A 57671-nucleotide genomic window follows, 5' to 3' on the forward strand; every position below is an offset into this window, starting at 1 on the left:
GGGCGTGCAAAAGCCGCACTGCAAACCATGATGCTCCTTGAACGCGGCCTGGACCGGATGCAGTTCAGCACCGTCGGCCAGCCCTTCGATGGTCACCACCGTCGACCCGGAAGCCTGCGCGGCCAGCATCGTACAGGACTTCACCGCCTTGCCGTCGACATGCACGACGCAGGCGCCGCATTGCGATGTGTCGCAGCCGACATGCGTACCCGTCAGCCCGACATGCTCGCGCAGAAAATGGACCAGCAGCGTACGATCCTCGACCGTTCCGCCGACACGCCGGCCGTTGACCACTAGCGATACTTCCGACATGAAACCTCCCTGAGTGCCCTGCCTGTCGCAGTTTGCCGTTACGACCTCACCCGGCAATCCGCGCAAGCCATAATGATCTTTCGCAATCCAGAAGCAACGAGAATGCAGCCCTCCCCAAAACCCGTATATTGTACTTTCGCACACGGATTGAGCATTCAAGCATTGCTAAACTAGCCTCTCAAGGCAACAATGCACAAGATGAGGCCTGCGGCGACAACATCGTGGGCGGTAAGGGAGGAGATGTGGCGCTGACCTGTTCGCGCACACATTACGCGTGCGGCCTGTCGGCCCTGACGACCGACAGCGCAGATGCGGATGGTTTTGTCCGTGCAGTTGCCGACGAAGCAACTGCCATGGACGCCGATTTCGCCTTGTTTTTCTTTTCGCAGGCGCTGGTGGATGCCTCCTCGCTTTCAGGCGCGCTGAAACGGCACCTGCCAAACCTCGCCTATGCCGGATGCTCCACGGCAGGCGAGATCACACCCGCCGGCCTTGAAGACGGCCACATGCTGGCCTTGTTGTTTCCCCGCTCCGGGTTCACGGCAGTCAGCGCCCTGGTCCGTAATCTCTCTGCCGGCGGCATGGACGACATTGCCGGCAAGGTCGATGGCCTGCGGCGCACGCTTCATGCCCGTACGGGCTACGCACAATCGCCCAATCTTTTTGCGCTTTGCCTCATCGATGGGCTGTCCTATGCCGAGGAAGCCGTCACCTCGGCGATCCATTGGGGGCTGGACGACATTCCGCTGATCGGCGGTTCAGCCGGCGACGACCTCAAATTCAAGACCACGACGCTGATCTCCAACGGCTTTGTCGGCAGCGACTGCGCCATCGTGGTGCTGATGGCAACCGAAGTTCCGTTCCACGTCTTCAAGACCGAGAATTTCGTGCCGACGCAAGAAAAGCTCGTGGTCACCTCGTCCGACCCCGAGCGACGGATCGTGCGCGAGTTCAATGCGGAAGTGGCGGTCGAGGAGTTCGCCACGGCAGTCGGCGTCGCGCCCGGCGCTATGACGCCCCTGACCTTCGCCTCCCATCCTGTCGTGGTGCGGGTCGGCGGCGAATATTACTGCCGCTCCATCCAGAAGGTAAATCCGGACGGCTCGCTCTCGTTCTATTGTGCCATCGATGACGGCATCGTGCTGTCGATTGCCAAGCCGACCGGCATGGTGGAATCGACCCGTACGGCCTTGAAAAATGTCAATGAACGCCTAGGCGGCATCGATGTCGTGCTGGGCTTCGACTGCGTGCTGAGGCGGCTCGATGCGCGCAACCGCCAGGTTTTCCGTGATATTTCCGAACTCTACCGCACCAACAATGTGATAGGTTTCGGGACTTATGGCGAGCAATATCGGTCGATGCATTTGAACCAGACATTCACCGGCATTGCTTTCGGTCACAAGCAGGCGGCCGAATAACAGGACGACAATGCCCATCCGCCAGATCGACGACCTCGAGAAACTCAAGAAGATCAACCAGGCGCTGATTTCCCGCGTCGAACGCTCGATGGACCAGCAAGGCAATGCCTTTTCGCTGTTCCAGACTGCAATCAACCTGGAAAACCGGGTGCGCAGCCGAACCGACGAATTGCGCTCGACGCTGCGGCGCCTGGAAGTCTCCAATCTTGACCTTGCAGCCGCCAAGGAGAATGCCGAGCAGGCCAATCTGTCCAAGACGCGGTTTCTCGCTGCCGCCAGCCACGACATCCTGCAACCTCTGAATGCCGCCCATCTGTCGGTTTCGGCGCTGGCCGAAATCCAGACCGACGAGGAAGGCAAGAAGCTGGTGCGCCAGGTCGAGCGCTCGCTGGAGACGATGGACGACCTGATCCACACGCTGCTCGACATATCCAAGTTGGACGCGGGCGTGGTCGAACCCGAGATCACGGACGTATCGCTGGAACAACTGTTTGTCTCGCTGAAGTCGGATTTCCAGCCGCTTGCGGAACTGAAAGGGCTGAAACTCAGATTCCACGCCGGCAATGCGGTGGTCCGTTCTGATCGGACACTGCTTCGCCGTATCCTGCAGAACATCGTTTCCAATGCCGTACGCTATACACGAACCGGCGGTGTCCTCGTTGGCATGCGTCACCGCTCAAACATGATCCGCATCCAGATTGCCGACACCGGCTGCGGCATCCCGGAAAACCAGCGTGAGGCGGTATTCGAAGAATTCCACCGCGGCACCATACCGCCCGATACCGACCTCTCCGGCGGCCTCGGCCTGGGGCTCTCGATCGTGCGCCGCATGACAAACGCGCTTGGTCATCCGGTCACCTTCTCGTCGGTCGTCGGCCGCGGCACCATCTTCCGTATCGACGTTCCAGTCGCTGCCGGGGCGGCGCTCGCCCATCAGGCAGCGGCGTCCGAGCCCGAACGGCCGCGCGGCTATGGCCTTTTCGGTACCAAGGTGCTGCTGATCGAAAACGACATGGAAGTGCGCGACGCCATGACCGCGCTGCTGGAGCGCTGGCAATGTACGGTAAGGACGGCATCCTCTTCGGCCGGCACTTTGGAAGCGCTGGGCGACACGGCCTGGATTCCCGACATCATCATTGCCGACCAGCATCTGGATGGCGGCGACCTCGGCAGCGTCGCCATTGCCGACGCCCGCTATCATCTCGGCCGGGCGGTTCCTGCCCTGATCGTTACCGGCGACGCTTCCGAGACAGTGGTCAATATCGCCCGCGAAATCGGTGTGGAACTGATGCGCAAGCCGCTGAAGCCGGCGCAGTTGAGGGCTCTGCTGGCGCATTTGCTGGCGTAGTTGGCAATATAGCGCGCGCCCTTTGATCGATTCCGACCATCTTCAGGTCTAAAATCCCGATGGCTCCCGGAACAGATCGGCGTTGTCGAGCTTGGACACCTCAATCACCGCCTGGGTGCGACTGTAGACATTGAGCTTGCGCAGGATCTCGGAGACATGTGCCTTCACCGTGGTCTCGCCGACTTGCAGCTCGAAGGCGATCTGCTTGTTGAGCAGCCCCTGACGCAACATCTGCAACACGCGCAGTTGTTGCGGCGTCAGCTTGGAGAGACGCCGGATCATCTCGGCACGATCCGCGCTCTCATCATCCGGCGCCTGTCCCTCATAGCCCTCCGGAACATGGATGGCGCCCTCCATCACCGAACGAATCGCATCGGCCAGATCGCTCTTGCGCACCGATTTGGGAATGAAACCGGCTGCGCCATAGGAAAGTGCTTCGGAAATGATCTTTGGCTCGTCATGCCCGGAAACAACGACTACCGGCAGCCGTGGATGATGTGTGCGCAGTTGCAGCAACCCGTCAAAGCCGTGGACGTCAGGCATGCTGAGATCCAGAAGCGCAAGATCGAACGGCTTGGGATCGGCAAGCAGCGTCAGCGCCTCGGCAATCGAACGGGCTTCCACCGTATCCACATCCGGATAGGCCATACGGACGGCGCTGTGCAGCGCCTCACGAAATAACGGGTGGTCATCGATTATCAGGAATCGAGCGGCATCGTTGGCGGCACTCATAGCCAACACTCCATTATGCAAAGGCTGCGACCGAGACATGCCGGCACTTTCCGCCGACCCAAAGGGACATATTTTCCAAATCCTCGATCCATGGCGCCAATTTCAAGGTAGCCCACCGACGCGTAAGCGATTATTGCCAAATAGTACATCTGATCGCCCCGCGGGCACACAAGTTCGATCAGCGGGGCACTGGAGACCCGGCCGATGAGCGAGATCGTCCTGCACAATTATTTCCGTTCCTCGACCTCCTATCGCGTGCGCATCGCACTGGAAATGAAGGGGCTGGACTATAGCTACGTGCCGCACCATCTGCGCCATGGCGAGCATTTGGAACCGCCCTATAGGGCGGTCAATCCCCAAGGGCTGGTACCGGCACTGATCTGGCGGGATGGAACACTACTGGTCCAGTCCTTGGCAATCATCGAGTTCCTCGACGAAACGGTGCCACAACCGCCACTTCTGCCTGCGGACGCGCTTGGCCGCGCACGAGTACGCATGCTGGCTCAGATGATTGCCTGCGACATTCATCCAGTAAACAATCTACGCGTGCTGACCTCATTGCGCACGTTATTCGGCGCCAGCGACGAGGACGTCGCCAACTGGTTCCGCCATTGGGTGAACGAAACGTTCGAACCGCTTGAAAAGATTCTGGCTGACAGTCGCGAGACGGGAACATTCTGCCACGGAGACACGCCCGGCCTGGCTGATATCTGCCTTGCAGCCCAGGTGGCGAACAATCAGCGTTTTGGCGTCGATATGACGCCCTATCCGATCATTTCACGCATATATGATGCCTGCATGGAACTGCCGGCCTTTGTGAAGGCAGCACCGAAAAACCAGCCCGACGCAGAATGACGGTGATCAGTCACCGGCCTTTCTGCGCCGCTCATAGATCATCACCAGCGTTTCGGCAGTCAGCGCGGGCTTTTCCTCCCCCTCGATCTCCACCACATTGTCAGCCTTCATCAGATATTGGCCCGGCCCCCGATTCTCCAGGCCTATCAGCGTCGACCGCAGGCGAATCCTCGTTCCCACTCTGACCGGCGCCACGAAACGCACCCTGTTCAGCCCGTAGTTGAAGGCAGCCTGCGTATTCTCGGGCAGCGCACCAATCTCCTGTCCCAACGCCCCGATTATGGACAGTGTCAGATAGCCATGCGCGATGGTCGTGCGAAACGGGCTTTGCTGGCGTGCACGCTCCGGATCGACATGAATCCACTGGTGATCGCCCGTGCAGTCGGCAAATTTGTCGATCCGCTCCTGATCGACCATCACCCATTTCGAAACGCCGAGTTCATGGCCGACCCGATCGGGCAGATTGGCAAAGGTCAGAACCGGCATCGACATGGCATTCTCCCAGAGCATGTTGCAGCCAAGTGGAATCACTTGGCGTCGCACACATGCGGCAAAATCAATTAGGTAGACCATGATGTCGTCCGAAAACCGCTACGCACTTTTCGGCATCATGGTCTAGCATCATCAATCCGCACTCGCCCTGCCATGACGTCGGATCGAGCGTCGTCACCTCCTCGCTCCGACCGACGCGCGGTGCGGCAAGCGCGCATGCGGGTTCACCTCCTTCGGACCATTGATGGCTGGCGCCTGTCAATTCATGCCGGGCGACGGGCTACTTTCTTTTTTCGTAACTGTTGCGGATTTCTTCCAGTGACTCGCGCATGCGGGTCCGCAGGATGTCCAGGGACTCCCCGCCCGATTTCCTCATGATATCCGCTGTTTCGCCCGCGTTTTTCACCGCCGCCTCGAAGGATCTGCGGGCAAAATCGGCCTGCTTCGACATGATTTCCTGGGAACTGCCGGAACTGCGCAGCGTCTGCGCCACATCGGAGATTTCATGCAGCAATTCCTGCAACATCTGTCCCTGCCGCGACATCAAGGTCGACGCGCCGGAGGTCGCTGCCGACGCAGACTTCTGCAGGGCTTCAAGATTCTTGCGATGGTGATCGAGGACCGCATCGATATCCACGCGCGGCATCTTCAGGTCCTGCCCAAGCCTGGTGAACATGTCGGTGAAGGATTCGGGTTTCCTTGCCATGGCTCCAACCTTTCGCTCGCGGATTTCCGGCAACTTCATCCCACAAGAATAGACCGGCGGCGTCATCGGTCAATTCGAGAGAAGGGTCAGTTCGACGACGTAGAGCGCCAGTCCAGCCAGGCCGCCGATCAGCATGCCATTGAAGCGGATATATTGCAGATCCCGGCCGATGTTCATTTCCAGAAGGCGCGTGAGCTGGGCCAGATCCCAGCGTTTGACCTGATCGGCGATGAAGGTGGAAACCCCACTTTTCTGGCTTTCCACGAAGGAGGCAAGCGCCACGACAAAGCCCTGGTTCATGTCGGCACGGATTTTCGCGTCGCCGGCAAGATGGCGTCCGATCTCCACGAACATATTGGCAAGATGAGCCCGGATCACGGAGTTCTGCGCTTTCACGTCCTGTTCGATCAGCGCGCGAAAGCTTTCCCATACGTCACCTGCCAGCGCTTTCATTTCGGGACGGGCAAGAAAGTTCCGTTTCATTGCCTCGGCACGCCTTGCATAGGCTCGTGAACTGCGCAGATCTTCGATGAATTTCAGCATGAATCGATCGAATTCCAGCCGCATCGGATGGTCTTTATCGGCATGCACCTCCTCCAATAGGGAGCCGGCCGAGGCAACGATCTTCTTCAGGAGATAGGCATCAGCGCGAAACAGGTTGAACAGCGAGGGCAGCTCTTCCCTTATTTTCTCGCGCATGGCGGCAAGCGCCTCTTCGTCGGTCAGGAACCTGCCGGCGACCTTGATGAACTGGTCAAAAAGCTTCTGGTGACGGCGGTCCTCGGTAAAGGCGCCGAGCAGGCCGGCTGCCAGCGGTGCAACAGGCACCTTCTCGACCTGTTCCAGCATCCGGTCGGCCACGAATCCGCGCAGACCCGATCTGTCGATGGCGGCGAGGGTTTGCGGCACGAGGCGGACGACGAAGCGCGACAACCCGTCAGCGCGTTTAGGATCGGAAAGCCAATCTGAAACAAGGGCGGAGAAATCTACCTCTTCGAGTTTCTCGCGCACCGGCTCGGGCGCCAGGAAATTGGCTTCGATGAAGCGGCCGAGATTGTCGGCAATGCGATTCTGATTGGCGGGAATGATAGCCGTATGCGGGATCGGCAGGCCGAGCGGCCGCTTGAACAGCGCCACCACCGCATACCAATCGGCCAGCCCGCCAATGGTGGCTGCCTCGGCAAATGCCGCCACGAAGCCGAGCCATGGCCAATAGCTCTCGAAAGCCTTTGCGGCGGCAAAGACAGTCACACACAAAATCAGCGCAGCCGTGGCTATGGCCTTGGTTCGCCGAAGGGCTGCCAGTTTTTCTGTCTGGTCACGAAAAGGCACGGCGGATGAGGCTTCGGTCGATGACATGGATCTGTCCGTCCTGGATCACCGCCACCCTATCATCCGAATGACTTTGCGCTACTCACGCACGCGAGGGCATCCGCGCTTCAGCGGCAAAGCCCGACGTCGGCACAAAAAGCGGCCGCAACGGCTCCAACGTAATCACGCCGACCGTCTCGCCTGCATCGAAGGACAAGGCCGCATCGAACTTTCGCGCCAACGCCTTCATCGCCTCGTTCTGCGGGTGCGTGGTGACCAGCAACTTGGAATAGCCCAGCCCGCGCGCATTGGAGATCAGCCGCTCGAACAGCCGCCCACCGATGCCGCGCTGCTGCAAATGGCTTTCGACGCTGAAGGCAATCTCGCCCGTCGGCTCGGCGAATTCCGCACGCTCGTGCAGTTCCGCCGCCCCGAGCACCCGGTCGCCCTCGACATAACCGATCACGGTAGCGCCCTCGGAGAAGCTGCGCTTGGCATAGGCTGCGAGAAAATTATCGTTGATGGCGCCGTTGAAGCGGTCACGGCGGCTTGCCGGATCCAGCCTTAGCAGATGTTCGCGAAAACGCGGCAGGTCGGATGGCCGCAACTGCCGGATGAGTCCCGCTGGGGGAACGGCATGGTGCGATGCAAATTCCTGCATGTCGTACTCCTCATGGGTTCCTCCCAAAAGTTTACGACTCCCGATAGCGCCTATATTGTGCACCGCAGCATCAGTTGCAACCGTCACTTACGTAAAGGTCACGATGCCGCAGGCACCACTCGCAAAGTTGACCACACGCCGCAGGTATTTTTCTGATCTTGTCTGGAATTATTCCAAACTGTAGGCCATATTCGAATCTGACCTACGGCACAGCGATATCCAGCAGGATTGACAATGCCATGGCATCGGATCGACGCTACCTCGCTGAATCGGCCACGCCTAGAGGCGGCCTTCGCGGATATGCGTCGAGCTTTGTGAAGGACAGATCATGCGGCTTACCCGTCAGACCAATTACGCAGTGCGTATCCTCATGTATTGCGCCGCCAACAACGACCGGCTGAGCCGGATTCCAGAAATCGCCAGCGCCTATTCGGTATCGGAGCTGTTCCTGTTCAAGATTCTGCAGCCGCTCGTCGAGAATGGGCTGGTTGAGACCGTCCGCGGCCGCAATGGCGGTGTCAGGCTTGGACGCCCGGCCGACCAGATCACACTGTTCGATGTAGTGCGCGTCACCGAAGAAAGCTTCGCTATGGCGGAATGCTTCGAAAACGACGCCACGGAATGCCCGCTGGTGGACAGTTGCGGCCTGAATGCGGCACTGCGCGAGGCGCTGAACGCGTTTTTCGAAGTGCTGTCGCGTCACAGCATCGACGATCTGGTCAAGAAGGGATCCCGCGTGCGTTCGCTGCTCGGCATCGATCTTCTGGCCGACCGTCACGCGCCTGCGGCATAAATACAAACCTAGAGTGCTGCCGATTGAGGCAGCACGAAAGGCATATTGCCTGAAGGCAGCGTGCTGACCTTCATCCGGCACTCGAAGACCCTTGAAATCAGCTCGTCATTGAGCACGTCCTGCGGCGCGCCGGCGGCAGCCAACCGGCCGCGATGCATGACGAAGATGCGATCGGCAAACATTGCCGTCAAATTGAGGTCGTGCAGGATGGCGACAACACCACCTCCCCGCGCCGCGAAATCGCGGGCAATGTTCATGATCGTCAATTGATGCTTGATATCGAGGCTCGACACCGGCTCATCGAGAAACAGATAGCGCGGTTCGCCCTCGAAAACCGGCGCCCATACCTGGCAAAGCACGCGGGCCAACTGCACCCGCTGCTGCTCGCCGCCCGACAGTTCCTGATAAAAGCGCCCGGCAAATCCATCGAGATCGACCCGCGCCAATGCCAGTTCCGGCAGGCGTTCGATTTCGCCCGGCCGCGCACCTGAACGGCCGCTCATCAGCCCAAGCTTGACGATCTCGCGAACCGTGAAGGGAAAAGACAGCGCGGTCGCCTGCGGCAGCACGGCCCGCATGGAAGCCGCTTCCCATGGTTTGAGACGGGAGAGATCGCGGCCATTGACCGCGATCCTGCCGCTATAAGGCAAATCTCCGGTCGCAGCCTTCAGGAAAGTCGTCTTGCCCGAACCGTTCGGCCCGACAATGGCGGCAACCTCCCCCGCACGCACATCGAAATCGATATCGGCAATGATGCGCCTGCCACCAATTGAAACCGATATCCCGCGAGCCTCGATCATTCTCATCCCCTACAGGTCGAGGACGCCACGCTTGCGCAGCAATATCCAGAGGAAGAACGGCCCGCCCACCGCCGCCGTGATGATGCCGATCGGCAGTTCAGCCGGCGCGACAATGGTGCGGCTGACCGCGTCGGCAAGAAGCAGCATGGAAGCACCGAGAAGTGCCGAGGCAGGCAGCAGATAGCGATTGTCCGGCCCCATCAGCAGGCGCAGCAGATGCGGCACGACGATGCCGACGAAGCCGATGCCGCCGCTGACGGCAACGGACGCTCCTGTGGCTGCCGCCACCGAAACGATTGCAACAGCCTTGAGGCGCTGCACGGGAATGCCCAGATGGCTTGCCGCCGCCTCGCCCAGCGCCAAGGCGTTCAGCCCGCGCGCCAAAAACGGCGTTACGATCAATGCAAGCACGATAATCGGCCCAGCCGCCAGTATCTTGGTCCAGGTCGCGCCGGCAAGCGAGCCGAGGCCCCAGAAGGTCAGGTCACGCAACTGCCGGTCGTCGGCGAGATAGATGAGGACGCCCGAAAAGGCGCTGGCCATGGCACCGAGTGCGATGCCGGCAAGCAACATGGTGGCGATCGAGGTCTGGCCGCGTCGCGTTGCCACGCGATAAAGAACGATGGTTATGGCGAGCCCACCCAGAAAGGCGGCAAGCGGCAGCGCGTAGATGCCGAACAGGGCAAGCAGCGGGCCGAGCACAGTGCCGCCCAGCACAATGACCGAAATTGCCCCAAGCGCTGCGCCAGCCGAAACACCGACCAGGCCAGGATCGGCAAGCGGGTTTCGAAACAGGCCCTGCATGACTGCGCCGGACACGGCAAGTGCGGCCCCAATCAGTGCGCCGAGGACGACACGCGGCAATCTGATCTCATAGATGATGATCGAGTCGCGAGCCGAAAGCGCGACGCCATCGGTTCCCGCTCCGGAAAGCCAGCTTCGAAGGACGCTCAAAGCCGATGCGTCCGAAGCTCCGGCGGTCAGGCCGAAAAGGATGTTGGCGGCAAGAATCATGCCCAACAGCACCAGCACAAGCCTCGCGCGTGTCGAGCGATCGCCTTGCGGAGTGGATCGATACGCCATGCCGAGCCTGCCGGCGAAACTGTCAACCACGGCTTTTTCCGCTCAATTCCGAAGCTGGTCGCCATAGAGCGCCGTCGCCAGGTCGCGAACCGCGCCGGCAGTACGCGGCCCGAAACCGAGCAGATAGCCGCCATCCATCAGCACCAGTTTTTTGGTTGCAGCAGCAGGCGTGCCGGCCAGACCTGGATGGTTCCACAGATCGGCGGCGGCCGCCTGGTCGTCGCCCCGGTCCATCATCAAAACAAGATCAGGCCGGGCAGTCAGCGCCGCTTCGTCGGAAAGCTGCTTGTAGCCGGAAAAGCCCTCCACGGCGTTGATTCCGCCGGCCAGCCGGATGATGCCATCGGCAGCCGTATCGGCCCCTGCGGCCAACAGCTTGCCGCCCTGCACGCTGAGCAGGAAAAGAACGCGCTTGCGCTCGGGCACATTGGCTGTGAGCTTTTCGGCCGCAGCGAGATCAGCATCGACCGAAGCAGCCAGCTTCTCGGCCGCAGCGTCCGCACCAAGGCTTTTGCCGACGATCCGTATCTTCTCCAGGATACCTTCATGATTGAATGTTTCCGGAACGGTGATGAAGGTCACGCTGGCTTTCTTCAACACATCTATCGCCTCGGCGGGGCCGCTGCCTGCCAGCGCAAGAATGCCGGTCGGAGAAACCGACAGCACACCCTCAGGCGACAGCGCGCGCATATAGCCGACATCGGGCAGTTTCAGCGCAGCTTCCGGATAGGTGCTGGTCGAATCGCGGGCTATCAGCCTGCCTTCCTCGCCAAGCGCGTAGACGATCTCGGTGATCGACCCTCCGATTGCGACGATACGGGAGGGGTCGGCAAATATCGCCCCGCCCTCCTGCGCCTTTGCCGGCGGCGGCGCAGCAAAAAGCGCGAGGGCAAGGCCGAGCAAGACTACCCAGATGCTCCGGGAAGGAAATCCGCGAGGCCGGGGCGAGATTGCGCTCATGCTGTCACCGCAGACGGAATCCGGGGCAGGTTTTCAGCAAGAAGCCGCCAATCCTCGCGCTCCATCTCGCCTTCATGGCGCTGCCCGAAGAACTGGATGATCAGATTGCCTTGCGCATCATAAGCTTCGAGCGACGTGACATGCCCTTCCTTGGTCGGCTTGCGAACCGCCCAGAGCTCACGCACATGATCGGTCCTGAGATGCAGGTGGAAGGTTTCGTCCATCACATTGATCCAGGGGCCCATCGTCTTGATATTCTTGACCGGGCCGGAATGAATCTGGACGCAACCGCGACTGCCGACGAAGCACATTATCGGCATCTGGTCTTCGGCGGCATGATGCAGCATTGCCGATAGCGCATCATTGTCCACGAGCCATGCATAGTCGGAACCTACCAGCTGAACGGCCTGCTGGCGCCCGAGTTTCAGCTTGCGCAACATGCCGAAGAACTGATGAACATCGGTCATCTTCGACCAGCGCTCGCGCAGTTCCTCTACGCCTGCAACCGCATCTCCAGTCTCACTCTCCTTAACCGCGCCGTCCTCGACATAAACGTCGATGGCCTGCCTTTGATCCGCTGCAACCAGCGACGAAACCAGGTTTTGATAGGCATAAAGGTTCGAAGCCGGGCGCAGATGCACCTTGTGCACTGCCTCACCTGACTGGTCGAAGAACTGGAGGCTGCGGCGGATTTCACCGCCATCCCGCTTTTCCACGGCAAACCATGCGCCCATTGCTTCGGGAAGATCCTGAGGTCGATATGTTCGCCAAGCACGATTGCATGCTGGGTCCCGGTGAGGACCTTGTCGTAGACGCCGATCTTTTCATGCACCGCGCTTGCATTGCGGGTGAGCGCCATGACCTCGCCGACCGCTTCAAGCCCGACCAGCACATCGTTGACGCGCGGTTCGATACGCGTGACGCTTTCCCCGCAATAGGCGGCGACGAACTCGGCTTCCGAGATGCCCAGCATTTCGGCGAGGTCGCGCTCTCGCATTTTCGGATTTTCGGATCTCGCCAAGCGGATCTGATGCGGCGCAGGTTTGACGCGGGCGTCCATGAAAACGGCCTTTACTTATTGAGGATGAGCTTGCCCTGGCGGGTGATTTTCAAGCGATAGAGCGAGCCGCCATGATCGATGCCGATCTCATTGTCACCTGCAAACAGGGCCGAACTCGATACCGTGCGGATGGCCACAGGCTGTGTCTGCCTGCGTTCGGGAACCTCGACATAAGACCTTCTGGCTCGATAGCGGAAATCATCGTGACTGTGACTGTTCATGGGTCGCTCCCACCTATTTTCCAGCTGTTTGCCCGGCGGTTTCGGGATTGCATCGGCAGCCCGAAATCAATCTTGACTCGAACTGTCATGTTCAATAGTCAGTGCAATACCGGAGTAAACGAGTCAAGATTTAAAATGCTCCGGCTTCAATCAAGATGCTAGCAAGCCCCGTGCCAGCCCGCATGAAAGATACCGGAGAACATGGGCATGGGGTTTTTGGCCAACGGAGCCGCTTCGTCTGATGATGACGCAGTCGCACCATTCAGGATACGCGCAAAGCGCTCGGCAGCCTTGATGGCGGGTGTGGCGGCGATTGCCTGCGGGCTCAGCACACCGCTCCTGGCACAGGAAACTGAAGAACAGGCTGCAACGCAAACGCAGGAACCCGCCGATACGAATTCTGAAGCCAGAACCACGGTTCTGGACAAGATCACCGTTGTAAGCCGCACCAATGAAACGGCCATCGATACGATGGCGTCTGTCAGCCATATCGGCGAGGAACAGCTTCAGCGCCGCATGGCCTCGACGCCACAGGATGTGCTCTTCGGCGTTCCCGGCGTGGCTTTGCAGTCGGATGCGAACAGATCGGCATCAAGCGTCAATATACGCGGCCTGCAGGATTTCGGACGCGTCGCAGTGATCGTCGACGGGGCACGGCAGAATTTCCAGCGTTCCGGCCACGGCACCCAGTCGATGTTCTGGCTGGATCCGGAACTGGTGAAGCAGGTAGATGTCATCCGCGGGCCCGTAGCTAATACCTACGGCTCCGGCGCCATTGGCGGCGTCGTCACCTACGAAACCAAGGATGCCGTCGATTTCCTGCGTCCGGGAGAGACTTGGGGTGCGTCAGTGACTGGCCGCCACGACACCAACGGGCATGGCTGGACGACCAGCGCGACCGGCGCTTATCGCTTCAACGACGACGCCGACATCATCGGCAATATCGTCTGGCGTGACTTCGGCGACTACAAGGATGGCGACGGGGACCGGGTTTCCGGAACGGGCTTCGACGTGCTCAGCGGCCTGCTCAAGACCACGTTGCGCCCCACTGAAAACAGTGAGCTGAAACTTGGCTGGCTCGGCGCGAATGACAGCTGGACCGAAGGTGGCGATGCCTACGGGATGGACGTGAAACAAAACACCTTCACCGGCCGCTACAACATTACCGACGAGAACCAGAGCTGGCTCGACCTGCACATCAACGCTTCGCTCAACAAGGCCGGCCTCGATCAGACTTATCTCAGGGATGTGACCCGCTTCAGTTCGGTCACGGGGCGAGAAATCACCCTCCCCGCAGGGTCACAGACGACCTACGATCTCGACACCTATGGCGTCGACATCTGGAACACCTCCCGCTTCGATACTGGCGGCGTTGCGCATGAACTGACCTATGGCGGCGACTGGGTGAGCGACGATGTGGTGACCACCAGCCCCGAAGGCGGGAGCGACGTATTCACGCCGTCTGGAAAGCGCCGGGTTTCCGGTGCCTATATCCAGGACAAGCTGACCTATGAATGGCTCGAGGTCATCGGTGCGCTGCGCTACGACAGCTACAAGCTCGATGGCGATACGACCGAAGTATCGGGAGATCGTCTTTCACCGCGCCTCACGGTCGGTGTCTCGCCATTCGAGCAGCCCAGCCTGAGCGGTCTGCAATTCTACGGAACCTATGCCGAAGGCTACCGGTCGCCATCGCTTTCGGAGACAGTCATCAGCGGCCTGCACCCCAATGGCGTGGTCTTTCCCTTCCTGCCCAATCCCGACCTCCGGCCGGAAACCGCCAAGACATGGGAGGTCGGGCTGAACTACGGCTATGATGGCCTCTTTGCCGCAGACGATACGCTGCGCATGAAGGCTGCCTATTTCAACAATGATGTGGACGATTACATCGGCGGCACGATGGTGTCGGCATTCGATCCCACCGCCGGCTGCCCGATGGTCAATCCGCGCATGCCGCTCTGCTACCAGTACCAGAACTTCGCCAATGCCAGGATCAAGGGCTTCGAACTGGAAAGCATCTATGATGCAAGCTGGGGCTTTGCCGGGCTTTCCGCCTCCATCATCAACGGCCACACCATAGATGAGGATGGCCTTCGCGAAGACCTCGTCACCATCCCGTCAAGTCAGGTGACGGCGCAGATCGGCTTCCGTTTCCTGGAAGACAGACTGACCGTCGGCGGGGAGGTGCAATATAACGGCGCTCCCAAGGGAAATGATGCTGCCAGGGATTTCACGCTGGTCAATGCTTTCGCGTCCTATCAGGCGACGGAAGATTTCAGGGTCGACTTCCGCGCCGACAACATCTTCGACGTGAAATACTCGAACCCACTCAACGCCTCTGCTACAACCACTATCTACGAGCCCGGCGTCACTTTGAAGCTGGCAGCAACCATGCGTTTCGGAGGTTAAGAACAGGTGCCAAAAGCGACAACACTCATCCACCCCCTGGCCTCCATGATGGTGCTGTCGCTTGTCCTGGGCATGCCGTCATATGCCCAGGAGGCACCTTCCGCCCCCTCCCTGGAACTGGAACTCAACGCCACGCAACCCTCCGACAAGGGCTGCCGGCTGACCTTCGTCGTGGCCAACAAGCTTGGCTCCGATCTCTCCAAGGCGGCATTCGAGATAGCGCTGTTCAACGACGCAGGCGTGGTCGATCGATTGACCGTACTCGACTTCAAGGACCTGCCGAAGGAAAAGACGAAGGTGATCCGCTTCGACCTTGCCGGGGTCGATTGCGCGCGCATCAGCCGCGTGCTTATCAATCAGGCGACCGAATGCGCCGGGGCTGACGTGGAGCCGGGCGCCTGCATGGGCCGCCTCAAGCTGAACAGCCGCACTGACACGGTGTTCAGCACATGATGACGACCAATCTGTCTCAGCATCTGAAAGGAATGAACGCATGTATGTCGCGATGAATCGCTTCAAGGTGAAGCCGGGCATGGAGGAAGATTTCGAAAACGTCTGGAAGAACCGCAACTCGACACTTTCGGAAATGAAAGGCTTTCGCCAGTTTCATCTGCTGCGCAGCACCTTCAACGAAGAAGAAGGCTATACGCTGTTTGCCTCGCATACCGTCTGGGACAGCCGCGAAGATTTCGAGGCCTGGACCAAGTCGCAGAATTTTCGCGATTCGCACAAGAACGCTGGCACCAGCAAGCTGACCGTGTTCGGCCATCCGCAATTCGAAGGCTTTTCGTCTGTCGAAGGCGCCTGATTCCAGAGCATGATCCCGAAAAGTGGGAACCGGTTTTCGGAAAAGATCATGCTAAAACAAATAGAAAGAGCCTGATAACGGTTCGACAAACGTCAGCAGGATTTAAGAGACGACCTCCCAAGTCTCGGAAAGCCGCCGTCCGTACAGCCGGGCGGCGGCTTTTTTGTCATGCGCCCGCAAGCAAGGTCGCGTTTCCACCGGCAGCCGTGGTGTCCACGCAGACCGCGCGCTCATGCGCATAGGCCGCCGGATAAAGGACTTCGCCGACCAGTGGCACGATCGGCCCCTTGCGTTTGGCAAGCGCGCGCCGGATTTCCTTCGCCGTCTCCGCTCCTCCTGCAAAGGCGACGACGTGCACCGCCAGCGTTTCCAGGGCGGCCACAGGCACGATTCCGTCCATTGCCTCCAGCGGCAATCCCTTGCCGGTGAGCGCATTGAGCACCGGCGGCGCGCCGGGCGCCACGGCAAGGACAGCGTTGCCGGCGGCCAGCGCCTGGACGACCTGTGCCAGCAGCGCATCGCTGTCGGGGCCCAGGCAAAGGACACGGCCGCGCGGAACCAGCGACAGTGTATTCGCTTCTCCCGTCGGACCGGGCAGATCGACCGGACCAAGATCGATCGCGGCTGCCGCTGCAATCGCAGACGCGCCCTTGCCCCGCAGAAGCTTTCGCATCAGCGCGATGCGGTCTCCCGCAGGGTTCCACCCGATCGACACTGATGCGGCAAGGCTTTCTGCCAGCCGGTCAGAGGAAATTTCAGTGCCGTCCAGCGCTTCCGCCACTCTTCCGGGTGCGCGACGGAACCGGCGCAGATAATGCGGGCCGCCGGCTTTCGGCCCCGTGCCTGAGAGGCCCTCGCCACCAAAGGGTTGCGAGCCGACGACCGCACCGATCTGGTTGCGATTGACGTAGATATTGCCGGCATGGATGCCATCGACGATATGCTGGACACGTGCCTCGATGCGGGTATGCAGGCCGAATGTCAGGCCGTAACCCTTTGAGTTTATGGCGGCAATGACCTTATCGAGATCGTCGGCGTCGAAGCTCGCGACATGCAGGACCGGGCCGAATACCTCGCGCTCCATTTCTTGAATGCCCGACACGCGAAACACATGCGGAGGAACGAAACGGCCTTCCGCTGGCGCTTCCAGCTTGGCGACGAGCTTGCCCTTGGCTTCCATGGAAGCGCAGTAATCTCGGATTGATTCCTGCGCCTCCTCGTCTATCACCGGGCCGACATCGGTCGATATAAGCCAGGGATCACCAACGCCGAGCGCTTTCATCGCGCCTTCGAGCATCTCAAGCATCTTCCGCTCCACGTCCTTCTGGACATAGAGAATCCGCAGGGCCGAGCAGCGCTGCCCCGCACTCTGGAAGGAGGATGCAAGGATATCGCGCACCGCCTGTTCGGGCAGCGCGGTGGAATCGATGATCATCGCATTCATGCCACCGGTCTCGGCGATCAGCATGGCATCAGGCGCCGCCGTCTCGGCAAGCTGCCGCTCGATCAGCTTTGCCACTTCCGTCGATCCGGTGAAGCACACGCCAGCGATACGCGGATCGGCCGTCAGCGGTCCACCCACCGTCGGGCCGTCGCCCGGCAGAAGCTGGATGACATCTTCCGGAATACCCGCCTGACGCATGAGCTCCACCGCGCGCGCGGCAATCAGCGGCGTCTGCTCGGCCGGCTTGGCGATCACTGCATTGCCAGTGACAAGCGCGGCCGCAATCTGGCCGGTGAAGATGGCGAGCGGGAAATTCCACGGCGAAATACAGCCAATCACGCCACGCGCCGCCGTCCCCGCCTCGGCGTTCTCGGCTTCAGACGCGTAATAGCGCAGGAAGTCCACCGCCTCACGTACCTCGGCAACCCCATCTGCCAGCGACTTGCCGGCCTCACGGGTGGCCAGCGCGAAGAACTCGATCGCATTTGCCTCATAAAGATCGGCAACCCGGCGCAGGGTGGCGGCACGCTCCTCTACCGGGCGCCGCGCCCAAGCTGGTTGCGCCTCGGCCGCTATGCGAACCGCCGTTGCCACCAGTTTGGCTGATGCCTCGACCACGGTGCCGACAACATCATCCGGTCGCGCGGGATTGATGACCTTGCATTCGGCTCCATATTCGGCTGCGCGCGTAATCGGCTTTGCCGACCAGCGGTCCGGGGTGCTGAAATTCGCCTTCGCATGCTCGATCGCGCCGAGCGTCACGGGATCGGTGATGTCCCAGCCTTTCGCATTGCGCCGCCCTGCCCCGAAGATTTCCGCCGGCCGCACGATGGCGGGATTGGTGGCTGGCCCCTGAACTTCCGCCACCTCGAACGGATCACGCGCGATGGTTTCCGGCCTCACGCTCTCATCGGTCAATTGATGGACGAAGGAGGAATTGGCGCCGTTTTCAAGCAGGCGGCGCACCAGATATGCGAGCAGGTCGGAATGCGCACCGACAGGCGCATAGATGCGACAGCGCGTGCCCTCAGCCTTGCGCACCGCCTCGTGCAGCTGTTCGCCCATGCCGTGCAGGCGCTGGAATTCGAAACAGTCGCGATCCGGTGCCATCGACAGGATGGCGGCGACCGTGTGCGCATTGTGGGTGGCAAACTGCGGATAGATGCGGTCGGTCATCGACAGCAGCTTGCGGGCGCAGGAAATGTAGGAAATATCGGTGTTCACCTTGCGCGTGAAGACCGGATAGCCGTCTAGCCCAAGCACCTGCGCCCGCTTGATCTCGGTATCCCAATAGGCGCCCTTGACAAGCCGCACCATGATCTTGCGGTCGAGCCGCTGGGCCAGCGCATAAAGCCAGTCGATGACGAAGGCGCAGCGCGGCCCATAGGCCTGCACCACCACGCCGAAACCGTCCCAATCCGCAAGTTCGGGGCTGGCCAGAACGCGCTCGATGACATCGAGCGACAGGTCCAGGCGGTCGGCTTCCTCGGCATCGATGTTCAGCCCCATACGGGCATGGCGGGCGGCAATCGCCAGAGACAGCAGACGCTCGGCCATCACCGGCAGCATCTTTTCCCGCTGCGCGACCTCATAGCGTGGGTGTAGGGCGGAAAGCTTTACCGAGATGCCGGGATTGGTGCGGATATCCGGACTGTTCGACCCGCTGTTCAGGGAGGAAATGGCATCGGCATAGGCACGATGATAGCGCAGCGCATCTGCATCGGTGCGCGCCGCCTCGCCAAGCATGTCGTAGGAATAGAGATAACCCTTGGCAATCAGCGGTCGCCCGCGCCTGACGGCCTCGGAAATGGTACGGCCAAGAACGAACTGCTCGCCCATTTCGCGCATTGCCGCAGCCACCGCCTTGCGAATGACCGGTTCGCCCAGCCGCCGCACCATGGAGCGCAACGTGCCGGCAATGCCGTCATCGTCCTCATCGTCAAGAACCCGGCCGGTCAGCATCAGCGCCCAGGTAGATGCGTTGACGAAGATCGAGCTTGAGCCGCCCGAATGGGCCGACCAGTCATGGGGCGCGATCTTGTCCTGGATCAGTTCGTCCATGGTCTCGCTATCGGGCACCCGCAACAGGGCCTCGGCCAGGCACATCAGCGCCACGCCCTCTTTCGTGGAAAGGCCGTAAGCCGAGAGAAAAACCTCCATCAGCCGCGGATCGGACGAAGCACGAACCGTCTTCACCAGCTCTGCCGCGCGCGCTGAAATCGCCTTGCGCTCGGCCTCGCCCAACCGGGCAGCCTCCACCAGACGCGCTAGCGCCTTATCCTCATCGGGCAGGTAGTTGGCACGGATCTGTTCGCGGATGGTGTCAAGCAGTGGAGCGGTCATTGGACATCCTGCCGGCGTGAGAGGGAACCGATGCCAGCCCTATCATAGTCCCGTTTCAGGTGCGGCCCAAAGAATTGGATTTGAAAGATCAAATAGCCTATAAAAGACAAGTTGCTCCGACTTAATGACTGCCTATACAATGAATAAAGATCATTTGGACCGCATCGACCGCAATATTCTTGCCGCCCTGTCGCGCAATGGCAGGCTTTCCATGGCCGAACTGGCCTCACGGGTCGGCCTGTCGAAGACGCCGGTCCAGGCGCGCGTCCGGCGGCTGGAGCAGGAAGGCTTCATTCGCGGCTATGCGGCAGTGATCGACCATGAGCGTATGGGCGATGGCCATGTAGCATTCGTTCAGGTGAAGCTGTCCGATACGCGCTCGGCCGCACTCGAAGCCTTCAGCCGCTCGGTCCAAGGCGTGGCCGAGATCGAGCAATGCCACATGATGGCGGCGAGCTTCGACTACCTGCTCAAGGTGCGCACCAAGGACATCGCGTCCTACCGGCGCGTGCTTGGCGAACGCATTTCCGCTTTGCCCCATGTCGCACAGACATCGACCTTCGTGGCGATGGAGACGGTGAAGGATCGCTGAGCAACGGCATTGCCGTCACCTTTGTGTGAGGTAGTCAGTTCGACGGGACCCATGTAAAATCACCATTGATGCGGAGGAGCAGCGAATGGCAAACGGCATTGCGTCGATCGGCGAGTGCATGCTTGAACTGTCCGGACAAAGTGCCCCGATCTGGCGGATGGGTTTTGGCGGCGACACGTTCAATACGCTCTGGGCGCTACGCGCCCTCAGTTCCGGGCACCATGTCGACTATGTCTCGGCCTTTGGCGACGACCCGTTCTCGAAAGATCAGATAGAGTTCTTCCGCCAGCATGAAATCGGCATCGCCAACAGTCCGATCATCGCCGGCGCCCGCCCAGGCCTATACGCAATCAAGCTGAATGGAGCAGAACGCTCCTTCACCTATTGGCGCGGCGACGCGGCCGCACGCAAGCTTGCCAACGATCCTGCCGCCTTGGCAAAAAGCCTTGAAAACCGGTCGCTTATCTATTTTTCCGGAATCACTTTGGCAATTCTCGATCCCGCGGCCAGACGCACATTGCTGCAGAAGATTGCGGATGCGCGTGCTCACGGCTCCCACATCGCCTTTGATCCCAACTACCGGCCAGTGCTCTGGCAAGACAAGGCAATCGCCCGTGATGCCATCAGTGAGGCCCTGAAGGTGACCGACATTGCCTTGCCTACGTTCCCCGACGAGGAAAGCCTGTTCGGCGACCAGTCACCGGAAGCCACAGTGGAACGGCTCGACAAGGCGGGCGTGGCTGAGATCGTTGTCAAGAACGGCGACCGCGCTGCCCTGACCTCCCACTACGAAAACACGGTGTCCGTTCCTGCCGCACATGTCGCCAGCCCGATCGACACGACCGGCGCCGGCGACGGCTTCAATGGCGGCTATCTTGCCGCCCGGCTGCTCGGCATCGCTCCCGCAGAAGCGGCGAAACGTGCTCATCGCGTCGCTGCCGCCGTGGTTCAGACACGCGGTGCGCTGGCGCCATTCGAAATCCTGCGGCTGGCGTTCAACCGTTGAGCGCAAGCCTTCAAGGAACCGACCAGGAGGACTGTGTTGAAGCCCCTCTACGAAAAGGTCGACCTGCCGGTTGCATCGATCAGGCGCTATCTCGAGCCTGGCCCCATCGTGCTGGTGTCGTCAACTCACGGCGAGAGACGGAACGTCATGACCATGGGCTGGCACACCGTTATCGAATTTTCCCCGTCATTGATCGGCTGCGTGATCTCCAGCAACAATCACAGTTTCGGCATGGTCCGCGACAGCGGCGAATGCGTGATCAACATTCCGACCAGTGCGCTTGCCGAGGAAATTGTCGGTATCGGCAAATGCTCCGGCGCATGGATCGACAAGTTCGAAACCTTCAAGCTGACGACCGAACCCGCAAAACTGGTCAAGGCACCCCTCATCCGCGAATGCTTCGCCAATCTGGAATGCAGGCTGGTTGATGACAGCCTCGTCGGAAAATACAGCTTCTTCGTCTTCGAGGTGGTGAAAGCCCATGCTGCCACCACACCCAAATATCCGGAAACGCTCCACTATATGGGTGACGGCACTTTCATGGTGTCGGGAAAGATCATCGAACAGCACCCGAAATTCAGCGCGGGCATCCTGTGGAGGCGGATTCTGAACGCATTGCGTCCTGTGCAGCGCGCGTAATCGTTCAGGTCAGGCGAAATCGATATTCGGTGATCTGGCGATAGATTTCGCCCGGCCGAAGGGTCGCCTGCGGAAAATGGGGCTGATTTGGAGAATCCGGCCAGACCTGAGGCTCGAGACAGAGGCCGGCGAAGGCGCGGTATCTGCGGTCTTCCAGTCCCACCGAATCCGGCGCTACATGCTGGCCTGTATAGAGTTGAAGGCCCGGCTCGGTAGTCCAGACTTCCATTTCCACGCCGGACGTTGCGCCCCGAACCCAGGCCGCCTGTCGCAATTCCCCTCGCCCGGCAGCAAGACAGAAATTGTGGTCATAGGGAATTTGCCTTCCATCGGCGATCATGCGCAGCTTGCGTGCCTGCCGGAAATCGAGAGGCGTCCCCTCAACCGGCTGAACGACGCCCGTGGGGATAAGCGCTTCATCAACCAGCAGATAGGCATCGGCGGCAATCATCAATCGGTGATCGAGAATATCGCCGCTGCCGCCATCGTCGAGATTGAAATAGGAATGATGCGCCAGATTGCACAGCGTCGGCGCATCACAAACGGCCGTCAGTTCCAGCGATAATGTGGCGGGTGCCCGCAGCCTGTAGGTGCCTTGCACATCGAGCGTGCCCGGAAAGCCCATGGTTCCATCGGGATCGCGCAAGGCGAGCGTGAGGAAATCCGCGCCATGATCGGCAACCTGCCAAAGCCGGCGAGAAAATCCGCCCGAGCCGCCATGCAGGCCGTGCATTTCGGGATGATCCGGATCGACCTGGTATTCCTTGCTACCAATGCGGAAACGCCCGTCACGAATGCGATTGGCATTGCGGCCGACAATGGCGCCGAAATAAGCGGCATCGGAAAAATAGGCCTCGCAATGTTCGAAGCCCAGGACCAGCAGTGCCTCGTGGCCATGCAGGCGCAAATCCTGCACCACACCGCCCCAGTTCAGGATATTTGCCGAAAGACCGCCGGCGGTCAGGGTAAACCGCCGGACGTCCTGTCCATGGAAAGAGCCGAAGATCTCATCTGCCATCTCCGGCCTTCCCTTAGCGCTGACGACTATGCCCTGAGGTCAGAGCCCCAGCCCGCCGATGCAGACATATTTGGTGTCGAGATAGTCGTCGATGCCCTGATGGCCGCCCTCGCGACCGAGGCCGGATTCCTTGACCCCGCCGAACGGCGCCTCGGGCGTGGTGATGATGCCCTCATTGACGCCGACCATGCCGTATTTCAGCCCCTCCATGACCCGGAAGGCGCGGCCGAGGTCGCCGGTGTAGAAATAGCAGGCCAGCCCGAATTCGGTGTCGTTGGCAAGCGCCACCGCCTCCTCCTCCTTGTCGAACTTGAACACCGGCGCCAGCGGCCCGAAGATCTCCTCGGTCATGAACTTCATGCCGGTGGTCGCGCCGGCAATCACCGTCGGCTCGAAGAAGGAACCGCCGAGTTCATGGCGCTTGCCGCCCGACACCACCTTGCCGCCCTTGGCAACCGCGTCCGCGATGAACTCCTCGACCTTCTCCACCGCCTTGACGTCGATCAGCGGCCCCTGCTGCACGCCGTCCTCCACGCCCGGGCCGACCTTGAGCTTTTTGGCCGCCGCCGCCAGCTTGTCGACGAAGGCGTCATGGATGCCCGCCTGCACGAAGAAGCGGTTGGTGCACACGCAGGTCTGGCCCGAATTGCGGTATTTGGCGGCGATCGCCCCTTCCACCGCCCGGTCGAGATCGGCATCGTCGAACACCAGGAACGGCGCGTTGCCGCCGAGCTCCATCGACACCTTCTTGACCGTGGACGCCGACTTCTCGATCAGCAGCTTGCCGACCTCGGTCGAGCCGGTGAAGGTGATCTTCTTGACCAGCGGGTTGGCGCAGATCTCGTCGCCGATCTCGCCGGCCGACCCGGTGACGATGTTGACCACCCCCTTCGGCATGCCGACCTCCTCGCACAGCGCCCCCCAGGCGAGGCCCGAATAGGGCGTCTGCGAGGCCGGCTTGACCACCGCCGTGCAGCCCGCCGCAATTGCCGGGCCGATCTTGCGCGACAGCATCGAGGAGGGGAAGTTCCACGGCGTGATGGCGGCGATCACGCCCACCGGCTCGCGCGTCACCAGGACGCGGCGGTCGGCCCAGGGCGAGGGCACCACATCGCCATAGGCGCGGCGCGCCTCCTCGGCAAACCACAGCACATAGGCGGCCGACGAGGCAATCTCGCCCTTCGATTCGGTCAGCGACTTGCCCTGCTCGAGCGTCAAAAGCTCGGCCAGCGCGTCCTGGTTGTCCATGATGGCGTCGTGCAGCTTGCGCAAAAGCTTCGAGCGCTCCAGCGCCGAGGTCTTGCGGAAGCTCTGGAAGGCTGTATGGGCGGCCTCGATCGCCCGCCGGGTCTCGGCCCCGCCCGCGCGCGGCACCGTGCCGAGCCTCAAGCCGGTCGCCGGGTTGATCACGTCGATCGTCTTGCCGCTGTCGGCCTGCACCCACGCGCCGTCGATCAGATTGGCCTCGCGCATGAAATGACTGGTCTTCTGGAGCATCGTCTTGCCTTCCCCCAGCGCCGTACGCTGGTTTTCCTGGAACTCTTTACGGAATGAAACGGCTGTCTTTTCGCCTATCAATAGAAAATATATGGCCCTGCTTGCGACCGCGCCACCTCTTTACCCACCGGAAGGCACACGATCAATCGCCCTGCGCGCGCCGCCCCCATGGTCCAGACAGAATCTTCACGGTTTTATATAGGTACGGCGTTAACCGAACACCGTCTGCGCAACCGTCAGCCAGAACGCGGTCGTCACCACGGCACAGGCCGTAGCTATGGTCAGCTGGTTGGAGGCAAGCGCCTCACCAGTGCCGAACTGGGTGGCAATGAGGTAGGAGTTTACCCCGGAGGGCAATGCCGCGGCCGCGACGGCAACCTTGGCCGAAAGCGGCGGCAGGCCAAAAAGCCATGCCGCACCCAGCGCCACGGCAGGCATCAGCAGCAGCTTCATTGCCGAGAGCGCAAATGCAGGCCGCATATTGCCCGACAGGCCGAAACCGACCAGTTCCACCCCTATCGCAAATAGCGCGACCGGGCCGGCGACATCGGCCAGCGCATCGACCAGCCGGCTAAGCAGATCGGGCAGCGGCGCCCCGGTGAGACGCCAGACAAGCCCGGCCAATATGCCGATGATGAGCGGATTCTTGAACAGCCTGCCCAGGAACATGCCGACAACCTGCTGCAGCCGTGGTGAGCCGTCGCCATGCTTGCCGAAAATCTCGAACATGACGATAGAGGACGCAAGCATGATCGGCAGATGGACGGATACGATCAGCGACAGCACCTCGAAGCCCTGCTCGCCAAACACCCCCAGCATGAAGGGAATGCCGAGCAGCACGAGATTGGAGAAGGCGCTCGCCACGCCGCCGACCACCCCGGTTTGCGGGTCGCGTCCAAAGACCCGCGTCGTGACGAGGTGACCGCAACTCCAGGTCACAGCCACGGCGGTGAAATAGGTCGCCCATAGCGCCCAGGGCGCTGCACCGTGGAAATCGGCACCGACCATGGTGCGAAACAATAATACGGGAAGTGCAACCCCAACCGCGAATTGCGACAGCGCCGCGCCGGCTTCCGCCTTCAAATAGCCGCTCAGGCCGGCGCCGTAGCCAAGCGCGACCAGCCCGAAGATGAAGAGAACCGTTCCCGCAAGCGAAGACATCGCACGGTGATAAGCGTGTGCGCGAGGCCGCGCAAGCGGCGCAGTCTTGCTAACGGAATGAATTTACAGAAAGAATTGGGCATCGAGCTTCCGCTACGGTGTCATCCCGGCAAGTCGTGCCGATGCGCCTCCCGGTGCCTTGTCTTTGACCAGCAGCTTGCATCCCTATATCAGCGAAATCATGCAAGGATGGACAATGCTTCGATTCGCCTTGATTTTCGTGTTCCTCGGCCTCTTGCCGGCCCAGGCTACGGAAGCCGGCTGGGCACTTCTGCGCGACGGCGGCCATGTCGTGCTGCTGCGCCACGCGATAACGCCCGGCAGCGGAGAGCCGGCCAATTTCGACATCGAGAAATGCTCCACCCAGCGCAACCTGACGGATCGAGGCCGGCAGCAGGCGCGCAAGATGGGCGCGCTTTTCCTCGCCCGTTCCGACTTCACGGAGCGGGTCTTGTCGAGCCGCTACTGCAACAGCCTCGATACGGCGCGTATCGTTTTCGGCGACCGGATCGTGGAGCCGTTTGCGCCGCTCGATCGCCTGTCCGACGACAAGGAAGCCGCAAAAGCGCAGAACGACGCCGTGATGAAGGAGATCCGCGCCTATAGCGGCTCGGGCAACTTCGTTCTGGTGACGCATCTGGAAAATATCGTCGCACTGACCGGCAGCACCGCGCGTGAAGGCGAAGCGTTGATCGTGCGTCCCGAAGGCGAAGGCCTTCATATTCTCGGCCGTATTGTGTTCAATTAGACCGACCGCCCATGCTTCGCGGGCCGATTGGGCCTTTTCCTGCCGGGAAAAACCGATTAGAGAGCCGAACAACAGCGCGGGCGAGACCCGCCCCGATTTGAAGGAAGAACCGTGTCAACGACATTCGAAAAAGTTGCCAAGATCATCGCCGACACGAGCGAGATCGATATCGATACCATCACCCCGGAAAGCCACACCATCGACGATCTGGGCATCGACAGCCTTGATTTCCTCGACATCGTGTTTGCGATCGACAAGGAATTCGGCATCAAGGTGCCGCTGGAAAAGTGGACGCAGGACGTAAATGACGGCAAGGCCTCGACCGACGATTACTTCCTGATGAAGAATCTCTGCACCAAGATCGACGGCCTCGTCGCCGCCAAGGCTGCCGCCTGACCCCTTGACGGGAGCAGGCTGCCTGACAGACAACAACTGCCCATGAGCGCCCACGACGTCGTCATCACCGGCATCGGCCTTGTTTCGTCCTTGGGCGAAGGCACTGATGCGCATTGGCACAAACTGACCGCTGCCGATGCCGCTCCCACCGTGGATGCGACGCGCTATCCGCCCTACACGGTCCATCCTTTGCCGGAAATCGACTGGAGCCTGCAGATCGCCAAGCGCGGCGACCAGCGCCAGATGGAGACCTGGCAGCGGCTCGGCACCTATACGGCCGGCCTTGCGCTGGATGACGCCGGTATCAAGGGTGACGAAGGCCTTTGCGCGACCATGGACATGGTGGTGGCAGCCGGCGGCGGCGAGCGCGACGGCACCGTCGACGATGCCATTCTTGCCGCTTCCGAGACCCGCAACGATCGCGAGGTCCTGCTCAACGAAAAGCTGACCACGGAATTGCGGCCGACGCTGTTTTTGGCGCAACTTTCCAACCTGCTCGCCGGCAATATCTCGATCGTGCACAAGGTGACGGGTTCCTCGCGCACCTTCATGGGCGAGGAAGGTGCCGGTGTCTCGGCCGTGGAGACTGCGGCTGCCCGTATCCGTTCGGGTCAATCGACCCATATGCTGGTCGGAGGCGCCTTCCAGACTGAACATCCGGATATGCTGCTCGGCTACGAACTCGGCGGCTATCTGCATAGGGGTCCGTGGAAACCGGTCTGGCAGCGCGACGGCGCGGAAGGCGGCGGCGTAGTCAGCGGTTCGGGCGCAGCCTTCCTGGTGCTGGAATCGCGCGAGCATGCGAAGGCGCGCGGCCGCCACATCTATGCCCAGCTTGGCCCGGTGATTTCCGGCCGCGCCAGACGTTCAAAGGAAGATCTCGCCACGGCGATCGGCGGCCTCTTGGACAAGACCTCCCTGCCCGATGGGCCGCTTCTGGCGCTCTCCGGGGCATCGGGCGCGCATGCCGCAACCGCTGCCGAAGGATCGGCACTGGCGCAGTACGGGAATATCGCGGCGCGCGGCTTTGCCACGCTGACCGGCCATATGAAGGAAGCGCAATTTCCATTCGCCGTCGCGCTCGCCGCATTGGCGGTGGATCGCAAGGCCGGCTATCCCGCATTCGATGCCCAGGCCGAAAAGCGCTATGAGGGAATTCCGCATTCGGTGTTGGCAACGGCGGTCGGCTATCACTATTTCGAAGGCATGGCGCTGGTCAGCGCCTCCGATTGAACCTGCCGGGATAAAGACATGGCACATTATCACGACCATCTCGGCAGGCCGCTTGTCGCGGTTACCGGGATCGGCGTCGTCACTTCGCTGGGCGTCGGCAAGACGGACAACTGGACGGCGCTGACCTCGGGCCGCTCCGGCATCCATCCGATCACCCGGTTCCCGGTCGATCACCTCAACACGCGCATTGCCGGCACGGTCGATTTTCTGGCGTCCAGCGACAAGGGCGCCAGCGCCCTGACCTTCGAACTGGCCGAAAAGGCCGGTCGCGAGGCGATCGCCGAATCCGGTTTCGACACCGATGAGTTCGGCGGGCCGCTGTTTCTTGCCTCGCCCCCGGTGGAACTCGACTGGCGCGAGCGCTTCTCGCTCTACAATGCCAGCAAGGAAGGAAGCGCCTCCGACCGGCTGCTGGCGGTAGCCCGCAATCTGCAGACGCTCGATATCTTCGAGACGTCGCAATTCGGGTCGATCGCCGCAAGGCTAGCCGATGAATTCGGCACACGCGGCCTGCCGATTACACTTTCGACTGCCTGCGCATCGGGCGCGACCGCCATCCAGCTCGGCGTCGAGGCGATCCGCCGCGGCGAGTGCGACCGGGCGCTGTCGATCGGCGCCGACGGTTCGGCCACAGCCGAGGCGCTCATCCGCTTCTCGCTGCTGTCGGCTCTATCCACCCAGAACGACACGCCGGAAAAGGCATCAAAGCCGTTCTCAAAGGATCGCGACGGCTTCGTCCTTGCCGAAGGATCGGCCGCTTTGGTGCTGGAGTCGCTCGAAGCGGCATTGGCGCGCGGCGCCACCATTCTCGGCATAATGCGCGGCTGCGGCGAAAAGGCCGACGATTTCCATCGCACCCGCTCCAAGCCGGACGGTTCGCCGGCAATCGGCGCTGTGAAGGCAGCCCTTGCCGATGCGGGCCTTGGCAAAGACGGTATCGGCTATGTCAATGCGCATGGCACCTCGACACCGGAAAACGACAAGATGGAACATCTGTCGCTGTCGACGGTGTTCGGCGAGCATATACGCTCCATGCCGGTTTCTTCCAACAAGTCGATGATCGGCCACACGCTGTCAGCCGCTGGCGCCATCGAGGCGGCCTTTTCGCTGATGACCATGCGCCAAGGCGTCATCCCGCCGACGATCAATTACGACAATCCCGACCCGGCGATTGAGCTGGACGTCGTGCCGCACAGGAAGCGCGAGGCCGATGTCTCGACCGTGCTGTCGAATTCCTTCGGCTTCGGCGGCCAGAACACCTGCCTTGTCATGGCGCGTGAACCGGTCTAAGCGACCCCTTCCGAAGGTTTGTTGGAAGGAAGAGTCCGCCGATGCGCGCATTGCAACTCGTCGAGGACCGCAAGCTCGAGGCGGTTGATATCGCTCCACCGCCTGCCCCGGCGCTTGGCGAGGTGACGCTGCGCATCAAGGCCGTAGCCCTCAACCATATCGATGTCTGGGGTTGGCGCGGCATGGCCTTTGCCAAGCGCAAGCTTCCGCTGGTCATCGGCGCGGAAGCTTCCGGCGAGGTGGAGGCGGTCGGGCCCGGCGTATCCAATCTCTCCCCCGGTCAGCTTGTCTCGATCTACGGCGCTCGCACCTGCGGGCTCTGCCGGCCCTGCCGCGAAGGCCGCGACAATCTTTGCGAGCATGTGTCGGGCGTTCACGGCTTTCATCTCGATGGCTTCGCCCAGGAAAAGATCAACCTGCCGGCCCGGCTTCTGGTGCCTGCCCCGCCCGGCCTCGATGCCGTCGGCGCCGCTGTTGCACCCGTGACTTTCGGAACCGTCGAGCACATGCTGTTCGACAATGCCAGGCTGGAGCCCGGTGAAACAATTCTTATCCATGCCGGCGGCTCGGGCATCGGCTCAGCCGCGATCCAGCTTGCCAAGCGCATGGGCTGCACCGTCATCACCACTGTCGGCTCCAACGACAAGGTCGAGAAGGCGAAGGCACTCGGTGCCGATCATGTCATCAACTACCGCGAAGATCGCTTCGAAGGCGTTGTGCGCAAGCTGACGAAGAAGAAGGGCGTCGACGTGGTGTTCGAACATGTCGGCAAGGATACCTGGGCCGGATCGATGTTCAGCCTGAAGCGCGGCGGCCGTCTCGTCACCTGCGGCTCCACCTCGGGCGTCTCGACGGAAGTCAACCTGATGATGCTGTTCCAGCAACAGCTGAAGCTGCTCGGATCCTTCGGCTGCAGCATGGAGAACATGGCCAACGCCATGCAGAAGATGGCGGCAGGGCTGGTCGCGCCGGTCATCGACACTGAAGTCGATTTCGCCTCCATCGACACGGCGCTCAAGCGCATGGAAGGCCGCGACGTGTTCGGCAAGATCATCCTGCGCGTCGGCTGAGGATTACAGCCGATGCCGCAAGCTTCCCGATAGCGACCGTGAAGTTCTTTCTCTATCGCCTCTCGCAAGGCCTGAAACAGGCAAATTATTGGCTGACGGCGCAATTCGCCAAGGCCGTGCTGAGCCTCCTGCGCCGGCTTCCGACCGACAAGGCGCTGGAGTTCGCCGACCGGATGGGACGGCGAGTCGGCCCTCTGGTGGGTCGCCACCGCGTGGCTCTCGACAATCTTCGCCGTGCCTATCCTGAAAAAAGCGAGCAGGAAATCCAGGCCATCGCGCTCGACATGTGGGGCAACATGGCCCGGCTGGCGGCCGAATATATCTTCCTCGATACGCTGTTCGACTATAACCCTGCCGCGCAGACACCGGGCCGCATCGAAGTCTCGGGTATAGAATTATTCGAGCGCATTGCTGGCGAAGATGACCGGCCGCACATCCTCTTCACCGCCCATCTGGGCAATTTCGAACTGCTGCCGATCGCTGGCGCGACCTATGGCATGAAGGTGACGGCGCTGTTTCGTCCGCCCAACAACCCTTACATCGCCGACTACATTCTTTCGACGCGCCGGGCGACGATGGGCGGCCTGCTCGCATCGCGCAAGGGCGCTTCCTTCGCGCTCGCTCGCATTCTTGAAAACAACGGCACCATCGGCGCGCTGGTCGATCAGAAATTCATGCACGGGCTCAAGACGACCTTCTTCGGCAGGCCATGCGAAAGCAGCCCGCTCTTGCCGAAGCTGGCACGGCAATATGACTGCGACGTCTATCCCGCGCGCTGCATCCGCCTGCCCGGAAACCGCTTCCGGCTGGAAATTGAGGAAAAACTGGATCTGCCGCGCACTGCAGAAGGGGTCGTCGATCCGCTGCAAATGGCGCAACTCCTCAACGACGTCGTCGAGCGCTGGGTGCGCGAAGACCCCGGCCAATGGATGTGGTTCCACAAGCGCTGGGCGCTTTCGGGCTCACGCCGCCCGAAGAAGCGGCCATCAGCCGCCTGAGCCTTCATCCGCCATAATAGTTCATCACCGCATGACGCGCCTCGGCGAAGAACAGCCAGCGCTCGATGAACATTCCGGCATAGTGAAAAAGCACCGCCACCACCGCGACCAATGCCGCGAATGTGCCGCTCGCGCCGGCAAGCACAAGAAGGGCCAGCAGAATGGCGGGAACAATGCCACCTGCCAGCACGGCCAGGCGCCAAAGCTTCTCCGCATGCTTACGGGCGATCCGGAAGCCCATCTCATGGGTCAGGTAGTTTTCGGTGACATGCGGTCGTTCCAGCAGGCGCACACGACCGATATGGCCGAGCCCAGTGGCGCTTTCGGGCGTGGAGAGCGGAACCATCGCCTGCATGCGCGCGCGCCAGCGGCTTTTTGCACTCCATGCTGCTAGAATGAAAAATATCGCCAGCAGTGGAATGATGACCGTGCGATCTTGCGCGGCAAAGGCAAAGAAGCTGGCAAGCGTGAACCCGCCCGCCCCGGCAAACAAAAGATAACAAAGCGGCGTCAGCCTTGTGTGCCAGGCCTGCACCGCCTTCAGCGAGGCGTAGATCATCGCCGTGCAATAGACCGTGACCAGGCAAAGCGCGGTGCCGATCAATCCGGGAAGCGGAGAATAGCGGCTTTCGACCACCGCCAGCCATGCCGACCAGGCGAGCGGCACGAAGGCGACGATCGCCATCACGCCTTCGCGCGAAAGCCAGCTCGACCGCCACTGCGACAGCGCCCGCCACGCCCGCTGCTTGTTGCCGAGATGCAGCGTCGAGGACAGCAACCCGCTAGCGACCAGCAGCAGCGCCAGCACATGGGCCAGTTTTGTTGCCAGTGCGGCAGGGTCGAGCAGGCCCAGGCCAAGCACGGCCGCCAGCCCATAGCCCAAGCCGGACAAGGTCGTGAAAATGATGATCGAAAAGGCCGGATGCATGGATCAGATCCGGTCCAGCATGCCGTCAAGCCAGGCAAAAAAGCCCTTCGCCTCGTCGGTATTCTCGGCGGACGGCAGGGATTGCGCACTGTCGGCAAGAGGCTTGCGCTTGCGCGGCGGCAGATATTTGTTGACCGGGCGCGTGCCCTGTTCCGGCATCAGGTCCATGCCGCCCCGCTCGGCAACCATGATGGACACCGCCGAATGCGGATCGGCCAGATCGCCGAAATGGCGGGCATTGGCCGGGCAGGTGCGCACGCAGGCAGGCTGCCGGTCGGCTTCCTCGAAGGTCTCGTTGTAGATGCGGTCGATGCAGAGCGTGCATTTCTTCATCACGCCGGCCGCCAGATCCATCTCGCGCGCGCCATAGGGGCATGACCAAGCGCACAGGCCGCAGCCGATGCATTTTTCCTCGTCCACCAGCACGATGCCGTCCTCAGCGCGCTTGTAGGATGCCCCGGTCGGGCAAACGGTCACGCAGGGCGCATCCTCGCAGTGCAGGCAGGATTTCGGGAAATGCACGATACGCGCCTCCCCGGCCTCGCCGACAACCTCACCCCCATCAGGCACCACTTCGAACGTATGCACCCGGTTCAGCCAGGCACCTGAGACATCCGCGCCGTAAGGATCCTGATCCGATAGCGCGGAGCCATAACCGCCGGTGTTCCACTCCTTACAGTTGACCACGCAGGCATGGCAGCCGACGCAGACGTCGAGATCGATCACGAGGCCGAGTTTTTTGGGTGTGGGGAGAGAAGGCAAAGAGGTCATAGGCGAGCCCCCCCACCCCTTACCCCTCCCCACAAGGGGGAGGGGAATCCTGCACCCCAATCGCCGATCGCACCAGCATTTCGGAAAGGATGCCGACGTCGATGTCTCCCCTCCCCCTTGTGGGGAGGGGTAAGGGGTGGGGGTCGACAAAAGGAAAAATTCACTTTCATTGTGACCACTCCTGCCCGTAGCGCAGCTCTGCCGGGCGCGGCTCTGGCTCCGGCTGCGCGATGGCCGGGAACTGCGGCTCGCTGGCCGTCGCCGGCTCGGCCTTTTCGATACGCACGCGAAGGTCGTACCACGCCGCCTGCCCCGTCACCGGATCGGAGTTCGACCAGCGCATCCCGTCGCCTTTCGGCGGTAGAAGTTCGTGGATCAAGTGATTCATCAGAAAGCCTTTTCCGGCTTCCGGCGCGTCCTGATCGAGCGCCCACGCACCCTTCCGTTTGCCGATCGCATTCCAGGTCCAGATGGTGCTGGAATTGACCGCCTCCATCCGCGCCACCTCGACCTTGATGCGGCCGTGATGCGAAATCACCCAAACCCAGTCGCCATCGGCAAGGCCGAGTCGGTCGCAGATCGGCCCCGGTACATAGAGCGGGTTTTTCGTATGGATCTGACGCAGCCACGCATTCATCGAGCCCCAGCTATGATACATCGCCGCGGGGCGCTGGGTGATCGCATGGTAAGGATAGGCATCCCGATCGACTATCGCCTCCTCGAACGGTCGATACCAATCCGGCAGCGGATCGAACGCCTCAAGGATGCGCTCGCGATGCGATTCGGGCGCGAAGGGCTGGCGCAAACCCTGCGCCGACAGCCGGAATTTCTGAAGCGGCTCGCTGTAGAGTTGAAACGTGACCGGCTGCGGTTTGTCGAAAAAACCCATGCGCACCGCAAACTCCTGATAGGCGCGGTTGGCGTGTTTCATGAACTGCGCTTCCAGCGGGATATGGGCTGAGAAGAACGCACCGTTCTCGATATAGCGGGCCAATTGATCGGGATTGGGCTCCCCCCTCCCTGTCTCGCTGCCGTCTTTACCCCTGAATCCTGAGAGCAGGCCAATGCCGGGTCGGCGCTCATGGCGCACGATATAATCGGCATAGTCCATATAGAGTGGCCTGCCCTGCTGGTCGGCAAAGCCCGGCAGTTTCAGTCTCGCCCCCAGATCGATCAGCACGCTCTGGAAGCCGCACACGTCGCGGTCCGGTTCGATCACCGGCCAGCGGATCGCGTCCTGCACGGCGTCGGGCTCGGAGATCGGCCGGTCGAGCAGCGAGATACAGTCGTGGCGTTCCAGATAGGTCGTGTCCGGCAGCACCAGATCGGCATAGGCGACCATCTCCGAGGCATAGGCGTCAGAATAGATGATCTTCGGGATGACATATTCGCCGGTCTGCGGGTCCTTCTCCTCCAGCATCTTCATGGTGCCGGCAGTGTTCATGGAGGAGTTCCACGCCATATTGGCCATGTAGAGGAACAGAACGTCGATCGGATAGGGATCGCGGGCATGGGCGTTGGCGATCACCATATGCATCAGCCCATGGGCCGAGATTGGAGCATCCCATGAAAACGCCTTGTCGATGCGGCTGGGCGTGCCGTCGGCTTCGATCAGCAGCTCTTCCGGCCCTTGCGGAAAGCCCAGATGCGGGCCCGCAAGGGGCACGTCCGGCCTAAAATGCTCGGCCCTGCCGTGCGGCTTAGGGTGCGCGCCCAGTGGCTTGGGATAAGGCGGCTCGAAGCGGAAGGCGCCGGGGCAATCCACCGCGCCGATCAGCACCTGCAGAAGATGCAGCGCCCGCGCCGTCTGGAAGCCGTTGGAATGGGCCGAAAGACCGCGCATGGCATGAAATGAAACCGGCCTTCCGATGAAAGCCTGATGGCGCTCGCCATTCATGTCCGTCCACGCCTGCTCGATGACGATCGCCTCGTCGAAGGCGACACGGGCGATTTCAGCAGCCAGTCCGCGGATCACATCGGCGGCAACTCCCGTCTCGTCAGAAACCGCCTCCGGCGCATATTTCGGATCGAGATATTTTTGCGCCAGCAACTGGAACGAAGGCACCGCAAAGCGCCCATCCGCAAGTTCGAAGCGGCCGGAAAGTGCAGGCCGCGCGCCTCTGGTGCCCACTGGCACCACCCGCTCGGTAACGGTCTCGAAGATCAGTTCCTTACCAGCGGCATCGCGCGCAAACAGGCCATGATCGGCAGTACCCGGCGCGTCGATCACCAGCCAGGGCGCATTGGAATAGCGCACCAGATAGTCGACATCGATCTTGCGAGCCTTGAGCAATTCGTGGATGACGGAAAGGATCAACAGCCCGTCGGTGCCCGGCCGGATGCCGATCCAGTTGTCGGCCACCGCCGAATATCCGGTGCGAACGGGATTGACCGAAACGAAACGTGCTCTGCGCTGCTTGAGCTTGGCTATACCCATCTTGATCGGGTTGGAATCATGATCCTCGGCAACCCCGAACATGATGAAGAGTTTGGTGCGGTCCCAATCAGGCGCGCCGAATTCCCAGAAACTGCCGCCCAGCGTCATGATGCCGGCGGCCGCCATATTGACCGAGCAAAAGCCGCCATGGGCAGCATAGTTCGGCGTGCCGAATTGCTGCGCCCAATAACCGGTCAGCGATTGGGATTGGTCGCGCCCGGTGAAGAAAGCAAGCTTTTTGGGGTCGGTATGGCGGACATCGCCCAGCCAGGCGGTGGCGGTCTCCAGCGCCTCTTCCCAAGAGATTTCCTTGAACTGCCCTGAACCGCGCGGCCCGGTCCGCTTCAGCGGTGCACGTAGCCGCGCCGGCGCATAGTGCTGCATGATGCCGGCAGAGCCCTTGGCACACAACACGCCCTTGTTGACCGGATGGTCGCGATTTCCCTCGATGTAGCGGATCTTGCCGTCCTTGATGTGCACATTGATGCCGCAACGGCATGCGCACATATAGCAGGTCGTCTTGCGGACCTCGTCGGCGATAGGCCGATGCAACGCGACGCGGGGCTCGGATTTCATCGATATTGCTCCTCGAGCGATACCTAGCGAGCGCATCACTAAAATGAAATGCCCGAAAGCGGCATTCCAACGACAAATAATCACTGCGTTTTGCGGCCGGCACGCAAATTCATGCCCATTCCACCGCCCGCTTAGCTTTCCGCACCCAATGGATTTTGACCCTGCCGTAGGGCTTTTCAAGGCATGGCGGTTGACTTGGCCTGGCACCACCATAGTTCATTTTTGGACTGGCGGCGAAGGCATGGACAAGCCGGTCGAGCAGGCACGCTCGTTGAGGGCGGCAATTCGGAGGGTTCAAAAATGCAGCGGCACCAAATGCTTGCCGGCTTCAGCCGGCGCCAGCTATTGACATTGATCGGGATGACGGCCGGCAGCGCGGCCATGTATCAGGCAATGACCAGCCTGGGCCTGGCCGTTGAGTCCGGCTATAAAGGGCGCATCAAGCTGGAGGGAGATCCCAAAGGCGCTTCGGTACTGATCCTGGGCGCCGGGCTGGCCGGCATGGTTGCCGCGCTTGAACTGCGCCAGGCTGGCTACAAGGTGCAGATTCTGGAATACAACAGCCGTCCCGGTGGCCGGAATTGGACCTTGCGGGGCGGCGACACCTACACCGAGCTTGGGGGTGCCACGCAAAAATGCGAGTTCGACGAAGGCCTCTACATCAATCCCGGCCCCTGGCGCATCCCTTACCACCACAACGGCCTGCTTGATTATTGCAAGCGCCTGGGCGTGACGCTCGAGCCCTTCCAGCAACTCAACCATAACGCTTTCCTGCATTCCACCGAAGCCTTCGGTGGCAAGCCGCAGCGCGTGCGCGATATCAAGATCGATTTCCAGGGCCATGTCTCTGAGTTACTTGCCAAGGTTACGCAGAAGGGCAAGCTGGAAGGAGATGTCGGCAAGGAAGATCAGGAGATGCTGCTTGAAGCGCTCCGTTCCTGGGGAGCATTGGACAAGAACTACGCCTATGTCAAAGGCCTGACATCGTCGGAATTCCGCGGCTTTGCCAAGGACCCTGGCGGTGGCCTGGGGGCCGAGCCCGTGCCGAGCGATCCCATCGCTCTTACGGACATCCTGAAATCGCAACTGTGGGGCAACCTGGCGAATTTCGCCCTCTACGAGTTCCAGACCACGATGTTCCAGCCGGTCGGCGGTATCGACATGATCGGCAAGGCTTTCGCCAAGGAGGTCGGAGATCTCATCACCTTCAATGCCAAGGTCACGAAGATCGAGCAGAACGACAAGGGCGTAATGGTGACCTATGAAGACGTGAGCAAGCCCGGTGCCACCCAGCAGGCAAGCGCCGACTGGTGCATCTGCACCATACCGCTCAGCATCCTCAGCCAGATCGACATCAATGTCGGCGCGCCGATGAAGGCGGCGATCGACGCGGTCCCCTACGTCTCCTCCGTCAAGGTCGGCCTGCAGTTCAAACGGCGCTTCTGGGAGGAGGATGATCTGATCTTCGGCGGTGTCAGCTATACCAACCTGCCGATCACGCAGATTTCCTATCCGAGTACCGGCTTCAATGCAGGCGGCAAGGGCGTTCTGCTCGGCTGCTACACTTGGGGTGGGCCCAGTTCCTACGAACTCACCTCCATGGCGCCGGAAGAGCGCGTCCGCAAGGCGGTAGAATATGGCTCCCAGATCCATCCGCAATACAAGGACGAGTTCGAGAATGGCGTCTCCATGGCCTGGCATCGCTCGCCCTTTACGCTGGGCTGCGCCGGCGACTGGACCGAGGAGGCAAGAAAGGAGCATTACGACAATCTGTGCCAGATCGACGGCCGTATCGTCCTTGCCGGCGAGCACGCCTCCTATATCCCGGCCTGGATGGAGGGAGCGATCCTGTCTTCGCTGGATGCGATCGATCGGCTCCATAAGCGCGTGTTGAAGGGGTGAGCGCCATGAGTTTCCAGAACCTTCTCCCCGATTTCGCGAGGAACATGACGATGAGCCGGACAAATACATCGCTCAAGTTTGTCGCCGCGGCAGCCTTGTTCGCGGCGCTGGGAACCCCGGCCGCCTTCGCCGATTCGGCGGGAGCGACCGTCAGCCAGGGCGACAAGTTTTCCGAAGAGACAGGCGAGGCGCTTTACTCCAATGTCTGCCAGGCCTGCCATATGGAAGAGGGCAAGGGCGCGATCGGGGCCGGCAAATATCCGCCGCTTGCCAAGAACGAGAATCTGGAATCTGCCGGCTATCCTATTTTCGTCATTCTGCATGGCCAGAAAGGCATGCCCGCAGTCGGCCAGATGATGAGCGACGAACAGGTCGCCGCCGTCGTCAACTATATCCGGACCAATTTCGGCAATGACTACAAGGACGAAGTGACTGCACAGGACGTTGCCGACACGAGATGACGCATAGGCGGCCGGCATTTCATTTGGCCGCCACATCCCCCAATGAAGAAGGAGACACCCGATGCATATCACGCGGATCAGTGCCGCCACGCTTGTTCTTGGCCTGACATTTGCCGGTAGCGCATTTGCCCAGGACATCGTTCGTCACAAGATTCCCGGCTCGGATTTCCCGATCGCGCAGGCGGTCGAAGTCCCGGCCGGCAAGACTACCGTCTATGTCAGCGGCGCCGTTCCTTCCGTCACCGACGACAAGGCCGACAAGAACAGCGTCGCCGCCTATGGCGACACCAAGGCTCAGACCGAGTCGGTGTTCAAATCGATCGAGAAGACGCTCGACGGGCTCGGCCTCAAAATGGGCGACGTGATCAAGATGCAGGTCTTCCTGGTCGGCGATCCCGACAAGGGCGGCAAGATGGATTTTGGCGGCTTCATGGAAGGCTATACCCAGTTCTTCGGCACCGAAGCCCAGCCCAACCTGCCCTCCCGCTCGGTGTTTCAGGTCGCGGGCCTTGCCAATCCGGGCTTCCTGGTGGAGATCGAGGTCACGGCAATCAGGCCGTAAACCTTACCCGGCAGATCGCCAAGCCTGTCGTCTCGGACTCGTCCCCTTTTTCAGTTCGAGACGATGATGCGGGTGTTTTTCGGGCCGATTTCCTTCACCAGCGAGTAGAAGCGCTTGGCATTGGCGGTATCGAGCCGCACGCAGCCATGCGAGGCCGGCTTGCCAAGACGCTTGACGGCACTGGTGCCGTGAATGGCATAGCCGCCGTGGTAAAATACGGAATAGGGCATAGGCGACATGTCGTATTTTCGCGAATACCACATCTTGTGCATGCGCGTCGGTCGCCAGCTGCCGCGCGGCGTGACATAGCCCTTCCTCGCCGTTGAAACCCGCCATTGATGGATGATGCGGCCATGCTTCATCACCGTCATGGTCTGGGTGGAGATATTCACATTGGCGACAAGACTTGCGGCCCAAGTCGGCACCGGCACGGCCCATATCAGGGATACCGCGATAAACAACGCACGGTACATTGACGCATACCCTTGACAACCCGAACTCTTCTACTTCGACGGGAAACTAGCGTGGTAACCTCTACGTCCGGTAAACTTGCGAGCGAAAAATCGCCGGATTTGCGCCATTTGCAATCGGCGACCCGGCACGGCTCGACTTCACCGGAGCGAGGTATAGACTGGTTCGAGACTACGGGAATCAATCGCACGCATGTATGACAAGCTGCTCACGACCATCGACGGACGCCGCGACGATCTGGTCGCGCTGACGGCCGAGCTGATCCGCTTCCCGACGGTCAATCCTCCCGGCGAGGCCTATCGTCCCTGTGCCGAATACATAGCCGAGCGCCTGAAGAAACGCAGCTTCGGCATTGAATTCATTCGCGCCGAGGGCACTCCCGGCGACACCGATCGCTATCCGCGCGTCAACGTCGTCGCCCGTTTCGATGGGCGCGGCCCGGGCAAGACGGTGCATTTCAACTCGCATATCGATGTCGTCGAGGCAGGTTCTGGCTGGACCGTCGATCCATTCGCCGGGCTGGTTCGCGATGGCCGGGTCTATGGCCGCGGCGCCTGCGACATGAAGGGCGGGCTGGCCGCTTCCATCATCGCCGCCGAAGCCTTCATGGACGTCTATCCGGATTTTTCCGGCGCTATCGAGATTTCCGGCACGGTGGACGAGGAGTCGGGTGGCTTCGGCGGCGTGGCCTATCTGGCCGGCAAGGGCTATTTCTCCAAGCCGCGCGTGGACCATGTCATCATCCCCGAACCGCTCAACAAGGACCGCATCTGCCTTGGCCACCGGGGGGTGTGGTGGGCGGAGATCGAAACCAGGGGCGAGATCGCGCATGGCTCCATGCCGTTCCTTGGCGATTGCGCGGTGCGCCACATGGGCGCTGTGCTGGAAGCTTTCGAGCAGGACCTGTTCCCGGCGCTCGACCGCAAGCAGACCAAAATGCCGGTGGTGCCGGAAGGCGCAAGGCGCTCGACCATGAACATTAATTCGATCCATGGCGGCCAGACGGAGGACTTCAAGCCGGGTCTGCCCTCGCCCAACGTACCGGATTCCTGCCGGCTCACCATCGATCGCCGTTTCCTGCTGGAGGAAAAGCTGGACGAAGTGAAAGGCGAGGTCACTTCCATTCTCGACCGGCTGAAGCGCGAGCGCCCGAAATTCGACTATTCGATCCGCGATGTCATGGAGGTACAGCCGACCATGACCGAGAAGGACGCACCGGTGGTAACAGCCGTCGCGCAAGGCATCCGCGAAATCTTCGACCGCGAGCCCGAATATGTCATCTCGCCGGGCACTTACGATCAGAAGCACGTCGCCCGCATCGGTCATATCTACGACTGCATCGCCTACGGCCCGGGCATACTCGATCTGGCACACCGGCCGGACGAGTGGGTCGGCATCGAAGACATGGTGCAGTCGGCAAAGGTGATGGCAATCGGGCTCGACATATTGCTGCGCGGTGGCCGGGGCCGCTGACCGCCGGTGGCCGGCGCTGCACCGCACAAAGTGATTTACTCTGCATCGAATTCACGCTTCTATCCGCGCGGAGCTTTGGCAATGGGAGTTTGCGGCATGAAACTGTGGAAAATCGCGGTAGCAGCGGCAGCGCTGGCACTGACATCGAGCAGCGCTGCTATGGCCGCCAGAACAGATCTGGTTGTTGGCGTCGTGCTGGAGCCGCCGCATCTCGACCCGACCGCAGGGGCCGCCGCAGCGATAGACGAAATCCTCTATGCCAATGTCTTTGAGGGGCTGACCCGCATCGGCCCGAAGGGCGAGGTTCTTCCGGCGCTCGCCGAAAGCTGGACCGTTTCTGATGACGGCAAGGCCTACACCTTCAAGCTGCGGACCGGCGTGAAATTCCATGACGGCACAGATTTCAACGCCGATGACGTGAAATTCTCGCTGGATCGTGCGCGTGCCGAAAACTCCACCAATGCGCAAAAGGCGCTGTTTGCAGCCATCGACACCGTCGAGGCGACCGACCCGGCAACCGTGACCGTGACGCTGAAGCAGCCGCAAGGTTCGTTCCTCTACAATATGGGTTGGGGCGATGCCGTGATAGTGGCGCCAGAAACGGCGGAGACGAACAAGGAAAAGCCGATCGGCACCGGCCCGTTCAAATTCGAAAGCTGGGCCAAGGGTTCCTCGATCAAGCTGGTGAAAGCGGAAGGCTATTGGGGCGATCCGGTAGCGCTCGACAAGGCCGAATTCCGCATCATCCCGGATGCGGCGGCAGCGATCCCTGCCCTGCTCTCCGGTGATGTCCAGGCCTTCCCCAACATGCCGCTGGGTGACGCCCTGTCGCAGATCGAAACCGACCCGCGCTTCAAGGTGGTGATCGGCTCGACCGAGGGCGAAACCATCCTGTCGATGAACAACAAGAAGCCACCCTTCGACAATCTGAAGGTACGGCAGGCGATTTCCCACGTGCTCGACCGCAAGGCGATCATCGACGGCGCCTCATCGGGGTTCGGTACGCCGATCGGCTCGCATTTCGCCCCGCACAACCCGGCCTATGTGGACCTGACCGGCACCTACCCGCATGACGTCGCCAAGGCCAAGGAGCTGCTCAAAGAAGCCGGGCTCGAAAATGGTTTCAAGACGACGCTGAAGCTGCCGCCCCCGCCCTATGCGCGCGATGGGGGCCAGATCATCGCCTCGGAACTGCGTGAGATCGGCATCGATGCCGAAATCATCCCGCTCGAATGGGCCGACTGGCTGAAACAGGTCTTCACCGAAAAGGATTACGATATGTCGATCGTCTCGCACACCGAGCCGAACGACATCGATATCTATTCGCGCAAGGATTATTACTTCAACTATGACAATCCTGCCTTTGACAAGGTCATCGAGGAACTGAACGCCACCCTGGACGACGCCAAGCGCAACGAGCTTTACGGCCAGGCGCAGAAGATTCTTGCCGAGGATGCGGTGGTCGGCTTCCTGTTCGAATTGCCGAAAATCGGTGTCTGGGATGCCAAGGTCGAAGGCCTGTGGGAAAACTCCCCGATCCAGGCCAATGACCTGACCAAGGTGAAGTGGGCCGATTAAACGGCTGAGAGGCGAAGCGTGCACTTCTTCCCTACGCCGCCCCCCTTGGCATCCCTGCCTTCATGACCGCCTATCTCGTCAAAAGGCTGATCGCAGGTCTGGCAACGCTGGTTGCCGCCTCGATTGTGGTCTTCGGCGTGCTGGAGGTCGTGCCCGGTGACCCTGCCCGGCTGATGCTCGGCATGAATGCCAGCGCCGAGACCGTGCAGGTGTTGCGCGACCAGATGGGGCTCGACCAGCCGCTGGCGGTCCGTTACCTCGATTGGGCCAGCGGAATGCTGGCGCTCGATTTCGGCAAATCCTACACCTATTCCGTGCCGGTCCTCGAACTCGTCAGCGAAAGACTGGTTGTCTCGCTCCCCTTGGCACTGATCGCGCTTGCTCTATCAACGCTGATTGCCATTCCAGTCGGCATATTCTCGGCCGCCCGACGCGGCCAAACCGCCGATACGATCTCGATGGGGGCCGCCCAGATCGGTGTGGCGGTGCCGAATTTCTGGTTCGCGCTGCTCCTGATCTATGTCTTCGCGGTGTGGCTGCGGCTGGTGCCTGCGGGCGGCTTCCCAGGCTGGGAGAGTGGCTTCTGGCCAGCGCTGAAGTCGCTGCTTTTGCCTGCAATAGCCTTGGCACTGCCGCAGGCGGCCATCCTGGCGCGCGTGACCCGTTCGGCCATGCTCGACGTGATGAGTGAGGATTATATCCGCACTGCGCGCGCCAAGGGCATGCCGCGCCGCCATGTGCTGTGGCGGCATGCCTTGCGCAATGCCATGATTCCGGTCGTGACCATCATGGGGCTGCAATTTACCTTCTTGCTGGCCGGCACCATCATCATCGAGAATGTCTTCTATCTTCCCGGCCTCGGCCGCCTGATCTTCCAGGCGATTACCCAGCGCGACCTGATCGTGGTCGAAAGCGTCGTCATGCTGCTGGTCGCCGCGGTCGTTCTGGTCAATTTTCTGGTCGATCTATCCTACGCGGCGATAGACCCGCGACTGAGGGCGCGGCAATGATGATGCCGGTCGCCGCCCCACCGCAGGAAACCTGGCGGACTTTCGCCAGCCGGGCATTGCGCAACCGCTCCTTCGTGGTCGGCCTTCTCATTACGCTGCTTGTCGCCGCCATGGCGGCACTCTCTTTCGTCTGGACACCCTATGACGTCACCAGGCTGGTCGTCGGCGACCGGATGCTGCCGCCATCGGCAAGCCATCTCTTCGGCACCGATCATTTCGGCCGCGATGTGCTGTCGATGATCATGGTGGGGTCACGCAATTCGATCGCGGTTGCCTTCGTGGCAGTCGGCATCGGCATGGGCATCGGCGTGCCGCTCGGCTGCTGGGCGGCCGCACGCGGCGGCATCGTCGATGAGGTGCTGATGCGCTTCAACGACCTGGTATTTGCCTTTCCTGCCTTGCTGTCGGCCATCATGATCACCGCGATCTTCGGGCCCGGCGCCGTCAACGCCATCATTGCCATCGGCATCTTCAACATCCCGGTCTTTGCCCGTGTTGCCCGCGCCGGCGCGCTGGCGATCTGGCCACGCGAATTCATCCTCGCCGCGCGGGCCGCCGGCAAGGGCAAGGCGCGCATCACGACCGAGCACATATTGCCCAACATCGCCAACCTGCTCCTGGTGCAGGGCACAATCCAGTTTGCGCTCGGGATTCTGGCCGAGGCCGGCCTTTCCTATCTCGGGCTGGGTGTTCAACCACCTATGCCAAGCTGGGGACGGATGCTGTTCGACGCGCAGACCCGCATGATGGTTGCGCCCTATCTGGCGCTGTTTCCCGGCTTTGCCATCGTCTTCACCGTGCTTGGGCTGAACCTGCTCGGCGACGGCATCAGCGACATCATCGATCCCAAGCTGAGGCGGCGGCAATGAGCCTGCTGGAGATCGAGAATCTGTCGCTCAACATCGGCTCGACGCCGATCCTCAAGGATATCGACCTGACGCTCGCCCAGGGCGAAGTGATGGGACTCGTCGGCGAATCCGGTTCCGGCAAATCGATGACGGCCCTGACCGTCATGCAGTTGCTGCCGGATGCGGCAAAGGCATCGGGCAAGGTCCGTTTCGACGGCACCGATATCCTGCGAGCCAGTGAAGACCAGATGTGCCGCCTGCGCGGCGATGACATCGGCATGGTATTCCAGGAGCCCATGACCGCGCTCAATCCGGTCAAGACCATTGGCGAGCAGGTGTCGGAAGGCATTCGCTGGCATACCCGCGTAAGCCGCGCCGAAGCCGAGGAGCGCACGCGGCGCATACTGGGCCGCGTTGGGCTGCCGGCTGCCAAATTTCCGCTGTCACGCTACCCGCATGAACTGTCCGGCGGGCAGCGGCAACGTGTCGTCATCGCCATCGCCTGCGCACTGAACCCGAAACTGCTGATTGCCGATGAGCCGACCACCGCCCTCGACGTAGTGCTGCAGGCGCAGATCCTCGACCTGCTGCGCGATCTCGTCGCCGAAAACCGCATGGCGCTGCTGCTGATCTCTCACGATCTGGCCGTGGTCACCGAAATGGCCGACCGCATCACCATATTGCGCCATGGCGAGGTCATGGAAGCTGGCGAGACGGCGCCCATCCTGTCGGCACAATCCCACCCTTACACACGCCAACTGGCTCGCGCCTCCATGCATGTGCCGGCACGCCACCCTTTACCCTCCCCCCTGTGGGGAGGGTCGGCGCGTAGCGCCGGGGTGGGGGTGTCGAGCGTTTCAGTACCCCCACCCCGGCCGACTTTGTCGACCGACCCTCCCCACAAGGGGGAGGGTAACGCCGTCCCCCTCCTCTGCGTCGAAAACCTCACCCGCGACTATCCGGGCCGTCGCCTTTCCCTGTTTCGCCGCGCCGCGCCGACGCGCGCGGTGGACGATGTCTCGTTTTCGATGCGGCCCGGCCAATCCGTGGCGCTGGTCGGTCGCTCAGGCTGCGGAAAATCAACGCTTGCGCGCATGATCCTGGCGCTTGACCGGCCGACCTCCGGCGCAATCCACCTGCTGGGCAAGGAACTGACCGGCAAGCCGGAAGCGGAACTCAAGCCGGCGCGCCGCAATATGCAGGTGGTGTTCCAGGACCCATACGGCTCCTTCGATCCGCGCCACAGCGTCGAACGGCTCGTGGCCGAACCGCTGCATGTTCTCGAGAAGCAACCAAGCGGGGCCGAAAGGCGCGAATTGGTGGCGCGGGCGCTCCATGAGGTCGGCCTGCAGCCTTCCGACATGGGCAAATATCCGCATGAATTCTCGGGTGGCCAGCGCCAGCGCCTGTCGATTGCCCGCGCCATCATCACAAGGCCACGGCTTGTCGTCGCCGACGAGCCGGTTTCGGCGCTGGATGTGTCGATCCGCGCGCAAATCCTCGATCTGTTCGCCGATCTCAACCAGCGGCTTGGTATCGCCTATCTGTTCATCACGCACGACCTGACGGTTGCCCGTGCCATCACCGACGACGTCATGGTGATGCATGAGGGCAGGATCGTCGAGCGCGGCCGCACCGGCGAAGTCCTCGACAACCCTCAATCGGAAGCGGCGAAGGCGCTGGTCTCAGCCACGCCGGATCTGCGGCGCGCCATCGCCCGGCGCCTTCAAGAGCAGGGATAAGCGGTGCAGCGTGGTTGATTCAGTCCGCAGGCCGCGTCACATCGGCCGGGCTGAGGCCGAGCATTTCGAGCGTGCGGCGCAACAGGCGTATTTCACTTTGCTCCAGCTGCGAGTCCGCCTTGGCGATATCCGCCATGTGGCGCGCCAGGCTCCTGCGCCGCTCGACATCGAGTTCGGCAAACACCGCGATTGCCTGCGTTCCGGTGATTTCATAGCCAAAATCGTTGAGATATTCGACCACAGCATCGAGACTTTTGCCCGAAATCTCGAATTTTTCGGTACAAATGCGCCGAAAAACCGCCATTTCTCTGTCATTTGCCGTGCCATCTGCCAGGATCATGCGGAAAAGCAGCAGCAGTTCGGCCGTCAGGGCCGGGTCGTCGGCAACCTTGCGCACGCCCGGGTCGCCCTCAAACAGGTTGCGTATCTGCGTCAACAAAGCCGTCGCCATGGAATCCTCGTCGCTGTGCCCCCATTTGAACTGGTAGCGCGAAATGCGCCTTGCGCAAACCGGCTCCATGTGGTCGAAGCGGGGCAATTCTCCTCTGTCATCGCAGTTTGATGTTCGACCCTGCCACCGAGATGATTGTCATGCTGGCCGTTGCAGCACTGCTGGCCGGCTTCATCGATTCGATTGCCGGCGGCGGCGGACTGATCACGATCCCCGCCCTGCTCATCTCGGGTCTCAGTCCAGTGGAGGCGCTTGGTACCAACAAGCTGCAGGGATTGTTCGGCTCAGGTTCGGCAACGATCACCTATGCCGCCAAGGGGCATGTCGACCTGCGCCACCAATTGCCCTCCGCCCTGCTGTCCTTCCTGGGTGGGGCGGCAGGCGCAGCGCTCGCCACGGTGCTGCCGGGCGATCTCCTGAAAGCAGTCCTGCCCTTCATCCTGGTAGCGATCGCGCTGTTTTTTGCCTTGAAGCCCAATATGGACGATATCGACCGTGCCCATCGGCTGACGCCCTTCCTGTTCGGGCTCGTTATCGTGCCGATCATCGGCTTTTATGATGGCGTCTTCGGTCCGGGCACCGGCTCGTTCTTCATGCTGGCCTTTGTCACGCTGGCCGGATACGGCGTGCTTAAAGCCACGGCCCATACCAAGCTGCTCAACTTCGCCTCAAATATCGGCAGTTTCTTCGTCTTCCTGTTTGCCGGCGCCGTGATCTGGAAGATCGGGCTGATCATGGGCGTGGCGCAATTCATCGGCGCGCGCCTAGGGGCCGGGATGGCCATTCGCAACGGCTCGAAGCTGATCAAGCCGCTTCTGGTGCTCACCTGCCTCGTCCTGGCAATCAGACTGCTGATGGACCCTGCACAGCCGCTACGGGCAATGGTTGGCTTCTGAGGCATCAGCGCTATTTTCCGAAAGGGACATTCGGCGGAGGGCGTCCTGCAACTGCCTCAGGAGAAGCACATGGTTACCCGCGCCCTGATCGAGCCTCCGCGCATTTTCCCGACCTTTCGCTACAAAGACGCCGCCAGAATGATCGACTGGCTCGACAACGCCTTCGGCTTCACGGTCCACGCCAAATACGCAGACGAGACCGGCGTCATCCAGCATGCGCAGCTGGCGCTCGGTTCCTCGATGATCATGCTCGGTACGGTGCGCGACGATGCCTATGGCAGGATGGTCGGCGAGCCCGGCCAAAATGGTGGGAAATCCGTCTATGTCGCCGTGGACGATGCCGACGCGCTCTATACCCGCGCCAAGGCGGCCGGCGCGCAGATACTGGAAGAGCCGACCGACCGCGACTATGGTAGCCGCGAGTTCATCTGCGCCGATCCGGAAGGCAATGTCTGGTCGTTCGGCACCTATTGGCCGAAGGCGGACGAACCGGCCGCATAGCTTCCATAAAAAGCCGGGAGGCAGCTTCGTCGCTCTCACCGCGCCGCAGCAAAAATCGCGTCGCAGTCGAGATGCATCTCCAGATGCGCCGCAATCTCGTCCAGTGCGCGCTCGACCTCCGCGCGATAGTCGATGCCGCCGCCCTCGACGCCGAGGCTTTCGAGGAATTTTCCGCGGAAGCCGTCCGCTCCGAACAAGCCATGCAGATAGGTCCCGAACACCTTGCCGTCGGCAGATGTGGCCCCGTCATCGATGCCGTTGATGGTGACGACCGGGCGTCGGCAATCGGCACCCTGAGTTGCGCCCAGATGGATTTCATAGCCGGATAGCGGCTCGCTAAAATGCACCGACTGCGCGGTCACGTTGCGCACCGTCTTTTGCGGCTCCATCACCGTCTCGACATCCAGCAGGCCAAGCCCTTCCGTTTCCTTCGCACTGCCCTCGATGCCATGCGGATCACGCACCACGCGGCCAAGCATCTGGTAGCCGCCGCAAATGCCGACGACATGGCCGCCACGGCTGCGATGTTCGATGAGGTCCCGGTCCCAGCCATTGGCGCGGAAGGCGATGAGGTCGCCGATGGTCGATTTGGAGCCGGGTATCACCACCAGTCCGGCATCCGCAGGCAATCTGCGCCCCGGCGGCACGAATACGACTTCCACCTGCGGTTCGGCGCGCAGCGGATCGAGGTCGTCAAAATTGGCAATGCGGCCAAGCAGCGGCACTGCAATCTTGAGCGCCCGTTGCTTGCCTTCCGCCAGCCGCTCAAGCGTCACCGCATCCTCCGAGGGCAGCAGTGCGGCCGCCTTCAGCCACGGCACGACGCCGAAGCAGGGCCAGCCGGTGAAGCGGCCCATGGCGGTGATGCCGTCTTCGAACAGCGAAACATCGCCACGAAACTTGTTGATCAGATAGCCGACGATCATGCGACGGTCTTCTTCCGGCAGGATCAGATGCGTGCCGGCGATAGACGCGATCACCCCGCCCCTGTCGATATCGCCGACCAGCACCACCGGCACATCGGCGCGCGTGGCAAAACCCATATTGGCGATGTCGCGGTCGCGCAGATTGATCTCGGCCGGCGAGCCCGCCCCCTCGACAATGACGAGGTCGGCTTCGGCTCCCAGTCTTTCCCAGGAATCCATGACTGCATGGATCAGCCTGCCCTTGAGCGCCTGATAGTCGCGCGCCTTCGCCTCGCCGAACACCTTCCCCTGCACGATGACCTGTGCGCCGATATCAGTCTGCGGCTTCAGCAGCACCGGGTTCATGTGGATCGAAGGGGCCACGCCGCAGGCGATCGCCTGAAGCCACTGCGCCCGGCCGATCTCGCCGCCGGCCTCACCCGGAATATCGGCTACGGCGGCATTGTTGGACATGTTCTGCGGCTTGAAGGGCCTGACCCTGAGCCCGCGATTTCTTGCTGCCCGGCAGAGCCCGGCTACCAGCACGGTCTTGCCGACATCAGACCCGGTGCCTTGCAGCATGATCGCCTTTGCCATGGCTCAAGCACTCCCACATGCGACGGGGACGGTTCCAGTCGGCCTGTCTAAAAATGTCGTCACTGAATATTCCCGCCTATCAAAATACGCACAGCCGCTGCTCATCAGGTCCGCTTGCGTGGGCGCATCATTGGTCTAGATTGGCGCTCGCGCATAGAAAAAATTCAGGGAGGACGCGATGAATACCAGCGTCGACGCGACCGCCGGCCAGTTCGATCTCAATGAGGATCAGCGCGCCATTCAGGAAATGGCCGAGGCTTTCGCACAAGACCGCGTGGCACCCAATGCGCTCGAATGGGATCGGAACCGCCATTTTCCAGCTGACGTGATTCGCGAAACCGGCGCTCTCGGCCTTGGCGGCATCTATGTGCGCGACGACGTCGGCGGCTCGGCTCTGGGTCGGCTCGACGCGGTGCTGGTGTTCGAAGCGCTGTCAAAGGCCTGCCCGGCCTTTTCATCCTTCATTTCGATCCACAACATGGCGTCATGGATGATCGACCGCTTCGGCAATGACGAGCAGCGCCAGCGCTTTTTGCCGAAACTGACCTCCATGGAATGGCTGGCGAGCTATTGCCTGACCGAGCCGGGATCGGGATCGGATGCGGCCGCCTTGAAGACCCGCGCGGTTCGCAGCGGCGGCAATGGCAGCGATTATGTGCTCAACGGTGCCAAGCAGTTCATTTCCGGTGCCGGTGACACTGACCTCTACGTCACCATGGTCCGCACCGGCGAGGACGGGCCGAAAGGCGTCTCCACGCTCGTGGTGCCAAAGGACGCGCCGGGCCTCTCTTTCGGGGCGCTTGAAAACAAGATGGGCTGGCACATGCAGTCCACGCGGCAGGTGATTTTCGAGGATTGCAAGGTGCCGGCCGAAAACCTGCTTTCCGACGAAGGCGAAGGCTTCCGCATCGCCATGGCCGGGCTCGACGGCGGACGGCTCAACATCGCCGCCTGTTCGCTTGGCGGCGCACAAGCCGCGCTCGACAAGGCGGTGGGCTACACTGCCGAACGCAAGGCCTTCGGCAAGACGATCAACCAGTTCCAGGCGCTGCAGTTCAAGCTGGCCGACATGGAAACGGAACTGCAGGCGGCGCGTATCTTCCTTTACACGGCTGCCTCCAAGCTCGACCGCAAGGCCCATGATGCCAGCAAATGGTCGGCCATGGCCAAGCGCTTCGTCACCGATACTGGCTTCAACGTCGCCAATGATGCGCTGCAGCTGCATGGCGGCTATGGCTATCTGCACGATTACGGCGTGGAAAAGCTGGTGCGCGACCTGCGCGTCCACCAGATCCTCGAAGGCACCAATGAAATCATGCGCGTCATCATCGCGCGCGCCCTGATCGGGCGCTGAAGAACAACATCCGGGAGAAGCAGACATGACGACAATCGCCTTCATCGGGCTTGGTAATATGGGCAATCCGATGGCCGCCAATCTGGTCAAGGCGGGTCACGAAGTGCATGGCTTCGACCTCGTGCCCGAGAACTTGACGATCGCGCGCGAACACGGTGTCACCGTCATGGCCAATGCGGTGGCGGCGGTGAAGGGTGCGGAAATCGTCATCACCATGCTGCCCGCCGGCAAGCATGTGCTGTCAGTCTATGAGGACATCGCGCCAAAGGCCGAAAAAGGCGCGCTTTTCATCGATTCCTCGACCATCGACGTGGATTCGGCGCGCAAGGCTCATGCCATTGCCGCCAAGCACGGCCTGCTTTCCGTAGATGCGCCGGTTTCCGGCGGAACCGGCGGCGCGACCGCCGGCACGCTGACCTTCATGGCCGGCGGTTCGGCTGAGGCCTTTGCCAAGGCCGAGCCGGTGCTGAAGCCGATGGCAGGCCGCATCGTGCATTGCGGCGACGGCGGCGCCGGCCAGGCGGCCAAGATCTGCAACAATATGATCCTCGGCATTTCGATGATCGGCGTGGCGGAAGCTTTCGTGCTTGCCGAAAAGCTCGGCCTGTCGCATCAGGCATTGTTCGACGTCGCTTCCACTTCCTCAGGCCAGTGCTGGTCACTGACGAGCTACTGCCCCGTGCCCGGCCCGGTCCCAGCCTCCCCTGCCAATCGCGACTACAAGCCCGGCTTTGCCGCCGCCCTGATGTTGAAGGATTTGAAGCTCTCCCAGGAAGCCGCACAAGGCGCCGGCGCGGTCACGCCGCTCGGCGCGGAGGCCGCCCAACTCTATGCCCTGTTCAACGCGCAGGGCGGCGGCAGCACAGATTTTTCCGGCATCATAAATTTCCTGCGCGGAAAAGCCTCTTAGCAACGAATAGCCGTCGCATTTTATTCAAAAATAAGCCGAAAAAACCTCAAATTTAGGTTTGATTAAGCTCTCGCTAACCACGCGGTAACGATGTCCCGCTAGAACCGTTTGCAGGCGGCCAAATCGCAGCCGCCCACCGCTCCGGATCAGGTCTCGCGTACCGGAGCCGTACCTTCGCAGCGTATTCAGTCGCGAAGGGCCATGCGTTCAAGTGGCAAAGCCGTGTTCCCTCCGCAAATCGGATGGGCGCGGTTTTTGCCTGTTGTTCAACCTGATTTGGACAGGCGGCGATAATTCGCCTTCACCTGACGGCTGGCCGGCTTCATTGCCGCCCTCATCGACCGTTCGACCGCAGCGCCATTCATGAGCGCCGGCGTTCTGCCGGCAGCGACATCGAACCAGAACGCCGTGGCTGAACGCAGCAGCGACATTTGCGCGGCGGCGATCCCTTCGACCAGCGCCGCATTCTTCTCGCTGATCGCACGGGTGGTCTCGACACCCCAGAGGTTCTTGTCCCGCGCTTCCATAGCCATCAACGGCAGCCGCATGGCCATAACCATCGGCGCAAGCATCAGATCGTGGCCGATCGCCATCGCCTCGCGCGTCGCCCTGTAGCTTCTTCGACTTGTCATGAAAAATCCCCGCACCCGGCTGCGCTGGCAGCAACCGACAACGCACCGCAGTTATGGATGTTCCGAAGCAAGGCGGGCAGACAACTTCTGCCCGCCTTGCTGTGTTATCCGGCTTTGCGCAGGTCAGCCTCGGCAAGATCGAGCGCTTTCACGATGCGCTCGCCAGCCATGTCGATGGTTTCGCGCGTCCAGATCAGCGGCGGCGACAGGATCATCGAATCGCCGGTTGCTCGCATCATCATGCCGTTGGCGATGGCATGGTCGCGCACGACCACGGCGGCACTGCCGACCGGCTCGAAGCGCTCGCGCGTCGCCTTGTCCTTGACGATCTCGATTGCCCCCATCAGCCCGAAGCTGCGGACTTCGCCGACCAGCGGATGGCTAGAGACGCGCTCCTTCAGCATCTGCGCGAAATATGGCCCGGTATCGGTCCTGACGCGCTCGATCAGCCCTTCCTGCTCGATGATTTCCAGGTTCTTCAGTGCGACCGCACAGCAGACCGGATGGCCGGAATAGGTGTAGCCATGGTTGAACTCGCCGCCCTTTTCCACCAGCGTATTGGCGATGCGGTCGCCCACCAGCAGCGCCGAAAGCGGCTGATAGCCCGAGGTGAGCGCCTTGGCTGTGGTGATCATATCCGGCTCGATGCCCATGGACTGCGCCGCGAACCATTCGCCGGTGCGGCCATAGCCGGTGATGACCTCATCCAGCATCAGGAGCACATCATATTTGCGGCAGATGCGCTGCACTTCCGGCCAATAGCTTGCCGGCGGGATCTTGACGCCGCCAGCACCCTGGATCGGCTCGCCGATGAAGGCTGCGACATTATCGGGGCGGGCTTCGAGGATCGCATCCTCGACGGCCTTTGCCGCGCGCAGGCCGAAATCATGGTCGCTCTCGCCCGGCTCGGCCAGTTCATAGGCATAGGGCATCATCACATGGACGATATTGGGCACCGCGCCGCCAAGCTGCTCATGCATGCCCGACATACCTCCAAGCGACGAGCCGGCGACGGTGGAGCCGTGATAGGCCATCTCGCGGGAAATGATGCGGTTCTTCTGCGGCTTGCCCTCCAGAACCCAGTAGTGCCGGACGAGACGCAGCGCCGTGTCGTTCGATTCCGAGCCCGATGAGCCGTAGAACACCTGGTTGATATGTTTGGGCGCGATCTCGGCAAGTTTCTTGGCCAAAAGCACCGGCGTCGGCGTCGAGCAGCGGAAGAAGGAATTGTAATAGGGCAGTTCCTTCATCTGGCTGTAGGCGGCTTCTGCCAGTTCGTTGCGGCCATAGCCGACATTGACGCACCACAGGCCGGCCATACCGTCGAGCAGTTCCTTGCCCTCGGAATCATAGATGAACGGGCCGTTGGCATGCGTGATCATGCGCGCACCGGTTCCGCGCAGGTCCTTGTGGTCGGTGAAGGGATGAAGGTGATGCGCATTATCTATCGCCTGCAACTGCGATAGCGAAAAATTCTGGTAAGTCATTGGGTTGATCCTTCCAGTTGATTCAATCCGGCAAGGCCGGGGCGAGCATCAACGAAGGAAAGGCGGCGAATAGCCTATGCGCGCGCACAGGCGCAGAAGTTCGGCGTGGCGCGTACGCGGCGACGGCGTGACGGCAACGTGCTCCACAATCGTATGAAAGCAGCACTCCTGCATGGAAAGAGTGTAACCGAGAGCGCGGGCGCGGTTCAACCCTTGGCGCTGCGGCGCGCTGCCCGGTAAAGCGCAAAACCGACCAATGCGCCGGTCAATCCGGCGATCACCAGCGGCAACCCGACCGGCCCCACGGCCTGCATCAGAGATCCGGCCACAGGAGGCCCGATCATACCGCCAAGGCCCCACATCAGCGCAAAAGCGGCATTGCCGGCGACAAGGGCAAGGCCCTTGAAGCGGCCTCCAAGCTCGACCAGCGCCATGGTATAGATCCCATAGCCCACACCGCCCATCACGGTAAGCAGCGGCCAGATGAAGGGCGTCAGAATGAGCGATGGCAGCAGCAGTGCGCAGATTGCGGTCGTCAGCGCACAGGCGACGACCATGGCGCGGCCGCCGAAGCGTTCGGCCGCAAGCCCGAGAGGTATCTGGAGCAGGATGTTGCCGGCCGACAATGCGGTGATGAGCGCGGCCAACGCCGCCGCCGTCAGCCCGTAGCCCGCCCCGAACACCGGGAGCATGGAATATGCGCTTTGCTGTGTTGCCGAAGAGACGGTGACGGCTACCAGCAGCGCCGGTGCAAGACTGGCAAACCAGATGACGCCGCCAACCCTGTCCTTATCATCGCTCTCCGCTGCTTGGCTTTTGGGCGCTTCGAAGCCGGGAAGCCCTGCCGAGACGATAAACAGCACTGCCGCGCAGGCGGCAAATCCGCCAACGCCCACCAGGAACGGCGGCCAGCCATTGATGCCTGTCATCGCCAGCGCCAGCGGCCCGGCAGCATAGCCTGCACCCATCAATGCGTTGAACACGCCCATTACCCTGCCGCGCCGCGCGGGCGGAGCAAGCGCCAGCGCCCAGACCTCGCCCAGAATGTAGAGCGGGTTGATGATCAGGCCGAGCAGGAAGCGGATAACGAACCACGCGACCCAGTCCTGCAGAAATCCGATTGCAAAGAAGCAGACCGAGCCCAAAAGCGCGCAACCGACTGCCAATGCGCGCGCACCAAGCACCTGCACTGCTTTCGGCACGAAGGATGCCGAAAGAATGAGTCCGAGCGGCATCATCGCCGCCGAAAGCCCGATCGTTGCCGGGGAAAGCCCCTGTTGTTGCATCAGCAAGGTAAACAGCGGATAGCTGAGCCCCTGCGCGACACCGAACATGGAAAGCGCAGCCGTTACGCCGGCGAGCGCTGCCCAGCGCGGTGGACCGGCATCTTCAGCGACTACAGACATGTTCACGCGCATCCCCTGCTTCAGGCAGCGGAGCATATAGCCATCGCGCCGCCTGCGCTGCTGCGACAGCCGGCATCAATCGGCAGGGCCAGCGACAGTCGCCGCTTCCCGATGTCGCTTTGCTTGCCCAACGGGTCGTCGCATCGGCACTGACAAGCTTTACGCCGGTCCATTATGCGGCCTCGTTGCGCCAATGCGAGGACTGCCATGACTGCCGCCTTCACTCCACCCTCCCCCGATCACACACGCCGTGGCGGGCGGGCCGGAAAGAGGGCCGGAGCGTCGGCCACCTTCGAGCAACCACCCTTTCGCCAGCTCAAGATTCCGTTCGAACCGACACGAATCGTCTCGGATGACGAGTTGGAATCGATCCATCTGGCGTCGCTGCGCGTGCTGAAGGAGATCGGCGTAGAGGTACTGCATGAGGAAGCGCGCGCCATCATGAAGCGCCATGGCGCCGATGTGCGTGACGGCAGCGAGCGCGTCCGCTTCGACAGCGACATGATCATGGAGCTGATGGCGTCCTGCCCATCCGAATTCACGCTGCATGCGCGCAACCCGGCTCACAATGTGCGCTTTGGCGGCAACAATCTCATCTTCGCGCAGATGGGTTCGGCGCCGAACTGCTCTGATATGGATGGTGGCCGCCGCCCAGGAAATCAGGCCGACTTCCGCAATTTCCTGAAACTTGCGCAGATGCACAACATCCTGAACACCACCGGCGGCTATCCGGTCGAGCCGGTCGATATCCACCCTTCGGTGCGCCACCTGGAGTGCATTCGCGACTTCGTGACCTTTACCGACAAGGCCTTCCACATCTACTCGCTCGGCAAGGAGCGCAATACCGACGGCATCGAAATCGCCCGCATCGCGCGCGGCATCAGCCGCGAGCAGTTGCAGGACGAGCCCTCCGTCTACACCATCATCAACACCAATTCGCCGCTGAAGCTGGACGTGCCGATGATGGAAGGCATCATCCAGATGTCGGGCAAGGGCCAGATCGTCATCGTCACGCCCTTCACGCTGGCTGGCGCAATGGCCCCGGTGACGGTAGCGGGCGCGCTGGTGCAGCAGAATGCCGAGGCGCTCGCCGGCCTTGCCTTCAGCCAGATGGTGAAGAAAGGCGCGCCCGTGGGCTATGGCGGCTTCACCTCCAATGTCGACATGAAGTCGGGCGCGCCGGCCTTCGGCACGCCGGAATATATGAAGGCGCAACTTGTCGGCGGCCAGCTTGCCCGGCGCTACAACATCCCCTACCGCACCTCCAATGTCTGCGCCGCCAACACGGTCGATGCGCAAGCCGCTTACGAAAGCGTATTTTCACTGTGGGGCGCCATTCAGGGCGGCGGCAATTTCATGCTCCATTCCGCCGGCTGGCTCGAAGGCGGCCTGCGCTGCTCCTACGAGAAGATGATCCTCGATATCGATCTCTTGCAGATGGTCGCCGAATTCCTGACGCCGCTCGATCTTTCCGAAGACGCGCTTGCCATCGAGGCCATCCGCTCGGTCGGCCCGGGCGGGCATTTCTTCGGAACGCAGCATACGCAGGACCGCTACAAGACCGCCTTCTATGCGCCGATCATCTCGGACTGGCGCAATTACGAGACCTGGATGGAGGCCGGCAGCCCGACCGCGATGGAGCGCGCCAACCGGATCTGGAAGGAGCGCCTTGCCAGCTACGAAAAGCCACCGCTCGACCCGGCGATCGAGGAGGAACTCAACGCCTTCGTTGAAAAGCGCCGTCTGGAAGGCGGCGCACCAACGGATTTTTGAGCAGGTCACCAAATTGGCGTATCGCGACTTGATCAAACGATGACCAACCCAGATCGACCCCCACTCCGGTCGGCTACGCCGACCACCTCTCCCCCGTTCGACGGGGGAGAGGAAGGATGCGAACTCGCCGGCCCTGGCGGCTTTCCTCTCCCTCCGGAGGGGGGAGAGGTGGCGCCGCGAAGCGGCGACGGAGTGGGGGAAGAAGTTGCGGGAACACGCAGCCGCCGCAAGGCGGGAACGACCAGCCGAGCGAAGAAATTACGCGTTGGTGGGAACCAAGCTGAGGCTATTCTCTGGCTCGAACTGAAGCGCCGAAAACTCGGTGGTCATAAATTTACCCGGCAATTCCCGATTGGACCGTACTTTGCGGATTTCTGTTGCCGCGAACGATGGCTCGTCGTCGAGATCGATGGCTCGCAACATGCCGGCAGTGCCCACGACCGCATCCGCGACGAATTCCTGCAAGCCCGCGGCTATTCCATCCTGCGCGTCTGGAACACCGACGTCCTGAAGCACCGCCACTCCGTTTGCGAAACGATCCTTTCTGCCGTCGAAGGTCGTCTGATCGAACCCACCGAAGCGTTCGACCTGCGATA

General features: G+C 61.4%; 53 protein-coding genes and 1 pseudogene (2 of these 54 running past the window's edge). 30 read left to right on the forward strand and 24 right to left on the reverse strand.

Features of this window, described 5'->3' with window-relative positions; all coding sequences use genetic code 11:
- Window positions 1-312, reverse strand: the 5' portion of a protein-coding gene (locus tag EET67_RS09220) for a (2Fe-2S)-binding protein (RefSeq protein WP_128625847.1). It extends 198 nt beyond the left edge of the window; only the first 312 of its 510 coding nucleotides appear in the window; the start codon lies at window positions 310-312; its stop codon lies beyond the left edge, outside the window.
- A 221-nt stretch (window positions 313-533) separates the two neighbouring features.
- On the opposite strand from EET67_RS09220, the gene EET67_RS09225 reads away from it, so the two are divergent.
- Both EET67_RS09225 and EET67_RS09230 read left to right on the forward strand, forming a co-directional pair.
- Window positions 534-1730, forward strand: coding sequence for an FIST N-terminal domain-containing protein (locus EET67_RS09225; protein WP_245450823.1), 1197 nt, complete (start codon window positions 534-536; stop codon window positions 1728-1730).
- A 10-nt stretch (window positions 1731-1740) separates the two neighbouring features.
- Window positions 1741-3078, forward strand: a complete 1338-nt coding sequence (locus EET67_RS09230) for an ATP-binding response regulator (protein WP_128625848.1) — start codon at window positions 1741-1743, stop codon at window positions 3076-3078.
- 48 nt (window positions 3079-3126) lie between these two features.
- Here the strand turns inward: EET67_RS09230 and EET67_RS09235 are convergent, their stop codons facing one another.
- Window positions 3127-3810 carry a response regulator gene (locus EET67_RS09235; protein ID WP_165899846.1) on the reverse strand — a complete coding sequence of 228 codons (684 nt, stop codon included), beginning with the start codon at window positions 3808-3810 and terminating at the stop codon, window positions 3127-3129.
- Between the two features lie 204 nt (window positions 3811-4014).
- Between EET67_RS09235 and maiA the strand changes: the two genes are divergently transcribed.
- Complete coding sequence (gene maiA / locus EET67_RS09240; protein ID WP_128625849.1) at window positions 4015-4665, forward strand: maleylacetoacetate isomerase; 651 nt, start codon at window positions 4015-4017, stop codon at window positions 4663-4665.
- A gap of 6 nt (window positions 4666-4671) precedes the next feature.
- On the opposite strand, the gene EET67_RS09245 is transcribed toward maiA, so the two are convergent.
- The 4 genes from EET67_RS09245 to EET67_RS09260 form a co-directional block, all read right to left on the reverse strand.
- Window positions 4672-5151 (reverse strand): MaoC family dehydratase, encoded by a 480-nt coding sequence (locus EET67_RS09245; RefSeq protein ID WP_170313219.1) that lies wholly within the window; start codon window positions 5149-5151, stop codon window positions 4672-4674.
- Between the two features lie 286 nt (window positions 5152-5437).
- Window positions 5438-5863 (reverse strand): phasin family protein, encoded by a 426-nt coding sequence (locus EET67_RS09250; RefSeq protein ID WP_128626153.1) that lies wholly within the window; start codon window positions 5861-5863, stop codon window positions 5438-5440.
- 69 nt (window positions 5864-5932) lie between these two features.
- Window positions 5933-7222 (reverse strand): DUF445 domain-containing protein, encoded by a 1290-nt coding sequence (locus EET67_RS09255; protein ID WP_128625851.1) that lies wholly within the window; start codon window positions 7220-7222, stop codon window positions 5933-5935.
- 55 nt (window positions 7223-7277) lie between these two features.
- On the reverse strand, window positions 7278-7835 hold the full coding sequence (locus EET67_RS09260; protein ID WP_128625852.1) for a GNAT family N-acetyltransferase: 558 nt from the start codon (window positions 7833-7835) through the stop codon (window positions 7278-7280).
- Between the two features lie 328 nt (window positions 7836-8163).
- Here EET67_RS09260 and rirA point away from each other — a divergent pair, with 328 nt between their 5' ends.
- Window positions 8164-8628 (forward strand): iron-responsive transcriptional regulator RirA, encoded by a 465-nt coding sequence (gene rirA, locus EET67_RS09265; protein ID WP_128625853.1) that lies wholly within the window; start codon window positions 8164-8166, stop codon window positions 8626-8628.
- Window positions 8629-8636: 8 nt separating this feature from the next.
- On the opposite strand, the gene EET67_RS09270 is transcribed toward rirA, so the two are convergent.
- The 5 genes and pseudogenes from EET67_RS09270 to hemP form a co-directional block, all read right to left on the reverse strand.
- The gene (locus EET67_RS09270) at window positions 8637-9428 is read right to left on the reverse strand and encodes a heme ABC transporter ATP-binding protein (protein WP_128625854.1); all 792 of its coding nucleotides are present in this window, start codon (window positions 9426-9428) and stop codon (window positions 8637-8639) included.
- Between the two features lie 9 nt (window positions 9429-9437).
- Window positions 9438-10511, reverse strand: a complete 1074-nt coding sequence (locus tag EET67_RS09275) for a FecCD family ABC transporter permease (protein WP_128626154.1) — start codon at window positions 10509-10511, stop codon at window positions 9438-9440.
- 42 nt (window positions 10512-10553) lie between these two features.
- Window positions 10554-11471 carry a heme/hemin ABC transporter substrate-binding protein gene (locus tag EET67_RS09280; protein ID WP_128625855.1) on the reverse strand — a complete coding sequence of 306 codons (918 nt, stop codon included), beginning with the start codon at window positions 11469-11471 and terminating at the stop codon, window positions 10554-10556.
- Window positions 11468-12531: pseudogene (locus EET67_RS09285) on the reverse strand (hemin-degrading factor). Before EET67_RS09285 ends, EET67_RS09280 begins: the two are co-directional and overlap by 4 nt.
- 11 nt (window positions 12532-12542) lie before the next feature.
- The gene (gene hemP / locus EET67_RS09290) at window positions 12543-12752 is read right to left on the reverse strand and encodes a hemin uptake protein HemP (protein ID WP_128625856.1); all 210 of its coding nucleotides are present in this window, start codon (window positions 12750-12752) and stop codon (window positions 12543-12545) included.
- 207 nt (window positions 12753-12959) lie between these two features.
- Here hemP and EET67_RS09295 point away from each other — a divergent pair, with 207 nt between their 5' ends.
- Genes EET67_RS09295 through hmuQ form a run of 3 tightly spaced genes read left to right on the forward strand, consistent with a single transcriptional unit; the run spans window position 12960 to window position 15969 of the window.
- Entirely contained in the window at window positions 12960-15161 is a 2202-nt protein-coding gene (locus EET67_RS09295; RefSeq protein WP_170313216.1) for a TonB-dependent hemoglobin/transferrin/lactoferrin family receptor, read from the forward strand.
- 6 nt (window positions 15162-15167) lie between these two features.
- Window positions 15168-15614 carry a hypothetical protein gene (locus EET67_RS09300; RefSeq protein ID WP_128625857.1) on the forward strand — a complete coding sequence of 149 codons (447 nt, stop codon included), beginning with the start codon at window positions 15168-15170 and terminating at the stop codon, window positions 15612-15614.
- Between the two features lie 40 nt (window positions 15615-15654).
- Window positions 15655-15969 carry a heme-degrading protein HmuQ gene (gene hmuQ, locus EET67_RS09305; RefSeq protein WP_128625858.1) on the forward strand — a complete coding sequence of 105 codons (315 nt, stop codon included), beginning with the start codon at window positions 15655-15657 and terminating at the stop codon, window positions 15967-15969.
- Between the two features lie 166 nt (window positions 15970-16135).
- Here hmuQ and putA read toward each other — a convergent pair whose 3' ends face one another.
- Window positions 16136-19756, reverse strand: coding sequence for a bifunctional proline dehydrogenase/L-glutamate gamma-semialdehyde dehydrogenase PutA (putA, locus tag EET67_RS09310; protein ID WP_128625859.1), 3621 nt, complete (start codon window positions 19754-19756; stop codon window positions 16136-16138).
- A gap of 139 nt (window positions 19757-19895) precedes the next feature.
- On the opposite strand from putA, the gene EET67_RS09315 reads away from it, so the two are divergent.
- The 3 genes from EET67_RS09315 (at window position 19896) to EET67_RS09325 (ending at window position 21993) form a co-directional block, all read left to right on the forward strand.
- Window positions 19896-20348 carry an Lrp/AsnC family transcriptional regulator gene (locus EET67_RS09315; protein WP_128625860.1) on the forward strand — a complete coding sequence of 151 codons (453 nt, stop codon included), beginning with the start codon at window positions 19896-19898 and terminating at the stop codon, window positions 20346-20348.
- Window positions 20349-20433: 85 nt separating this feature from the next.
- Window positions 20434-21354 carry a sugar kinase gene (locus EET67_RS09320; RefSeq protein WP_128625861.1) on the forward strand — a complete coding sequence of 307 codons (921 nt, stop codon included), beginning with the start codon at window positions 20434-20436 and terminating at the stop codon, window positions 21352-21354.
- A gap of 36 nt (window positions 21355-21390) precedes the next feature.
- Window positions 21391-21993, forward strand: coding sequence for a flavin reductase family protein (locus EET67_RS09325; RefSeq protein WP_210211111.1), 603 nt, complete (start codon window positions 21391-21393; stop codon window positions 21991-21993).
- 4 nt (window positions 21994-21997) lie between these two features.
- Here EET67_RS09325 and EET67_RS09330 read toward each other — a convergent pair whose 3' ends face one another.
- The 3 genes from EET67_RS09330 to EET67_RS09340 form a co-directional block, all read right to left on the reverse strand.
- Entirely contained in the window at window positions 21998-23011 is a 1014-nt protein-coding gene (locus EET67_RS09330) for an aldose epimerase family protein (RefSeq protein WP_128625863.1), read from the reverse strand.
- A 39-nt stretch (window positions 23012-23050) separates the two neighbouring features.
- On the reverse strand, window positions 23051-24508 hold the full coding sequence (locus EET67_RS09335) for an NAD-dependent succinate-semialdehyde dehydrogenase (protein WP_128625864.1): 1458 nt from the start codon (window positions 24506-24508) through the stop codon (window positions 23051-23053).
- A 210-nt stretch (window positions 24509-24718) separates the two neighbouring features.
- Entirely contained in the window at window positions 24719-25669 is a 951-nt protein-coding gene (locus tag EET67_RS09340; RefSeq protein WP_128625865.1) for an AEC family transporter, read from the reverse strand.
- A 196-nt stretch (window positions 25670-25865) separates the two neighbouring features.
- Between EET67_RS09340 and EET67_RS09345 the strand changes: the two genes are divergently transcribed.
- The 6 genes from EET67_RS09345 (at window position 25866) to EET67_RS09370 (ending at window position 31404) form a co-directional block, all read left to right on the forward strand.
- A complete protein-coding gene (locus EET67_RS09345) occupies window positions 25866-26417 on the forward strand; it encodes a histidine phosphatase family protein (protein WP_128625866.1) in 552 nt (183 codons plus the stop codon).
- A 111-nt stretch (window positions 26418-26528) separates the two neighbouring features.
- Window positions 26529-26813, forward strand: a complete 285-nt coding sequence (locus EET67_RS09350; RefSeq protein WP_128625867.1) for an acyl carrier protein — start codon at window positions 26529-26531, stop codon at window positions 26811-26813.
- A 42-nt stretch (window positions 26814-26855) separates the two neighbouring features.
- Window positions 26856-28046 carry a beta-ketoacyl-ACP synthase gene (locus EET67_RS09355; RefSeq protein WP_128625868.1) on the forward strand — a complete coding sequence of 397 codons (1191 nt, stop codon included), beginning with the start codon at window positions 26856-26858 and terminating at the stop codon, window positions 28044-28046.
- A gap of 18 nt (window positions 28047-28064) precedes the next feature.
- The gene (locus EET67_RS09360; protein ID WP_128625869.1) at window positions 28065-29336 is read left to right on the forward strand and encodes a beta-ketoacyl-ACP synthase; all 1272 of its coding nucleotides are present in this window, start codon (window positions 28065-28067) and stop codon (window positions 29334-29336) included.
- Between the two features lie 41 nt (window positions 29337-29377).
- Complete coding sequence (locus EET67_RS09365) at window positions 29378-30406, forward strand: zinc-binding dehydrogenase (protein ID WP_128625870.1); 1029 nt, start codon at window positions 29378-29380, stop codon at window positions 30404-30406.
- A gap of 38 nt (window positions 30407-30444) precedes the next feature.
- Window positions 30445-31404, forward strand: coding sequence for a lipid A biosynthesis lauroyl acyltransferase (locus EET67_RS09370; RefSeq protein WP_128625871.1), 960 nt, complete (start codon window positions 30445-30447; stop codon window positions 31402-31404).
- 4 nt (window positions 31405-31408) lie between these two features.
- Here the strand turns inward: EET67_RS09370 and EET67_RS09375 are convergent, their stop codons facing one another.
- The 3 genes from EET67_RS09375 to EET67_RS09385 form a co-directional block, all read right to left on the reverse strand.
- Window positions 31409-32332, reverse strand: a complete 924-nt coding sequence (locus EET67_RS09375; RefSeq protein ID WP_128625872.1) for a dimethyl sulfoxide reductase anchor subunit family protein — start codon at window positions 32330-32332, stop codon at window positions 31409-31411.
- Between the two features lie 3 nt (window positions 32333-32335).
- Entirely contained in the window at window positions 32336-33103 is a 768-nt protein-coding gene (locus EET67_RS09380; RefSeq protein WP_128625873.1) for a 4Fe-4S dicluster domain-containing protein, read from the reverse strand.
- 166 nt (window positions 33104-33269) lie between these two features.
- Window positions 33270-36116 (reverse strand): molybdopterin oxidoreductase family protein, encoded by a 2847-nt coding sequence (locus EET67_RS09385; protein ID WP_128625874.1) that lies wholly within the window; start codon window positions 36114-36116, stop codon window positions 33270-33272.
- Window positions 36117-36416: 300 nt separating this feature from the next.
- Between EET67_RS09385 and EET67_RS09390 the strand changes: the two genes are divergently transcribed.
- The 3 genes from EET67_RS09390 (at window position 36417) to EET67_RS09400 (ending at window position 39041) form a co-directional block, all read left to right on the forward strand.
- On the forward strand, window positions 36417-38018 hold the full coding sequence (locus EET67_RS09390; protein WP_245450825.1) for a flavin monoamine oxidase family protein: 1602 nt from the start codon (window positions 36417-36419) through the stop codon (window positions 38016-38018).
- Window positions 38019-38068: 50 nt separating this feature from the next.
- Window positions 38069-38479, forward strand: coding sequence for a c-type cytochrome (locus tag EET67_RS09395; protein WP_128625875.1), 411 nt, complete (start codon window positions 38069-38071; stop codon window positions 38477-38479).
- A gap of 61 nt (window positions 38480-38540) precedes the next feature.
- Complete coding sequence (locus EET67_RS09400) at window positions 38541-39041, forward strand: RidA family protein (protein WP_128625876.1); 501 nt, start codon at window positions 38541-38543, stop codon at window positions 39039-39041.
- A 50-nt stretch (window positions 39042-39091) separates the two neighbouring features.
- Here the strand turns inward: EET67_RS09400 and EET67_RS09405 are convergent, their stop codons facing one another.
- Window positions 39092-39514 (reverse strand): L,D-transpeptidase, encoded by a 423-nt coding sequence (locus EET67_RS09405; RefSeq protein ID WP_128625877.1) that lies wholly within the window; start codon window positions 39512-39514, stop codon window positions 39092-39094.
- Between the two features lie 190 nt (window positions 39515-39704).
- Between EET67_RS09405 and EET67_RS09410 the strand changes: the two genes are divergently transcribed.
- From EET67_RS09410 to EET67_RS09430, 5 genes are all read left to right on the forward strand, one after another.
- Window positions 39705-40985 carry an acetylornithine deacetylase/succinyl-diaminopimelate desuccinylase family protein gene (locus EET67_RS09410; protein WP_128625878.1) on the forward strand — a complete coding sequence of 427 codons (1281 nt, stop codon included), beginning with the start codon at window positions 39705-39707 and terminating at the stop codon, window positions 40983-40985.
- Between the two features lie 96 nt (window positions 40986-41081).
- Complete coding sequence (locus EET67_RS09415; RefSeq protein ID WP_128625879.1) at window positions 41082-42563, forward strand: ABC transporter substrate-binding protein; 1482 nt, start codon at window positions 41082-41084, stop codon at window positions 42561-42563.
- A 62-nt stretch (window positions 42564-42625) separates the two neighbouring features.
- Entirely contained in the window at window positions 42626-43573 is a 948-nt protein-coding gene (locus EET67_RS09420) for an ABC transporter permease (protein ID WP_128625880.1), read from the forward strand.
- Window positions 43573-44442 (forward strand): ABC transporter permease, encoded by an 870-nt coding sequence (locus EET67_RS09425; RefSeq protein ID WP_128626157.1) that lies wholly within the window; start codon window positions 43573-43575, stop codon window positions 44440-44442. Before EET67_RS09420 ends, EET67_RS09425 begins: the two co-directional genes overlap by 1 nt.
- Window positions 44439-46163, forward strand: a complete 1725-nt coding sequence (locus EET67_RS09430) for an ABC transporter ATP-binding protein (RefSeq protein WP_128625881.1) — start codon at window positions 44439-44441, stop codon at window positions 46161-46163. The genes EET67_RS09425 and EET67_RS09430 overlap by 4 nt, the downstream gene beginning before the upstream one ends.
- Before the next feature lie 19 nt (window positions 46164-46182).
- Here EET67_RS09430 and EET67_RS09435 read toward each other — a convergent pair whose 3' ends face one another.
- Window positions 46183-46614: a tellurite resistance TerB family protein gene (locus EET67_RS09435; protein ID WP_128626158.1), complete on the reverse strand. Its 432-nt coding sequence runs from the start codon at window positions 46612-46614 to the stop codon at window positions 46183-46185.
- 110 nt (window positions 46615-46724) lie between these two features.
- On the opposite strand from EET67_RS09435, the gene EET67_RS09440 reads away from it, so the two are divergent.
- Complete coding sequence (locus EET67_RS09440) at window positions 46725-47510, forward strand: TSUP family transporter (protein WP_128625882.1); 786 nt, start codon at window positions 46725-46727, stop codon at window positions 47508-47510.
- Window positions 47511-47579: 69 nt separating this feature from the next.
- Window positions 47580-48011: a VOC family protein gene (locus EET67_RS09445; protein ID WP_128625883.1), complete on the forward strand. Its 432-nt coding sequence runs from the start codon at window positions 47580-47582 to the stop codon at window positions 48009-48011.
- A 35-nt stretch (window positions 48012-48046) separates the two neighbouring features.
- Here the strand turns inward: EET67_RS09445 and EET67_RS09450 are convergent, their stop codons facing one another.
- Window positions 48047-49513 (reverse strand): cobyric acid synthase, encoded by a 1467-nt coding sequence (locus tag EET67_RS09450; protein ID WP_128625884.1) that lies wholly within the window; start codon window positions 49511-49513, stop codon window positions 48047-48049.
- 178 nt (window positions 49514-49691) lie between these two features.
- Between EET67_RS09450 and EET67_RS09455 the strand changes: the two genes are divergently transcribed.
- Window positions 49692-50867, forward strand: coding sequence for an isobutyryl-CoA dehydrogenase (locus tag EET67_RS09455; protein ID WP_128625885.1), 1176 nt, complete (start codon window positions 49692-49694; stop codon window positions 50865-50867).
- Window positions 50868-50892: 25 nt separating this feature from the next.
- The gene (mmsB, locus tag EET67_RS09460) at window positions 50893-51777 is read left to right on the forward strand and encodes a 3-hydroxyisobutyrate dehydrogenase (RefSeq protein WP_128625886.1); all 885 of its coding nucleotides are present in this window, start codon (window positions 50893-50895) and stop codon (window positions 51775-51777) included.
- Window positions 51778-52043: 266 nt separating this feature from the next.
- Here the strand turns inward: mmsB and EET67_RS09465 are convergent, their stop codons facing one another.
- From EET67_RS09465 to EET67_RS09480, 3 genes are all read right to left on the reverse strand, one after another.
- The gene (locus EET67_RS09465; protein ID WP_128625887.1) at window positions 52044-52409 is read right to left on the reverse strand and encodes a hypothetical protein; all 366 of its coding nucleotides are present in this window, start codon (window positions 52407-52409) and stop codon (window positions 52044-52046) included.
- A gap of 104 nt (window positions 52410-52513) precedes the next feature.
- Window positions 52514-53896, reverse strand: a complete 1383-nt coding sequence (locus EET67_RS09470; protein WP_128625888.1) for an aspartate aminotransferase family protein — start codon at window positions 53894-53896, stop codon at window positions 52514-52516.
- 206 nt (window positions 53897-54102) lie between these two features.
- Complete coding sequence (locus tag EET67_RS09480; protein WP_128626159.1) at window positions 54103-55302, reverse strand: MFS transporter; 1200 nt, start codon at window positions 55300-55302, stop codon at window positions 54103-54105.
- Between the two features lie 207 nt (window positions 55303-55509).
- Here EET67_RS09480 and EET67_RS09485 point away from each other — a divergent pair, with 207 nt between their 5' ends.
- Both EET67_RS09485 and EET67_RS09490 read left to right on the forward strand, forming a co-directional pair.
- A complete protein-coding gene (locus EET67_RS09485) occupies window positions 55510-57075 on the forward strand; it encodes a trimethylamine methyltransferase family protein (RefSeq protein WP_128625890.1) in 1566 nt (521 codons plus the stop codon).
- Between the two features lie 168 nt (window positions 57076-57243).
- Window positions 57244-57671: the 5' portion of an endonuclease domain-containing protein gene (locus tag EET67_RS09490; protein WP_245450826.1), read on the forward strand. Its footprint extends 55 nt past the window's final position; the window shows 428 of its 483 coding nt (coding positions 1-428); the start codon lies at window positions 57244-57246; its stop codon lies beyond the right edge, outside the window.

Source organism: Borborobacter arsenicus, from assembly GCF_003934165.1.
GTDB lineage: Bacteria > Pseudomonadota > Alphaproteobacteria > Rhizobiales > Rhizobiaceae > Pseudaminobacter > Pseudaminobacter arsenicus.

Bases quoted from the DNA above. Each gene is read 5' to 3' on its own strand.
- EET67_RS09230 (WP_128625848.1), top strand. From the start codon at position 1,741: ATGCCCATCCGCCAGATCGACGACCTCGAGAAACTCAAGAAGATCAAC.
- EET67_RS09235 (WP_165899846.1), bottom strand. From the start codon at position 3,810: ATGAGTGCCGCCAACGATGCCGCTCGATTCCTGATAATCGATGACCAC.
- maiA (WP_128625849.1), top strand. From the start codon at position 4,015: ATGAGCGAGATCGTCCTGCACAATTATTTCCGTTCCTCGACCTCCTAT.
- EET67_RS09245 (WP_170313219.1), bottom strand. From the start codon at position 5,151: ATGCCGGTTCTGACCTTTGCCAATCTGCCCGATCGGGTCGGCCATGAA.
- EET67_RS09250 (WP_128626153.1), bottom strand. From the start codon at position 5,863: ATGGCAAGGAAACCCGAATCCTTCACCGACATGTTCACCAGGCTTGGG.
- EET67_RS09255 (WP_128625851.1), bottom strand. From the start codon at position 7,222: ATGTCATCGACCGAAGCCTCATCCGCCGTGCCTTTTCGTGACCAGACA.
- EET67_RS09260 (WP_128625852.1), bottom strand. From the start codon at position 7,835: ATGCAGGAATTTGCATCGCACCATGCCGTTCCCCCAGCGGGACTCATC.
- rirA (WP_128625853.1), top strand. From the start codon at position 8,164: ATGCGGCTTACCCGTCAGACCAATTACGCAGTGCGTATCCTCATGTAT.
- EET67_RS09270 (WP_128625854.1), bottom strand. From the start codon at position 9,428: ATGATCGAGGCTCGCGGGATATCGGTTTCAATTGGTGGCAGGCGCATC.
- EET67_RS09275 (WP_128626154.1), bottom strand. From the start codon at position 10,511: ATGGCGTATCGATCCACTCCGCAAGGCGATCGCTCGACACGCGCGAGG.
- EET67_RS09280 (WP_128625855.1), bottom strand. From the start codon at position 11,471: ATGAGCGCAATCTCGCCCCGGCCTCGCGGATTTCCTTCCCGGAGCATC.
- hemP (WP_128625856.1), bottom strand. From the start codon at position 12,752: ATGAACAGTCACAGTCACGATGATTTCCGCTATCGAGCCAGAAGGTCT.
- EET67_RS09295 (WP_170313216.1), top strand. From the start codon at position 12,960: ATGGGGTTTTTGGCCAACGGAGCCGCTTCGTCTGATGATGACGCAGTC.
- hmuQ (WP_128625858.1), top strand. From the start codon at position 15,655: ATGTATGTCGCGATGAATCGCTTCAAGGTGAAGCCGGGCATGGAGGAA.
- putA (WP_128625859.1), bottom strand. From the start codon at position 19,756: ATGACCGCTCCACTGCTTGACACCATCCGCGAACAGATCCGTGCCAAC.
- EET67_RS09315 (WP_128625860.1), top strand. From the start codon at position 19,896: ATGAATAAAGATCATTTGGACCGCATCGACCGCAATATTCTTGCCGCC.
- EET67_RS09320 (WP_128625861.1), top strand. From the start codon at position 20,434: ATGGCAAACGGCATTGCGTCGATCGGCGAGTGCATGCTTGAACTGTCC.
- EET67_RS09330 (WP_128625863.1), bottom strand. From the start codon at position 23,011: ATGGCAGATGAGATCTTCGGCTCTTTCCATGGACAGGACGTCCGGCGG.
- EET67_RS09335 (WP_128625864.1), bottom strand. From the start codon at position 24,508: ATGCTCCAGAAGACCAGTCATTTCATGCGCGAGGCCAATCTGATCGAC.
- EET67_RS09340 (WP_128625865.1), bottom strand. From the start codon at position 25,669: ATGTCTTCGCTTGCGGGAACGGTTCTCTTCATCTTCGGGCTGGTCGCG.
- EET67_RS09345 (WP_128625866.1), top strand. From the start codon at position 25,866: ATGCTTCGATTCGCCTTGATTTTCGTGTTCCTCGGCCTCTTGCCGGCC.
- EET67_RS09355 (WP_128625868.1), top strand. From the start codon at position 26,856: ATGAGCGCCCACGACGTCGTCATCACCGGCATCGGCCTTGTTTCGTCC.
- EET67_RS09360 (WP_128625869.1), top strand. From the start codon at position 28,065: ATGGCACATTATCACGACCATCTCGGCAGGCCGCTTGTCGCGGTTACC.
- EET67_RS09365 (WP_128625870.1), top strand. From the start codon at position 29,378: ATGCGCGCATTGCAACTCGTCGAGGACCGCAAGCTCGAGGCGGTTGAT.
- EET67_RS09375 (WP_128625872.1), bottom strand. From the start codon at position 32,332: ATGCATCCGGCCTTTTCGATCATCATTTTCACGACCTTGTCCGGCTTG.
- EET67_RS09380 (WP_128625873.1), bottom strand. From the start codon at position 33,103: ATGACCTCTTTGCCTTCTCTCCCCACACCCAAAAAACTCGGCCTCGTG.
- EET67_RS09385 (WP_128625874.1), bottom strand. From the start codon at position 36,116: ATGAAATCCGAGCCCCGCGTCGCGTTGCATCGGCCTATCGCCGACGAG.
- EET67_RS09390 (WP_245450825.1), top strand. From the start codon at position 36,417: ATGCAGCGGCACCAAATGCTTGCCGGCTTCAGCCGGCGCCAGCTATTG.
- EET67_RS09395 (WP_128625875.1), top strand. From the start codon at position 38,069: ATGAGCCGGACAAATACATCGCTCAAGTTTGTCGCCGCGGCAGCCTTG.
- EET67_RS09400 (WP_128625876.1), top strand. From the start codon at position 38,541: ATGCATATCACGCGGATCAGTGCCGCCACGCTTGTTCTTGGCCTGACA.
- EET67_RS09405 (WP_128625877.1), bottom strand. From the start codon at position 39,514: ATGTACCGTGCGTTGTTTATCGCGGTATCCCTGATATGGGCCGTGCCG.
- EET67_RS09410 (WP_128625878.1), top strand. From the start codon at position 39,705: ATGTATGACAAGCTGCTCACGACCATCGACGGACGCCGCGACGATCTG.
- EET67_RS09415 (WP_128625879.1), top strand. From the start codon at position 41,082: ATGAAACTGTGGAAAATCGCGGTAGCAGCGGCAGCGCTGGCACTGACA.
- EET67_RS09420 (WP_128625880.1), top strand. From the start codon at position 42,626: ATGACCGCCTATCTCGTCAAAAGGCTGATCGCAGGTCTGGCAACGCTG.
- EET67_RS09425 (WP_128626157.1), top strand. From the start codon at position 43,573: ATGATGCCGGTCGCCGCCCCACCGCAGGAAACCTGGCGGACTTTCGCC.
- EET67_RS09430 (WP_128625881.1), top strand. From the start codon at position 44,439: ATGAGCCTGCTGGAGATCGAGAATCTGTCGCTCAACATCGGCTCGACG.
- EET67_RS09435 (WP_128626158.1), bottom strand. From the start codon at position 46,614: ATGGCGACGGCTTTGTTGACGCAGATACGCAACCTGTTTGAGGGCGAC.
- EET67_RS09440 (WP_128625882.1), top strand. From the start codon at position 46,725: ATGTTCGACCCTGCCACCGAGATGATTGTCATGCTGGCCGTTGCAGCA.
- EET67_RS09445 (WP_128625883.1), top strand. From the start codon at position 47,580: ATGGTTACCCGCGCCCTGATCGAGCCTCCGCGCATTTTCCCGACCTTT.
- EET67_RS09450 (WP_128625884.1), bottom strand. From the start codon at position 49,513: ATGGCAAAGGCGATCATGCTGCAAGGCACCGGGTCTGATGTCGGCAAG.
- EET67_RS09455 (WP_128625885.1), top strand. From the start codon at position 49,692: ATGAATACCAGCGTCGACGCGACCGCCGGCCAGTTCGATCTCAATGAG.
- mmsB (WP_128625886.1), top strand. From the start codon at position 50,893: ATGACGACAATCGCCTTCATCGGGCTTGGTAATATGGGCAATCCGATG.
- EET67_RS09465 (WP_128625887.1), bottom strand. From the start codon at position 52,409: ATGACAAGTCGAAGAAGCTACAGGGCGACGCGCGAGGCGATGGCGATC.
- EET67_RS09470 (WP_128625888.1), bottom strand. From the start codon at position 53,896: ATGACTTACCAGAATTTTTCGCTATCGCAGTTGCAGGCGATAGATAAT.
- EET67_RS09480 (WP_128626159.1), bottom strand. From the start codon at position 55,302: ATGTCTGTAGTCGCTGAAGATGCCGGTCCACCGCGCTGGGCAGCGCTC.
- EET67_RS09485 (WP_128625890.1), top strand. From the start codon at position 55,510: ATGACTGCCGCCTTCACTCCACCCTCCCCCGATCACACACGCCGTGGC.